Origin of the sequence: Nocardioides fonticola (assembly GCF_039536805.1) — a bacterium.
Taxonomy (GTDB): domain Bacteria; phylum Actinomycetota; class Actinomycetes; order Propionibacteriales; family Nocardioidaceae; genus Nocardioides; species Nocardioides fonticola.
In genome coordinates, this window is the sequence record NZ_BAAAZH010000006.1 from 51,039 (window position 1) to 107,670 (window position 56,632).

General features: G+C 73.8%; 50 protein-coding genes and 1 riboswitch (1 of these 51 running past the window's edge). Of the genes, 19 read left to right on the top strand and 31 right to left on the bottom strand.

Translation table 11 applies throughout. The features are described from left to right. A partial coding sequence (locus tag ABD671_RS03475) for a D-alanyl-D-alanine carboxypeptidase (RefSeq protein ID WP_344731832.1) occupies positions 1 to 793 on the bottom strand: 793 nt, incomplete at its 3' end. A 148-nt stretch (positions 794 to 941) separates the two neighbouring features. On the opposite strand from ABD671_RS03475, the gene ABD671_RS03480 reads away from it, so the two are divergent. Further along, positions 942 to 1,430: an inorganic diphosphatase gene (locus ABD671_RS03480; protein ID WP_344731960.1), complete on the top strand. Its 489-nt coding sequence runs from the start codon at positions 942 to 944 to the stop codon at positions 1,428 to 1,430. Between the two features lie 111 nt (positions 1,431 to 1,541). On the opposite strand, the gene ABD671_RS03485 is transcribed toward ABD671_RS03480, so the two are convergent. The 6 genes from ABD671_RS03485 to ABD671_RS03510 form a co-directional block, all read right to left on the bottom strand. After that, positions 1,542 to 2,243, bottom strand: coding sequence for a class I SAM-dependent methyltransferase (locus ABD671_RS03485; RefSeq protein WP_344731833.1), 702 nt, complete (start codon positions 2,241 to 2,243; stop codon positions 1,542 to 1,544). 35 nt (positions 2,244 to 2,278) lie between these two features. Then, positions 2,279 to 3,568 carry a C40 family peptidase gene (locus ABD671_RS03490; protein ID WP_344731834.1) on the bottom strand — a complete coding sequence of 430 codons (1,290 nt, stop codon included), beginning with the start codon at positions 3,566 to 3,568 and terminating at the stop codon, positions 2,279 to 2,281. Positions 3,569 to 3,914: 346 nt separating this feature from the next. Then, on the bottom strand, positions 3,915 to 5,066 hold the full coding sequence (locus ABD671_RS03495; RefSeq protein WP_344731836.1) for a phosphatase PAP2 family protein: 1,152 nt from the start codon (positions 5,064 to 5,066) through the stop codon (positions 3,915 to 3,917). A gap of 10 nt (positions 5,067 to 5,076) precedes the next feature. Next, the gene (locus ABD671_RS03500; protein ID WP_344731837.1) at positions 5,077 to 6,087 is read right to left on the bottom strand and encodes an ABC transporter ATP-binding protein; all 1,011 of its coding nucleotides are present in this window, start codon (positions 6,085 to 6,087) and stop codon (positions 5,077 to 5,079) included. 21 nt (positions 6,088 to 6,108) lie between these two features. Then, the gene (locus ABD671_RS03505; protein WP_344731839.1) at positions 6,109 to 7,752 is read right to left on the bottom strand and encodes an ABC transporter permease; all 1,644 of its coding nucleotides are present in this window, start codon (positions 7,750 to 7,752) and stop codon (positions 6,109 to 6,111) included. Further along, positions 7,752 to 8,846 carry a thiamine ABC transporter substrate-binding protein gene (locus ABD671_RS03510; protein ID WP_344731840.1) on the bottom strand — a complete coding sequence of 365 codons (1,095 nt, stop codon included), beginning with the start codon at positions 8,844 to 8,846 and terminating at the stop codon, positions 7,752 to 7,754. Before ABD671_RS03510 ends, ABD671_RS03505 begins: the two co-directional genes overlap by 1 nt. Next, a riboswitch (TPP riboswitch) is annotated at positions 8,836 to 8,953 on the bottom strand. It overlaps the preceding gene by 11 nt. A 296-nt stretch (positions 8,954 to 9,249) precedes the next feature. Here ABD671_RS03510 and ABD671_RS03515 point away from each other — a divergent pair. Next, positions 9,250 to 9,855, top strand: coding sequence for a hypothetical protein (locus ABD671_RS03515; RefSeq protein ID WP_344731841.1), 606 nt, complete (start codon positions 9,250 to 9,252; stop codon positions 9,853 to 9,855). 42 nt (positions 9,856 to 9,897) lie between these two features. On the opposite strand, the gene ABD671_RS03520 is transcribed toward ABD671_RS03515, so the two are convergent. Beyond that, positions 9,898 to 10,545: a helix-turn-helix transcriptional regulator gene (locus ABD671_RS03520; protein WP_344731842.1), complete on the bottom strand. Its 648-nt coding sequence runs from the start codon at positions 10,543 to 10,545 to the stop codon at positions 9,898 to 9,900. 355 nt (positions 10,546 to 10,900) lie between these two features. Between ABD671_RS03520 and ABD671_RS03525 the strand changes: the two genes are divergently transcribed. Continuing rightward, positions 10,901 to 11,263 (top strand): response regulator, encoded by a 363-nt coding sequence (locus tag ABD671_RS03525; protein ID WP_344731843.1) that lies wholly within the window; start codon positions 10,901 to 10,903, stop codon positions 11,261 to 11,263. On the opposite strand, the gene ABD671_RS03530 is transcribed toward ABD671_RS03525, so the two are convergent. Next, positions 11,244 to 11,645: an STAS domain-containing protein gene (locus ABD671_RS03530; protein ID WP_344731844.1), complete on the bottom strand. Its 402-nt coding sequence runs from the start codon at positions 11,643 to 11,645 to the stop codon at positions 11,244 to 11,246. The two genes, ABD671_RS03525 and ABD671_RS03530, sit on opposite strands and share 20 nt — an antisense overlap. A 36-nt stretch (positions 11,646 to 11,681) precedes the next feature. Then, the gene (locus ABD671_RS03535) at positions 11,682 to 12,935 is read right to left on the bottom strand and encodes an oxygenase MpaB family protein (protein ID WP_344731845.1); all 1,254 of its coding nucleotides are present in this window, start codon (positions 12,933 to 12,935) and stop codon (positions 11,682 to 11,684) included. A gap of 47 nt (positions 12,936 to 12,982) precedes the next feature. Between ABD671_RS03535 and ABD671_RS03540 the strand changes: the two genes are divergently transcribed. Next, on the top strand, positions 12,983 to 13,660 hold the full coding sequence (locus tag ABD671_RS03540) for a TetR/AcrR family transcriptional regulator (protein ID WP_344731846.1): 678 nt from the start codon (positions 12,983 to 12,985) through the stop codon (positions 13,658 to 13,660). On the opposite strand, the gene ABD671_RS03545 is transcribed toward ABD671_RS03540, so the two are convergent. The 5 genes from ABD671_RS03545 to ABD671_RS03565 are packed head-to-tail and all read right to left on the bottom strand — an operon-like array spanning position 13,591 to position 18,635. Continuing rightward, positions 13,591 to 15,162: a flavin-containing monooxygenase gene (locus ABD671_RS03545; protein ID WP_344731847.1), complete on the bottom strand. Its 1,572-nt coding sequence runs from the start codon at positions 15,160 to 15,162 to the stop codon at positions 13,591 to 13,593. The two genes, ABD671_RS03540 and ABD671_RS03545, sit on opposite strands and share 70 nt — an antisense overlap. Continuing rightward, positions 15,159 to 15,764 (bottom strand): NAD(P)/FAD-dependent oxidoreductase, encoded by a 606-nt coding sequence (locus tag ABD671_RS03550; protein WP_344731848.1) that lies wholly within the window; start codon positions 15,762 to 15,764, stop codon positions 15,159 to 15,161. Before ABD671_RS03550 ends, ABD671_RS03545 begins: the two co-directional genes overlap by 4 nt. After that, positions 15,761 to 16,735, bottom strand: coding sequence for a ferritin-like domain-containing protein (locus tag ABD671_RS03555; protein WP_344731849.1), 975 nt, complete (start codon positions 16,733 to 16,735; stop codon positions 15,761 to 15,763). The genes ABD671_RS03550 and ABD671_RS03555 overlap by 4 nt, the downstream gene beginning before the upstream one ends. Continuing rightward, entirely contained in the window at positions 16,732 to 17,586 is an 855-nt protein-coding gene (locus ABD671_RS03560; RefSeq protein WP_344731850.1) for an SDR family NAD(P)-dependent oxidoreductase, read from the bottom strand. Before ABD671_RS03560 ends, ABD671_RS03555 begins: the two co-directional genes overlap by 4 nt. Then, on the bottom strand, positions 17,583 to 18,635 hold the full coding sequence (locus ABD671_RS03565) for an alpha/beta hydrolase fold domain-containing protein (protein WP_344731851.1): 1,053 nt from the start codon (positions 18,633 to 18,635) through the stop codon (positions 17,583 to 17,585). The genes ABD671_RS03560 and ABD671_RS03565 overlap by 4 nt, the downstream gene beginning before the upstream one ends. 61 nt (positions 18,636 to 18,696) lie before the next feature. Between ABD671_RS03565 and ABD671_RS03570 the strand changes: the two genes are divergently transcribed. Beyond that, entirely contained in the window at positions 18,697 to 19,329 is a 633-nt protein-coding gene (locus ABD671_RS03570; protein ID WP_344731852.1) for a TetR/AcrR family transcriptional regulator, read from the top strand. 24 nt (positions 19,330 to 19,353) lie between these two features. On the opposite strand, the gene ABD671_RS03575 is transcribed toward ABD671_RS03570, so the two are convergent. After that, positions 19,354 to 23,052: a WD40/YVTN/BNR-like repeat-containing protein gene (locus tag ABD671_RS03575; RefSeq protein ID WP_344731853.1), complete on the bottom strand. Its 3,699-nt coding sequence runs from the start codon at positions 23,050 to 23,052 to the stop codon at positions 19,354 to 19,356. A gap of 157 nt (positions 23,053 to 23,209) precedes the next feature. On the opposite strand from ABD671_RS03575, the gene ABD671_RS03580 reads away from it, so the two are divergent. The 5 genes from ABD671_RS03580 (at position 23,210) to ABD671_RS03600 (ending at position 27,628) form a co-directional block, all read left to right on the top strand. Next, positions 23,210 to 23,806, top strand: coding sequence for a TetR/AcrR family transcriptional regulator (locus ABD671_RS03580; protein WP_344731854.1), 597 nt, complete (start codon positions 23,210 to 23,212; stop codon positions 23,804 to 23,806). A 26-nt stretch (positions 23,807 to 23,832) separates the two neighbouring features. Beyond that, positions 23,833 to 25,017: a sensor histidine kinase gene (locus ABD671_RS03585; RefSeq protein ID WP_344731856.1), complete on the top strand. Its 1,185-nt coding sequence runs from the start codon at positions 23,833 to 23,835 to the stop codon at positions 25,015 to 25,017. Beyond that, positions 25,014 to 25,706: a response regulator gene (locus tag ABD671_RS03590; protein ID WP_344731857.1), complete on the top strand. Its 693-nt coding sequence runs from the start codon at positions 25,014 to 25,016 to the stop codon at positions 25,704 to 25,706. Before ABD671_RS03585 ends, ABD671_RS03590 begins: the two co-directional genes overlap by 4 nt. 111 nt (positions 25,707 to 25,817) lie before the next feature. Continuing rightward, positions 25,818 to 26,816, top strand: a complete 999-nt coding sequence (locus tag ABD671_RS03595) for an ABC transporter ATP-binding protein (RefSeq protein WP_344731858.1) — start codon at positions 25,818 to 25,820, stop codon at positions 26,814 to 26,816. Further along, positions 26,813 to 27,628, top strand: a complete 816-nt coding sequence (locus ABD671_RS03600; protein ID WP_344731859.1) for a hypothetical protein — start codon at positions 26,813 to 26,815, stop codon at positions 27,626 to 27,628. The genes ABD671_RS03595 and ABD671_RS03600 overlap by 4 nt, the downstream gene beginning before the upstream one ends. A gap of 128 nt (positions 27,629 to 27,756) precedes the next feature. Here ABD671_RS03600 and ABD671_RS03605 read toward each other — a convergent pair whose 3' ends face one another. Continuing rightward, positions 27,757 to 28,494 (bottom strand): class E sortase, encoded by a 738-nt coding sequence (locus tag ABD671_RS03605; protein WP_344731860.1) that lies wholly within the window; start codon positions 28,492 to 28,494, stop codon positions 27,757 to 27,759. Between the two features lie 116 nt (positions 28,495 to 28,610). On the opposite strand from ABD671_RS03605, the gene ABD671_RS03610 reads away from it, so the two are divergent. Both ABD671_RS03610 and ABD671_RS03615 read left to right on the top strand, forming a co-directional pair. Continuing rightward, positions 28,611 to 28,946, top strand: coding sequence for an LPXTG cell wall anchor domain-containing protein (locus ABD671_RS03610; protein WP_344731861.1), 336 nt, complete (start codon positions 28,611 to 28,613; stop codon positions 28,944 to 28,946). Positions 28,947 to 28,955: 9 nt separating this feature from the next. Further along, positions 28,956 to 30,788, top strand: a complete 1,833-nt coding sequence (locus ABD671_RS03615; protein WP_344731862.1) for a DUF4012 domain-containing protein — start codon at positions 28,956 to 28,958, stop codon at positions 30,786 to 30,788. 25 nt (positions 30,789 to 30,813) lie between these two features. Here ABD671_RS03615 and ABD671_RS03620 read toward each other — a convergent pair whose 3' ends face one another. The 6 genes from ABD671_RS03620 to ABD671_RS03645 all read right to left on the bottom strand — a co-directional run bounded on the left by ABD671_RS03620 (position 30,814) and on the right by ABD671_RS03645 (position 43,320). Beyond that, complete coding sequence (locus tag ABD671_RS03620) at positions 30,814 to 31,458, bottom strand: response regulator transcription factor (protein ID WP_344731863.1); 645 nt, start codon at positions 31,456 to 31,458, stop codon at positions 30,814 to 30,816. Then, on the bottom strand, positions 31,446 to 33,197 hold the full coding sequence (locus ABD671_RS03625; protein WP_344731864.1) for a sensor histidine kinase: 1,752 nt from the start codon (positions 33,195 to 33,197) through the stop codon (positions 31,446 to 31,448). Before ABD671_RS03625 ends, ABD671_RS03620 begins: the two co-directional genes overlap by 13 nt. 170 nt (positions 33,198 to 33,367) lie before the next feature. Next, positions 33,368 to 39,757, bottom strand: a complete 6,390-nt coding sequence (locus ABD671_RS03630; protein ID WP_344731865.1) for an HYR domain-containing protein — start codon at positions 39,755 to 39,757, stop codon at positions 33,368 to 33,370. Positions 39,758 to 40,159: 402 nt separating this feature from the next. Further along, positions 40,160 to 41,485 (bottom strand): UDP-N-acetylmuramoyl-L-alanine--D-glutamate ligase, encoded by a 1,326-nt coding sequence (murD, locus tag ABD671_RS03635; RefSeq protein ID WP_344731866.1) that lies wholly within the window; start codon positions 41,483 to 41,485, stop codon positions 40,160 to 40,162. Beyond that, positions 41,482 to 42,867 carry a MurL-like N-terminal domain-containing gene (locus tag ABD671_RS03640; RefSeq protein WP_344731867.1) on the bottom strand — a complete coding sequence of 462 codons (1,386 nt, stop codon included), beginning with the start codon at positions 42,865 to 42,867 and terminating at the stop codon, positions 41,482 to 41,484. The genes murD and ABD671_RS03640 overlap by 4 nt, the downstream gene beginning before the upstream one ends. Positions 42,868 to 42,879: 12 nt before the next feature. After that, positions 42,880 to 43,320: an Lrp/AsnC family transcriptional regulator gene (locus ABD671_RS03645; protein ID WP_344731868.1), complete on the bottom strand. Its 441-nt coding sequence runs from the start codon at positions 43,318 to 43,320 to the stop codon at positions 42,880 to 42,882. A 91-nt stretch (positions 43,321 to 43,411) separates the two neighbouring features. Between ABD671_RS03645 and ABD671_RS03650 the strand changes: the two genes are divergently transcribed. Next, positions 43,412 to 44,320 (top strand): phenylalanine 4-monooxygenase, encoded by a 909-nt coding sequence (locus ABD671_RS03650; RefSeq protein ID WP_344731869.1) that lies wholly within the window; start codon positions 43,412 to 43,414, stop codon positions 44,318 to 44,320. On the opposite strand, the gene ABD671_RS03655 is transcribed toward ABD671_RS03650, so the two are convergent. Both ABD671_RS03655 and ABD671_RS03660 read right to left on the bottom strand, forming a co-directional pair. After that, positions 44,304 to 44,507, bottom strand: coding sequence for a hypothetical protein (locus tag ABD671_RS03655; protein ID WP_344731870.1), 204 nt, complete (start codon positions 44,505 to 44,507; stop codon positions 44,304 to 44,306). The genes ABD671_RS03650 and ABD671_RS03655 overlap by 17 nt on opposite strands. A 98-nt stretch (positions 44,508 to 44,605) precedes the next feature. Then, positions 44,606 to 45,481 (bottom strand): alpha/beta fold hydrolase, encoded by an 876-nt coding sequence (locus tag ABD671_RS03660; RefSeq protein WP_344731871.1) that lies wholly within the window; start codon positions 45,479 to 45,481, stop codon positions 44,606 to 44,608. A 243-nt stretch (positions 45,482 to 45,724) separates the two neighbouring features. Between ABD671_RS03660 and dinB the strand changes: the two genes are divergently transcribed. After that, complete coding sequence (dinB, locus tag ABD671_RS03665) at positions 45,725 to 47,023, top strand: DNA polymerase IV (protein WP_344731872.1); 1,299 nt, start codon at positions 45,725 to 45,727, stop codon at positions 47,021 to 47,023. A gap of 68 nt (positions 47,024 to 47,091) precedes the next feature. Here the strand turns inward: dinB and ABD671_RS03670 are convergent, their stop codons facing one another. From ABD671_RS03670 to ABD671_RS03680, 3 genes are all read right to left on the bottom strand, one after another. Further along, entirely contained in the window at positions 47,092 to 47,781 is a 690-nt protein-coding gene (locus tag ABD671_RS03670) for a sensor histidine kinase (RefSeq protein WP_344731873.1), read from the bottom strand. A 97-nt stretch (positions 47,782 to 47,878) separates the two neighbouring features. Next, positions 47,879 to 48,565: a LuxR C-terminal-related transcriptional regulator gene (locus tag ABD671_RS03675; RefSeq protein ID WP_344731874.1), complete on the bottom strand. Its 687-nt coding sequence runs from the start codon at positions 48,563 to 48,565 to the stop codon at positions 47,879 to 47,881. Further along, complete coding sequence (locus tag ABD671_RS03680) at positions 48,562 to 48,915, bottom strand: response regulator (protein WP_344731962.1); 354 nt, start codon at positions 48,913 to 48,915, stop codon at positions 48,562 to 48,564. Before ABD671_RS03680 ends, ABD671_RS03675 begins: the two co-directional genes overlap by 4 nt. Before the next feature lie 219 nt (positions 48,916 to 49,134). On the opposite strand from ABD671_RS03680, the gene ABD671_RS03685 reads away from it, so the two are divergent. The 3 genes from ABD671_RS03685 to ABD671_RS03695 are packed head-to-tail and all read left to right on the top strand — an operon-like array spanning position 49,135 to position 53,175. Continuing rightward, positions 49,135 to 50,304, top strand: coding sequence for a sugar ABC transporter substrate-binding protein (locus ABD671_RS03685; RefSeq protein WP_344731875.1), 1,170 nt, complete (start codon positions 49,135 to 49,137; stop codon positions 50,302 to 50,304). Next, positions 50,301 to 52,772 carry an ABC transporter permease subunit gene (locus ABD671_RS03690; protein WP_344731876.1) on the top strand — a complete coding sequence of 824 codons (2,472 nt, stop codon included), beginning with the start codon at positions 50,301 to 50,303 and terminating at the stop codon, positions 52,770 to 52,772. Before ABD671_RS03685 ends, ABD671_RS03690 begins: the two co-directional genes overlap by 4 nt. Continuing rightward, the gene (locus ABD671_RS03695) at positions 52,759 to 53,175 is read left to right on the top strand and encodes a Crp/Fnr family transcriptional regulator (protein WP_344731877.1); all 417 of its coding nucleotides are present in this window, start codon (positions 52,759 to 52,761) and stop codon (positions 53,173 to 53,175) included. Before ABD671_RS03690 ends, ABD671_RS03695 begins: the two co-directional genes overlap by 14 nt. A gap of 79 nt (positions 53,176 to 53,254) precedes the next feature. On the opposite strand, the gene ABD671_RS03700 is transcribed toward ABD671_RS03695, so the two are convergent. After that, on the bottom strand, positions 53,255 to 53,629 hold the full coding sequence (locus ABD671_RS03700) for a DoxX family protein (protein ID WP_344731878.1): 375 nt from the start codon (positions 53,627 to 53,629) through the stop codon (positions 53,255 to 53,257). Between the two features lie 77 nt (positions 53,630 to 53,706). On the opposite strand from ABD671_RS03700, the gene ABD671_RS03705 reads away from it, so the two are divergent. Next, the gene (locus ABD671_RS03705; RefSeq protein ID WP_344731879.1) at positions 53,707 to 54,189 is read left to right on the top strand and encodes a MarR family winged helix-turn-helix transcriptional regulator; all 483 of its coding nucleotides are present in this window, start codon (positions 53,707 to 53,709) and stop codon (positions 54,187 to 54,189) included. 19 nt (positions 54,190 to 54,208) lie between these two features. On the opposite strand, the gene ABD671_RS03710 is transcribed toward ABD671_RS03705, so the two are convergent. Then, positions 54,209 to 54,877, bottom strand: a complete 669-nt coding sequence (locus tag ABD671_RS03710; protein ID WP_344731880.1) for a type 1 glutamine amidotransferase domain-containing protein — start codon at positions 54,875 to 54,877, stop codon at positions 54,209 to 54,211. 231 nt (positions 54,878 to 55,108) lie between these two features. On the opposite strand from ABD671_RS03710, the gene ABD671_RS03715 reads away from it, so the two are divergent. Then, the gene (locus ABD671_RS03715) at positions 55,109 to 55,405 is read left to right on the top strand and encodes a WXG100 family type VII secretion target (RefSeq protein WP_344731881.1); all 297 of its coding nucleotides are present in this window, start codon (positions 55,109 to 55,111) and stop codon (positions 55,403 to 55,405) included. 88 nt (positions 55,406 to 55,493) lie between these two features. Here ABD671_RS03715 and ABD671_RS03720 read toward each other — a convergent pair whose 3' ends face one another. Beyond that, positions 55,494 to 56,632: the 3' end of a type VII secretion EssC family protein gene (locus ABD671_RS03720; RefSeq protein WP_344731882.1), read on the bottom strand. Its footprint extends 3,169 nt past the window's final position; 1,139 of the gene's 4,308 nt are visible here — the last part of the coding sequence; its start codon lies beyond the right edge, outside the window — the gene reads right to left on this strand; the stop codon is at positions 55,494 to 55,496.

Genomic DNA, 56,632 nt, shown 5'->3' on the forward strand with positions numbered 1-56,632 from the left:
CGCCGACCCGCGCCGCGCCGCCCGGCTCGGTGCGACCCTCGTCGACCCACAGCGCGCTGATCGGCGAGACGACGTCGAAGCCGCCGGCGTTGCCGGTGTACCCGGCCGGCCAGGTCGGGTTGAGGGCGGGGCCGGTGAAGAGGGAGGCGTCGTAGCGCAGGCGCACCGCGGTGACGCCGTCGCGCCGCAGCGCGGCCGCCGTGCGCTCGGCCAGCGTGGTCAGGTCGGCGCGGGCCGGGACGGCGTCCGGTTGGGGCTGGGTGGTGAGCAGCGGGTCTCCCCCGCCGACGAGCGTGAGGGTGCGACCGCTGCGCACCGTGGTGGTCGCGAAGGTCGTGCCAGCCGGGATCAGCGCGAGGGCCGCGGCGCTCGTGAGCAGCTTGGTGGTCGAGGCCGGGATCACCGCCGCGGGACCGCTGCGGTAGGCCGCCGACCCGTCGAGCGGCGCCACCGCCACCATCACCCGCGGCCCCAGCTCCGGGGTCGCCAGCGCCGGAGCCAGCGCCCGCCGCACAGCGGCGACGTCGAGCCCGCCGACGGGCGCCGCCGGGGCGACCGCCGCCGCGGCGGCCGCCGGATCGGCGACCGCGGGGACGGCGGGGAGCGCGAGGCCGAGGGTCTCCTCCGGGGGCGTGGTCTCGGCCAGTCGGTGCGGCCACAGCACGGCGGTGGCGATCAGCGCGAGCGCGGCCACCACGACCGTCGCGGTCGCCCAACGCCGGCCACGACGACGTCCGTCCCGGGCGGCGCGACGACGGGCCGCACGGGTGTGGTGCCGCTCACCTCGGTCCACGAATCCCCTCCCGCCTGCACGCTCGGCGCCATTGTGCGGGAGGATGGCCCCCGGCCCCCAAGTCGCCGACCCGTCGACGACGTCCCGGCCCGCCTGATCGCCCGGCCGCGCACCCCCGCGCGGCCCGCCACCACCGGAGGAAGCAGTGCTGGAGTTCGACGTACTCGTGGAGATCCCCAAGGGTCAGCGCAACAAGTACGAGGTCGACCACGAGTCGGGCCGCATCCGCCTGGACCGCACCCTGTTCACCTCCACCCAGTACCCGGCCGACTACGGCTTCATCGAGGACACCCTCGGCCAGGACGGCGACCCGCTCGACGCCATGGTGATCCTCCAGGAGCCGACCTTCCCGGGCTGCCTCATCAAGTGCCGTGCCATCGGCATGTTCCGCATGACCGACGAGGCCGGCGGCGACGACAAGGTGCTGTGCGTGCCGTCGTCCGACCCGCGCCTGGAGCACCTGCGCGACATCTCCCACGTCTCCAAGTTCGACCGCCTGGAGATCCAGCACTTCTTCGAGGTCTACAAGGACCTCGAGCCCGGCAAGTCCGTCGAGGGCGCCGAGTGGGTGGGCCGTACCGAGGCCGAGGCCGAGGTGCTGGCCTCCTTCGAGCGGTTCAAGACGCACGGTCACTGACCGACCCGAACCTCGCCGAGCGGCGGTGGCCTGCGGGCCGCCGCCGCTTCGTCGTTCCCCGGGTTGCCGCGGCCCCCGGGCTGTGCGCGGGACGCCGGTCGGAGACCGACCTCAGGCGTCCTTGGTGCCGGTGAAGTAGCCGAGGGCGCCGGAGAGGTCCACGCGCACGTCGACGCCGTCCTCGGCGAACCAGGCCCGCACCTCGGTGCTCGAGCAGCCCGGACCGATGAGTCCGGCCAGCCGACCGCCCTCGCGCAGCGCGGTGAACCGCAGCCCGGTGTCCTCGAGCACCGCGCTGCCGGTGACGCGACCGCCGGGCTTGAGCACGCGCGCCATCTCGCGGATCGCCTGGCGCGGGTCGGGGAAGCAGTGCAGCCCGGTGAAGCTGACCACCAGGTCGAAGGAGGCGTCGGCGAAGGGCATCGCCCCGACGTCGGCGCGCTCGGCCCGCACGAGGTGGGCCAGGCCGCGCCGGCGTGCGTTGGCCAGGGTGCGCTCGAGCATGCGCGGGTCGAGGTCGGCGGCGACGTAGGACACCTGCTGGTCGGGGCGCAGCCCGCGCAACGCGACCCCGCCGCCGCACGGGACGTCGAGGATGCGCGCGTCAGCCGGCTGGCGGCCGATCTCCTCGGTGGCCGCGTAGAGCCGACCGAGGTCGGACTGGAGGCCGGCGAACCAGACCGCGCCGCCGAGGCGCCGGTGCTCGACGGTCCAGTCGTAGAAGGTGCCCCACAGCGGGTCCTCGCCCCAGCTGCCGAGGAGGCGGGGGATCTTCACGGCCGGGACCGAGGGGATGCGCGGAAGGCTGGGCACCCCGCCAATCTAGTGGCGTGCTCGTCGCGGCCCCGTCAGGGACGGGCGAAGAAGGTCGGCGGCTCCCAGGCGTACATCGACTCCTCGTCGACGTCGCGGCCGGTGCGCGGAGCCTGGATGATCATCCCGTCACCCGCGTAGATCGCGACGTGGTGGATCGTCGAGGGATCGCTCGAGGTGGCCCAGAAGACCAGGTCGCCCGGGCGGAGGTCGTCGAGCCCGATCGGGGTCGAGACCTGGTACTGCGCGGCCGAGTAGTGCGGCAGGGAGATGCCGCCGGCGCGCCAGGCGCCCATCGTCAGACCCGAGCAGTCCCAGGCGTCGGGGCCTGCGGCCCCCCAGACGTAGGGCTCCCCGATCTGGTCGCGGGCGAAGGCGAGGGCCGCGGCGACCCCACCGGACGTCGGCGGAGCGGGCGTCGGCGCCGGGGCCGGCGGAGCCGGGTCCGAGCCGCCGGTGCCGGCCTGGCTCTGGGCGGCCGCGGCCGCTGCGGCGGCGGCCTGCGCCGCCGCCTCCTGGGCCGCCTCCTGGGCCGCCTTCTCAGCGGCCTCCTGAGCGGCCTTCTCCGCGGCGAGGCGACGGGCTTCCTCCAGCGCCGCCTGGCGCTTCGCCGCGATACGCACGCTCACGTGCTCCAGGTGGGCGAGTTCGGCGATGAGCTCCGTCTTCCGCTCGGCGATCCGGGTCGCCTCGGCCTGGGCCGAGGCGGCGGCGGCGGCGGCGTCGTCCCGGGCCTGCTTCGCGGCGACGGCCGCGTCCGCGGCGTCCTGGCGGGTGGCATCGGCTCGTGCGCTGGCGGCGGCGGCCCGGGCGGCGGCCCGGCGGTACTCCACCCAGCTCTGGCCGAGGGCCTCCTGGGCGCTGTCGAGGGTGGTGAGGTCGGAGAGGACGCCGTCGATGCCGTCGGCGCGGGTGAGCGCGGCGAGGGTGTCGAGGGCCGGGGAGTTCTCGTAGGCCGCACTGACGGAGGCCTGGACGCCGGCCCGCAGCTGCTCGACGGCGACGGCGGCGGCGGCGGAGCGCACCTGCGCCTTCGCCGCGGCCCGGCGGGCCTGCTGGAGCCGCCACCGGGCGCCGTTGTAGGCCTCGCCCGCGGCGGAGGCGGCGTCGGCGGCGCTGCGCAGGCGGTCCTCGGCGGCGGCGAGGTCGGCGCGCACCTGGGCGACGTCCCGCTTGCCCCGGGTGACGGCGTCGCGGGCGTCCTGCACGTCCTGGCGCGAGGGGCCCCGGGCGTCGTCCGCTGCGGCGCCGGCCGTCACGCCGCCGGCGAGCACGGCGATGGCGAGTCCGGCCACGGCGGTCTGGGTCATCCGGCTGCGGAGCACGAGGGGGGCCTCTCGGGTCGGGGCGGGCCACCGAGGGGTGCCTCACCAGTGCACGTGCGTCACATTGGACCCAGAAGACAACAATTTTCACAAGTCTTTCGGCGTGTCGCGTTGACAATTACATCGATGTAGTTCACGAACCACATCGATGTCATTCGAGCGCTACGCGCATGTCACGCGCAGTTCGGTACCACTAGGCACCCCTTGCAAGGGTCGGGTAGAGGTACCGAACTGCGCGTTACAAGCCGTGGGGGCGAGGCCATCCCGGGCGGATCCGGGCGCGGCGAGATCCGGGCGCGGCCGTCCCAGGGAGATCCGGACGGCGGGGCGGGGTCGGCGGGTGGCGTCAGCCGACGGGCTCGGGCGCGGGAGCGTCCGGGGCCTCGGGGGTGCTGGGCGCGGCCGCGGGCACGACGGCGTCCGGCTCGGCAGGCGCGTCGCCCCAGGCGGCCTCCTGCTCGGCGGCGCGCAAGGAGGCCTTGTCGAAGTGCTGGCCGCTGAGCAGGCCGCCGACGTAGAAGGAGACCAGCGCGAGGGTGATGCCGGCGATGTCGTCGGCGAGGTAGTGCCAGCCGAAGTAGACGGTGGCGACGACGGTCAGGGAGAAGTTGACCCAGAAGACCGCGCGCACGAGACGGTTGCGCACGGTGTACTGCACCATCAGCGCCACCAGCAGGGTGATGCCGCAGTGCAGGCTCGCGAAGCCGGCCACCGACTGCACCTGGCCCTCGACGCCGGTGAGCAGCACGCCCTGGCGGGCGTAGACCAGCGAGTTCATCAGCGAGGACGTCGGGGTGTGGGCGAGGTCGGAGTAGATGAAGGCGTACTCCAGGCCCGGGCCGAGGGTGGGCAGCGCGTAGTACGAGAGCGTGCCGAGGGTCCAGGCGATGCACTGCGAGGTGACGAACCAGTACCCGAACCGCAGGTTGCGCGACCACACGACCCAGGCGGTGACCGCCAGCGGCACGAGCGGCAGGAACCACAGGTAGATGTAGCTGAGCACGTGGGCGGCGATGTCGGTGCCGAGCAGATCGTGCAGCACGATCGCGGGGTCGTGACCGAAGAAGAGCGCCCGGTCGAGCAGGTGCAGCTCGCGGTCGTAGGAGAGCGCCCGGACGACGCCGGGCTCGGCCCGCGGATCAGGGCGCACGAACGGCAGGAACGACTTCAGGTTCCGGTAGCAGACGTAGACGACGTAGAAGCTGATGACGCCGATGGCGACCAGCGTCAGACGCGGCCGGTTCCAGTGCGAGCGCCAGCGGTCGCGCACGATCGCCGGCATGCGCCGCGGGTCGAGGCGCGAGAGCCACAGGGTGCGCGGCAGCAGGTCGAGCAGCAGCGCCGCGCCGAGCAGCAGCGGCAGCCGCACGCTGGAGGGGCCGAGGAAGCTGCCCTCGGGGTCGACCAGGCTCTGCCCGAGGTGCTGCGCCGTCAGCCAGGCCCAGATGCCCATCGCGACGGCGATGACGATCGGAGCGGCGTAGGTACGGCGGGGCACGGCGAGCAGTCTAGAGACTGCCCCGCAGGGAGCGGGACCCCAGCGGCGCAACGCGGGTGGGATCGACGACCACCCGCACGCGTTCGCCGACCACGAGCGGGCGATCCAGGGGCGCGACGGCGTCGTACAGCGGCGCCGACCCACCGACGTCCGGGCCGTCGAGGCGCACCCGCAGCCGCACCTGGTCGGGCGTGGGCCGGAACGACTCCAGGACGCCGGTCAGCGGGCCGTCGTCGTCCAGGCGGAGCGCGGAGCGCCGCAGCGCCAGGCCCTCCGGCCCGGGTTCGATGCCGGCGGCCCCGCCGATCATCGCCGCCGCGGCGCCGTCCAGGGTGCGGGCGTACCCGAGCAGCAGTGCGGTGTCGGCGTCGACCGGCGCACGCCAGACCTCGTCGATGGCGCCGGACTGGAGCACCCGGCCCGCGCGCATCACCGCCAACCGGTCGGCGACGACGAAGGCCTCCTCGTGGTCGTGGGTGACCCACAGGGCGGTGGTGCCGGCGGCGCGCAGGATGGCGCGCAGGTCGGTGGCGAGCCGCTCGCGCAGCCCGACGTCGAGGGCGGAGAGCGGCTCGTCGAGGAGCAGCAGGCGCGGTTCGACGGCCAGCGACCGGGCGAGCGCGACGCGCTGCCGCTCGCCTCCCGAGAGGGTGCCGGGCAGGCGGTCGGCGTACCCGGAGAGCCCGGTGAGCTCCAGCAGCTCGGCGACCCGCGCCCGCACCTCCGCACGAGGACGACGCCGCAGCCGCAGCGCATAGCCCACGTTGCCGGCGACCGTCAGGTGGCCGAAGAGCTGGCCGTCCTGGAACATCAGCGCGAACCCGCGGCGATGCGTCGGCACCCCGGCCAGGTCGCGGCCGTCCCACGCGATCGCACCGGACGCCGGCTCCAACCCGGCGACGGCCCGCAGCAGGGTCGACTTCCCGCAGCCCGAGGGGCCGAGCACGGCGAGCACCTGACCGTCGTCGAGGGTGAGATCGACGCCCTGCACCGCCGGGACGCCGTCATAGGCGACGCTCACGTCGCGCAGCTCGAGCACCATCTAGAGCACCCCCAGCGAGGGCACCCGCAGGCGCTCGACGGCGAGCATGACGGCGCCGGTCAGCACCGCGAGGACGACGGAGGCCGCGAGCGCCATGCCGTAGTTGTCGGCACCGGGCCGGCCGAGCAGTCGCACGATCACCACCGGCAGGGTCGGTCGGTCGTCGCGCACCAGGAACGAGGTGGCGCCGAACTCGCCCAGCGAGACCGCGAAGGCGAAGCCGGCGACGGCCAGGAGGGGTCGCCACACCACGGGCAGCTCGACGTCGATCCAGGCGCGCAGCGGCCCCGCCCCGAGGGACGCCGCCGCCTGGCGCTGCCGGGGATCGATGCCGGCCAGCACGGGCACGAGCGTGCGCACGACGATCGGCAGGGCCACCAGCGCCTGGGCGAGCGGCACCAGCAGCGGGGAGTCGCGCAGGTCGAGCGGCGGTCGGTCGAGGGTGATGAGGAAGCCGAAACCGAGGGTCACCGCCGAGACCCCGAGCGGCAGCATGAAGAAGCCGTCGAGCAGGCCCCGCACGCGGCGTTCGACCCGGCCCGTCGACCGGCGGGTGACCACGACGGCGACCAGCACGCCGAGGGTCAGCGACATCCAGGTCGCGTCGACGGCGATGCGCCACGACGTGGCGATCGCCTCGGTCACCGGCACCGCCAACGCGTTGTCGCCGCCCGTCGTCCGCAGGGCCCGGAAGTGGTCGAGGCTCCAGTGCCCGTCGACCCGCAGCGCACCGCGCAGCAGCGTGAGCATCGGCAGGACGACGAGGGCCACCACCGCGGCCGTCACCGCCATCGCCGGCAGGTCCGAACGCCGTACCGGACGCGGACGCGGGACGACGCGACGCTGGGTCGGGTCGGGCACCTGCCGCAGCCGGGCGGCCAGGGCGAGCAGCAGCACGACGGCGAGGAGCTGCACGATCGAGAGTGCGGCAGCCGCCTGGAGGTCGAGCAGCTGGGTGGTGAGCAGGTAGATCTCGGTCTCGACCGAGGAGTACCGCAGCCCGCCGAGCGTCAGCACGATCCCGAACGCCGTGGCGCAGAAGAGGAAGACGACGCTGGCCGCCGAGACGATCGCCGGGCGCAGCGCGGGCAGGGTGACCGTGCGCAGCACCTGCCACGGCGAGGCCCCCAGCGCCGCGGCCGCCTCGCCGGGCCGCGGGTCGAGTCCCTCCCAGGCGGCGCCGACGGTGCGCACGACCACGGAGACGTTGAAGAACACCAGGCCGATGAGGATCGCGCCGGCCGTGCCGTCCAGCCCGAGTCCGCCGAGCGGGCCGGACTCCCCCAGCAGCTCGCGCAGCGCCACCCCGACCACGACCGTGGGCAGCACGAACGGCACGAGGACGACGACCCGCAGCAACCGGCGTCCGGGGAAGTCGAGGCGGTGCAGCACGAAGGCGGCCGGCAGGCCCAGCAGGGTGGCGATGAGGGTCGCGGCCGCCGAGGACCACAGGGTGAACCGCACCACGCGGTGCACCCGGGCCCGGCCGAGCACCTCGAGCACCGCGCCGGGGTCGTAGCGGCCGTCGACGACGAATCCGCGGTGCACCATGCCGGCCACCGGCAGCACGAAGAACACCGCGAGCACGACGACCGGCACCGCGGCGAGGGCCGCGAGCTGGAGGTGGGCGCGGCGCATCGGCATCAGCCGCCGATCAGGTCGTTCCACTCCCGCAGCCACGTGTCGCGCTGGGCGGTGATGTCGGCCGGGTCGACGCTGTAGGGCTTCTCGGGCTGGACGGCGAAGCGCGCCCAGTCGGTCGGCAGCGCGGTGTCGGGCAGCACCGGGAAGACGTACATCGAGTCGGGCAGCGCGGCCTGCACCTGCGGGCTCTGGAGCCAGGCGACCACCGCGGCCGCGCCGGCCGGGTTGGCCGCGCCCTGGAGGACGCCGGCGTACTCGGTCTGGCGGAAGCAGGTGTCGAGGAGCGCGTGGGTGGTGCTGCCGCCCTTCCCGTCGGTGGTGAAGGCCGGCGAGGAGTCGTAGGACAGGACGATCGGCCGGTCGCCGCCGCCACCACCGGCGGTGAAGTCGACCTCGTAGGCGTCGGACCAGCCGCTCACGACCTTCGTGCCGTTGTCGAGCAGCGCACGCCAGTAGTCCTGCCAGCCGTCCTCGCCGTAGGCCGCGATGGTGGTGAGCAGGAAGGCCAGTCCGGGCGAGCTGGTGGTGGCCCCGGGCGTGACGAACAGGTCGCGGTAGCGGGGGTCGGTGAGGTCGTCGAGCGAGGTCGGCGGGGTGATCGTGCGGGCCGCGAACCAGGCGTCGTCGACGTTGACACACACGCTGGCGGTGTCGATCGGCGCGAGGGCGTGCTCGTCGTCGCCGGGCAGGTCGTAGGCCGCCACGCCGTCCGCGGACGGCGTCCCGGGGGCGAAGACGTCGGCGTCGAGCGCCCGGGAGGCGAAGGTGTTGTCGATGCCGTAGGCGACGTCGGCGACGGGGTCGCCGGCCGCGAGCACGAGCTGGCTGGTGAGCACGCCGGCGTCGCCGGTGGAGCGGATCGTCAGATCGATGCCCGACTCCTTCTCGAAGGCGGCGATGAGCTTCTTCGGCAGGCTGAAGGAGTCGTGGGTGAGCAGGACGACGCGGCCGCCGGCGGTGGCGCCGGCCGAGGGGGAGGCGTCGTCGGCGGCGCCCTCGTCGGCCGACCCGCCGCTCAGCGAGCAGGCGCCGAGCGCGAGGGTCAGGACGGCGGCCCCGAGGGCGGTGGAGCGGGCACGGGTGCGCAGGATCATCGGAACTCCCTTCGCCGGTGTTAACCGGAGCAGGTTCGGAGGGTCTGCGGCTGGCCCGCACTCTCAGCACCGCGCCGGATCGGCCGGGTGCTCCCCTGTCGTTGGTCGATCCGGATGGTAGCCGGTGGCCCCGACCGCGATGGAGTCGGCGGCGGCCCTCACCGTTCCAGGACGAGTTGCCAGGCGAAACCGATCCGGCGGGAGGGACCTCGACCACCGAGCGTGAACCCACCCGCCGTGCGACGCTCGACACCACCCGCCGTGGAGAAGGACAAGGCCCCGGGGGGTTTCGCTGGCCGTAGCCGCTACGCCGTGGTTCCCGGGGCTCTCTGTCGGAGCCGAACTCTACGCTCACGAACAGAGAGATCCACCCCTTCGAGGGGAGCGACATGCCTCGGGAGCCGTGGGCGTTGCCGACGTTGCTCTCGCCTGCCCGGATGACTCCCTACCTCGCCGCGAGCGAGGGCGACTGGGATGCCGCTCTCTCTCCCTCTACGACTGGAACACCTCACTGAGCGCCGCGTTCTTCGAGTCGATCCACTACCTGGAGGTCGGCCTGCGCAATGCTCTCGATCTCGCTGCCTTCGCGCACATCGGTCGAGCCTGGCTGATGCCGACGCAGGAGGTGCTGACGGCCAGATCGCAGAGGGTCGTCGCGACCGCACTCGCCCACGCCAGTGGTCCCGAGGTACCTCACGGCAAGATCGTCGCCGAGCTGCCCTTCGGCTTCTGGTGGTCGCTCCTCGCAGACGAGTACAACCGCCGCCTATGGCAGCCCGCGCTTCGGCACGCCTTCGATCGACCGGTTCGCCGACGGACTCTCCACAGCGAGCTGGACGAAGTCCGTCGCCTGCGGAATCGCATCGCTCACCATGAGCCGATCCATCGACGCCCGCTGGCGAACGATCTCGCGCGCGTCCTCACCCTCGCCGAGCGGGTCAGCCCGCACCTGGGTGACCACATCAGTCAGACGACGCGGGTCTCGGACGTGCTCGGTCAACGGCCGTGACCAGCGTCGCGCCGATCGGCTCCGAACGCCCGTCAGCGCAGGTCAGCGCCCGTCGTCGACGGTGGCCAGCGGCGCGAGCCCGTGCTCCATCCCCCAGGCCACGGCCTGGGCGCGCCGCGAGACGTCGATCTTGCGGTAGGCGGTGCGGATGTAGGTCTTCACCGAGTTGATGGAGAGGTAGAGCCGCCCGCCGATCTCGGCGTTGGTCAGGCCCTGGGTGACCAGCGAGAGGATCTCGGCCTCGCGCGGGGTCAGGTCGAAGTCGGTGCCGGACCCGGCGGCGGAGACCGCCTTCAGGGGGCCGCGGTCGACCGGCGTGCGCACCGTCAGGACGTCGTCGCCGGCGTGGATCGACTCCAGGGCGCCGACGAGCTCCTCGGCGGGCAGCGCCTTGGAGAGATGGCCGGCGAAGGACCCGTAGCTGGCGCCCTCGGACCGATCGCGCCAGGAGTAGATGACGGCGCGCCGCTGCGAGCCGGTGATGAGTCGGCGCAGGACCTCCTGGCTGGCCGGCGACTGGTGCACCGGCTCGTAGAGGATCACGTCGAGGGACGCCGGCTCGCGCAGAGCGGTGTCGAGGTCGAGGAGCTGGACGCGGCCGGCGTAGGGGCGCAGGAGTGCCTGGAGGCCGGCGGCGGCGAGCTCGTAGGTGTCCACGAGGGTGACGCGGACGGGGCGGGCGGGGCTCACGGGCCGAACCTATCCGACACCGCGCCCGGACTCGCATCGGCCCGACCCCGCAGGCGCCCGGGAGGAGAGCCCGGAAAACGGATCGGGGCGGCGGATCGAGATCCGCCGCCCCGACGCTCACGACGCGGGTAGGCACCCATCGGCGAGCAGGTTCCGAAGGACACCCGGCACCGGTGAGGCGTCACCTGAGGTGGGTGTGGTGTGGAACGCGATGAACATAGCCCGCACGATCGGCGGACGGTAGCGGAACGGGAGGATTCGGGACCTCTGCGCGATCCGCTCACCCGACCGGGTGATCTCGACGATCCCGGCCGGACCCGTCGAGCGGGACGGTCGACCCGGCTAGGCTGCGCGAATGGCCCGGGTCCTCGTTGCAGACGACGACGAGGACATCCGTCTCCTCATCGAGATGCGGCTGCGCCGCGAGGGACACGCCGTCACCCCGGTCGCCGACGGACAGGAGGCCTGGGACTCCCTGCGGTCCGGCGGGTACGACCTCGCGATCCTCGACAACTCCATGCCCGAGCTCACCGGGCTCGAGGTGACCGCGCGCTGCCGGGCCGAGGCGGCGCTGGCCGGGCTGAAGATCCTCATGGTGACGGCCTTCGTGCAGGAGCAGGACGTCCAGGACGGCCTGCAGGCCGGCGCCGACCACTACATGACCAAGCCGTTCTCGCTCCAGGACCTCTCGACCCAGGTCAGCCTGCTGGTCGGGTGACCGCCGCCCCGCCGTCGGGATCGACCGGGCCGGCCGTGTCGACCGCCGGGTCGGCCGCGAGCGCATCGGCCAGCGTGCGGTGCACCGGGAAGACCCGGTCGAGCGCGGTCACGTGCAGCACGCGCAGCACGGCAGGGTGGTCGACCACCAGGCAGAGCGATCCGCGGAAGGTGCGGGTCTTGCGTCGGGCGGCGACCAGGACGCCCAGCCCGGAGGAGTCGACGAAGGTGACCTCCGCCAGATCGACGACCAGGTGGACGCGCCCCTCGACGATCTGATCGCCGATCACGGTGCGCAGCTCGGCGGTGCTCATCAGGTCGATCTCGCCGGCGCAGGAGACGACCGTGCGATCGGACTCCTGACGGACGGTCACGGCGAACATGGCCGGAGAGTAGTGGCAGGACGGGCGCTCCCGGCCTCACCCCGTCGGCGTGGCGACCTCGGGGATCGGCGCGACCGCGTGAGCCTGACCTCCTCCGTACCGGGCCAGGAGCGCGGCGACCTCGCGCTCGGTGACGGCCCCGAGCACCCGGCGTCCCCCGGGCACCCGGGCGAGCACGCGGTACCGGACGACGTTCTGGGCGATCGAGGTCGCGATCGCCCAGGGCGGACGCATCGGCAGGCCCATCTCGCGCATGCTGCGCGTGCCGAGGAAGACGGTGAGCATGCTCAACAGCCGCTCGCGTTCGTAGTGCCCGCGGATCGCGGCGAGCGGGGCGGGGAGCGGGGCGAAGTCCAGGTGGCGCTGGACGTCGACGATCGCCCGCGCCAGCTGCGGCCCGGCCTCCGACAGCTCCGCCTGCGAGACCAGGATGTGGTAGTTGAGCCGGTGCCGCTCGCGTTCGGTCGCGACCAGGAAGTCCTCGTGCACGCCCATCAGCCAGCCGACGTAGCGCCACAGGTGCATGACCGCGCGGGAGTCCTCCCGGCTGACCGGCACCCCCAGCGCCCGGACGCCGAGCATGCACACGGCGTCGAAGAGGCCGAGGGTGGCGGCCTGGTCGGCGTCGTTGATCGGCAGGCCCCAGTGCGCGACGTCCCAGCGGGGCGCGAACTCGCGGTTGACCACCGCGTGCATGACGCGCACGTGCAGGGTGAGGCGCCAGGCCTCACCGCCGGGCTCGAGTCCGCCGGGCTCGCTGAGGCTGAGCGTCCAGGACTGCGTCTCGGCCAGCCGCCGGCGCGTCTGGTCGCCGGTGAGCGCGCCGGTGGCCACGAGCAGGTCGGTCGGCCCGCCGAAGCGGTAGCCGCCGATGAGCGCGAGCTGGAGGAGCACGTCGGAGGCCGCGCGTCCCCAGCCGCGGTAGACGCGCTGCCCGACGGCGAGCAGGTCGCGGTCGAGCCAGTCGGGATCGGCCGAGGTCGTGGCCAGCAGCGTGCGCAGGGACGCCGGGAGGCCGTCGTCGTGCGCCCCCGCCGGCCCGGCCGCCAGCGCCCGGCGGACGGCGGCATGGGTCACCCGTGCCGGGTCGCCCGCGGGCAGGCGCATGGCCTCGGCGACCGCCCCACCGAGCGGATCGCACTGGAGGTAGGCCTCGCCGAGCCGGTCCATCAGCGCCTCGTCGAGCTCCTCGACACCGGCGATGCGGCGCAGCGGGCGGCCCAGGGTGGCGCCGCGCCGTTCGGCGGAGCGGTGGCGGGTGGGAGCGGCGAGCGAGTCCACGACGGTCATGCCCGGGAGCTTGACACGATCATTTACTCGCATAAAACTCGCGATCCGTGCGGAAGATCCCCCGGCAGGCGCGCTCGCGGGCGATGGTCGAACGGCTCCTCGCCGCCGGCCGCGACGTGCTCGTCACCGACGGCTACGACGCCTTCACCACCAACCGGGTCGCCACCCGCGCGGGCGTGAGCCCGGGCTCGCTCTACCAGTACTTCCCCGACAAGGGCGCGATCGTGGAGGCCGTGGCCGACCGCTGGCTCGACGAGCTCGCCGAGCGCGTCGCCGCCAGCCTCACCGACCACCTCGGCGCCCCCGGACCGGTGCTGGTGCGCGGCACCCTGGAGGCCCTGCTCGACGCCCTGGAGGACGACCCCGAACTGCTGCGGGTGGTCGCCACCGAGCTGCCGCTCTCGCGCTACCGCGACCGGCGCCAGGCGCTGCGCCGCCGGGTGGCCGACATCGCGACCGCCGGTCTCGCCGGGCCGAGCGGCGCGCGGCGTCCCGACCCCGCGACCGCGGCCTGGGTGCTGGTCGTGGCGGTCGAGGCCCTCTCGATGCAGTGGGTGCTCGAACCCCCAGCACCCCGGCGCGGTGAGTCCGTCGAGGAGCAGCGCAGCCGCATCATCGACGAGCTCACCGACCTGTGCCTGGGCTACCTGCTGGGTCAGCCCTCGGCAGCCGCGCCGACCGGCTCGCGTGTCGCGCCCCGCTCGGAGGACCGCGAGAACGTGTAGTCGTCGAGGGGGAAGTGCGAGCTGGTCCACATCGTCTCCAGCGTCGGCGAGGCCCGGAACGGGACGTCGCCGTGGGCGTCGAAGTAGTAGCTGTTGGCCTGCCCGCAGCCGCCCTGGAAGAACACCTGGTGGCGACGGCGTCCGAGCTGGCGCTTCCAGTACCGCTCATGCGCCTGCGGGGTGACCTCGATGCGGTCGGCCCGCTGCCGCCGGGCCCGCTTGAGCAGCCGCACGATGTGGGCCATCTGGGTCTCGATGAGGTTGAAGTAGGACGAGCCGTTGTAGCCGTAGGGCCCCAGGATCGAGAAGAAGTTGGGGAACTCCGGCACGCTCACGCCCTGGTAGGCCTGGAAGCGGTTCGCCTCCCACCACGCCTCGAGGTCGCGCCCGCCGCTGCCGATCACCTCGAAGGTGGGCATGTTGCCGTGCTCGAAGACCTTGAAGCCGGTGGCCATGATCAGCACGTCGACCTCGTGCTCGACGCCGTCGCTCGTACGCACGCCGGCGGGCGTGATCGCCTCGATCGAGGTGGTCTCCAGGTGCACGTTGGCGCGGTTGAAGGTCGGCAGGTAGGAGTTGGAGAAGCTCGGCCGCTTGCAGCCCAGGTCGTAGTCGGGGGTGAGCTTGGCGCGCACCTCGGGGTCCGTGACGGCCTTGCGCAGGTAGGCCCGCGCCTGGCGTTCGCCAAGGCCGGCAGTGGGCACGAGGCCGTGGAAGTGGGCGGCCAGCGGGAACGTTACTTCGACGAACGTCTGGCTGGCCAAGCGGGCCACCCGCTTGCCGCCGGGCACCTTGAGCAGGGTGCGCACCGGCAGGGTGATCGGCCCGTCGGGCTTGGGCAGGCACCAGATCGGCGTGCGCTGGAAGACCGTGAGGTGCTCGACCTCCGGCGCGATCGAGGGGATCACCTGCACCGCGGAGGCGCCGGTGCCGATGATGCCGACCCGCTTGCCCGCCAGATCGACGTCGTGGTCCCACCGGGCGGTGTGCATCGTGATGCCGGCGAACGACTCCACCCCGTCGATCTCGGGCAGCTTGGGCTGGGTGAGCACGCCGGTGGCTCCCACGACGTAGCGCGCGACCAGGCTGCCGCCGTCGGCGAACTCCAGGGTCCACCGCGACGTCGCGTCGTCGAAGACCGCGCGGGTGACGGTCGTGTGCAGGCGCGTGCGCCGGCGCACGTCGTACTTGTCGACGCAGTACTCGGCATAGGCCTTGAGCTCCTCCCCCGGCGCGTAGACCCGCGACCAGCCCGACTTCTGCTCGAAGGAGAACTGGTAGGAGAACGAGGGGATGTCGACGGCCACGCCCGGATAGGTGTTCCAGTGCCAGGCACCGCCGAGGCCGTCGCCGGCCTCGAGCACGAGGTAGTCGCCGAAGCCGGCGCGGTCGAGCAGGATGCCGGCGCCGATACCGGAGAAGCCGCCGCCGATGACGGCGACGTCGACCTCGGTGCGCTCGGCGGCGGGGACGGCGGAGGCTGTGGTGGCGGGACTGGTCACGAGGCGGTCTCCTGGGTGTCGGCCACCGGGGCGGCGGTGCCCGCGGTGGAGGCTGCGGTCGCGGGCTCGCGCAGCTCCGCGCGGATGCGCGCGGCCGGCGTGAGCACCACGACGTCCACACGATGCTCGATGCCCTCGGCCGTGCGCACCCCCTGCGGGGCCATGGCATAGACCGGCCAGGCGATGAAGCGGCAGCGCGGGTCGGCCAGGGCGTCGTAGAACGCGAGGTCGACTCCGGGACGCCGGTGCGAGAAGCGGTGCGGCGTCAGGAGCCGACGGGTCCAGGCGTCGTCGACGTGGCGGCGCAGCTGGAGCCGCGCCACCGGCCGGGTCAGGACGGCGTCCAGCGCCGGCACGCGGCCCAGGGCGCCGAGCGCTCCGCGCACCGGGGCGGGCCCGGCGGGCAGCAGCCAGTCGGGCTCGTCGAGGAAGACCGTGACGCGCTCGGCCGAACGGAGCGCGGCCGGGACGACGCAGGCCACCTCGCGCCCGGGACCGACCACGGCGACCCGGCGGCCGCTGAAGTCCTCGCGGCGCCAGGCGTCGTCGAGGATCATCCGGCCGGCGAAGGCGGCGCGCGGCGCGGGAGGTCGGCGGCTCACGAGGCGATCGGCTCGTGGGTCAGGGCCTCGGTCCAGCTCTGCGGCTTGCCGAGGAGCCGCACGGGCACGTAGGAGGTGGCCTTCACCAGCGGGTCGGCGAGGAACCGGTGGTAGGGGTGGGTGCGGTCGACCATCATCGTGGCCTGGGCCTTGAGCACGTGGAAGGCCGGGATGCGATGGGTGTAGGCGCCCCGGCCGCCGATGCTGGAGAAGCGCTTCACGGCGTTGTAGAGCTTCTGCTCGGGCAGGCCCATCGCGACGATGTTGTCGCGCATCTTGTTGATGAGCGGGACGAACACGATGATCAGGCCGAGCACGACCTGCGGCTTGAGGTTGCCGATGCTCTCGATCATCAGCTTGTGCAGCGAACCGGCGCCGATGAGGTCGAGCACCTGGAAGTCGACGGTGATGTGGCGGGCCTCGTCGGAGTTGATGTGCCGGAAGACCTCGTGGCACACCGGGTCGGGCACCTCGTCGAGGAGGAACTTCACCAGCGCGCCGTCCAATGCGCACTCCAGCAACGGGATGAGGGTCGCCAGGCCGGTGAGCGGCAGGGAGTCGCCGAAGTCGTCGAGGGTCTTGATGGCCATGCGCACGTTGATGTTCGGCTCGGGCACGGCGCCGCTCTCGTCGAGCATGCCCCAGCGCTTCATCAGGGCCAGCTCGGCGTTGGCGTGCTTCTGCTCCTCGGCGTGGAAGTAGCGGTAGATCTCGGCGATCGCCGGCGTCGGGGCCTTCTTGGCCAGGGCCGCGAAGCCGCGGGCGCCGACGTGCTCGATCCAGACCAGGTCGGCCATGAAGGGCTGGAGGCGGGCGCGGATCTCGTCGGTCATCAGCTCCGCGCCGGGGGCCTCCCAGTCGATGTCGGCCAGCGACCACTGCTTGTCCTTGATGGTCTGCAGCATCGCGTCGAAGTCGTAGCCGGTGGCGGTGGCTGTGGCGGTGGTCGTGTCGGTGGTCGGGTCGGTCATCGCTTCTCCCCTTCGAGAGCGGGCGCGAACCGGCCGAGGAGGCCGGCGGCGCGGGTGTAGGTGGTGGGCAGGTGGCGCTTGGCGTGCCAGAGGGCACGGGCATCGAGCTGCGGGACGACGTAGAGGCGGCCGGCGTCGTGGGCGTCGAGGGTCATCCGGGCGACACGGTCGGCGGAGAAGCCGGCGACCTTCGCCAGCCGGGCGGCGAGATCGGCGGCCTTGGCGTCGATGAGCTCGCCGCCGAAGATGCCGGTGCGCACGAAGGTCGGACACAGCACGGTGACGCCGACGTCGGTGCCGGCGAACTCGGCGGCGAGGGTCTCCGACAGGCTCAGGACGCCGGCCTTGCTGACGTTGTAGGGCCCCATGCGGGGTGCGGCGGTGAAGCCCGCGGCGGAGGCGACGTTGATGATGCCGCCGCGTCCGGCCTCGCGCAGTCGCGGGGCGAAGACGTGGCAGCCGTGGATGACACCCCACAGGTTGACGCCCAGGGTGCGCTGCCAGTCGGCGAAGGCGACGTCGCCGACGAGCTTGCCGCCGGCCCCGATGCCGGCGTTGTTGCAGACGAGGTCGGGGGCGCCGCCGTGCCAGGCGGCCGCCTCGGCGGCGAGATGCTCGACCTCGGCCAGCTGCGCGACGTCGCAGACCACGGCGATGGCCTCGCCGCCTCGGGCCTCGATCAGTCCCACGGTCTCCTTGGCGCTCGCCTCGTCGATGTCGGCGCACACCACGCGCCCGCCGCGGCGCGCGAGCTCGAGGGCGAGCGCCCGGCCGATGCCGCTGCCGGCTCCGGTGACGATCGCCTGGGCGTGCGCGGTGCGGCGCGGGCCGCGCGCCAGCCCGGGGATCATGCGCTCACCGCCGCGGTGCGCGGACGGCGTCGGGCCTCGACGGGTGCAGAGGCAGCCGCGGTCTCGGCGCCGGCCGCCTCGGCGGCCCGCTCGAGGAGGAAGCCCGCGATCTGCTCCAACGAGCGGCGGGCCTCGGGCAGCACCTTGGCGAAGGCCTGGAACACGTGCATCTGACCGGGCCACACGTCGAGGTCGACGCGCGCGCCGGCCGAGCGCAGCTCGCGGGCGAGCTCGACGGCGTCGGCCGCCAGCATCTCGGCGCCGCCGGCGGTGATGAGGGTGGGCGGGAAGTCGGCGCCGAGCCGCCCGGGGCGCAGGCGCAGCCGCGGGTGGGCGGCGGGATCGGCGTGGCCGACGTGCAGATCGACGAGCGCCGCGGCCGATCGGGCGGTGCACATGGGGTCGGGCGCCATCCGCTCGCGTCCGGCGGCCAGCCGCAGGGTGACGTCGTGCACCGGGGAGAGCAGCGCGAGGCCGGCGGGCAGCGGGAGGCCCTCGTCGGAGAGCGAGAGCGCGAGGTCGACGGCGAGGTGGCCGCCGGCGGAGTCGCCGGCGACCAGGACGTGCTCGACGCCCTGGTCGCGCAGCCAGTCGTGCGCGGCGCGGACGTCGTCGGCGGCCGCGGGGAAGACGTGGCGCGGCGCCAGGCGGTAGTCGACGGAGAACACCGGGAGCCCGGTCAGCGCGGCCAGGCGCGAGGTGATGCCGCGGTGGGTGCGCGCCGAGCAGATGGCGTAGGCGCTGCCGTGCACGTAGAGGATCACCGTGCGGGGCGCGGGATCGGGCGCAGCCAGGGCCGAGCGCACCCACTCCCCCCGCACCTGCGGGGCCCCGGCGGCGGCGGGCGGCCGGACGACCTCGATCCGGGTGCCCTCGAGCACCGGGCCCAGGCTGGTCATCGAGTGGGCGGTGATGCGGCGCGAGACCACGACACCGAACCGGTTGGCGGGCAGGACCTCGGCCAGCGGCCGGATGGTCACCTGGGTCAGGCCGGCGAGGGCCCGACTGCGCAGGGAGGGACGTCGTCGTCCCGATTTCTGAGGGCGCATGCCGTCAGAATGTATCTGAGGGCGGGTGCCGTCAAGAGGCGCGCGGTGAGAGGATGGGCCGGTGACCACCTCCGCCGCTCCCCGCCGCTACGGCGGCAAGAGCGCCGAGGAGCGGCGCGCCGAACGCCGCGAGACCCTGCTGGCGGTCGGCCAGGAGATCTGGCAGGAGCAGGGGTGGGCGGCGGTCACCATGCGCGGCGTCTGCGCCCGCGCCGGGCTCACCGACCGCTACTTCTACGAGAGCTTCGCCGACCGCGACGCCCTGCTCGGAGCCATCTTCGACCGCCTGCGCGACCGCATGCTCGAGCGCATGGGGGCCGCGATCACCGCCGTGCAGCACGAGCCGCCGCTGGTGCACATCCGCGCCGCCATGGGCGCGATCCTCCACGACCTCACCGACGACGCCGTGCACGCCCAGATCCTCTTCGGCGACCACGGCGGCAGCGCCGTGCTCGAACAGCGCCGCCGCGACGCGATCCTGGTGGCCACCGAGTTCCTCATCGCGCTGGCCCAGCCGTTCCTGGCCGACACCGTCGACCTCGACTCGCTGCGCATCCACACTCTGCTCGGCATCGGCGGGTTCGTCGAGGTCGTGCTCGCCTGGCACAACGGCACCCTCGACGTCCCGCTCGACGACCTGCTCAGCGAGCTCGACGACGTCGCCGCCACCCTGGCGGCGCGCTTCCTCGGATAGGCCCGGAACCCGGGCCGGGGGCCGCTAGCGCGCGACCCCCAGCGCGACGTCGTCCACGTGGACGCCGTCGTACCCGCCGGTCTCCGCGCACAGCGGGCCGCCCAGCGCGCTGCACAGGGAGTCGCTGGTGAAGTGGAAGCGCACCTGCAGCGGGCCGCCCGCGGGCACCAGCGCCCGGTAGCGGGTCCAGCCCGGGCTGTCGGGGTTGGTGCCGGAGTAGCTGCCGATCGGACGCCAACTCGTGCCGCCGTCGTCGGAGACCTCGACCTTGACGACGTCGAGACCGGCCTCGGTGTCGACCCGCATGGACCACTGGAGCACGCCCCGACCCGCGGGCAGCTTGACCGAGGGCGAGGTGAGGGTGGCGTCGACGGAGTCCTGGTAGGCGAGCGGACCGGACAGCGCGAAGGCCTGGCCCGCGGCGTCCTCCTTCGTGCCCGAGCCGTGCCCCGGCGTCCCGAGCGACCACGTGAACAGCCCGGTGGACGCCGTCCAGCCCTGCGCCCCCGCCTCGAAGTCGTAGGAGGCGGCGGTGCGGCCGATCGCCGGCACGCTCACGTCGTCCTGGGTCGGGGTCGCGACCTTCACGCGGTCGGCGAAGCGGTAGCTCCACACGTCGCGGCCGAACATCGCGAGCACCGCGGTGTTCGGGTCGTTCGGCTTGAGCTCGATGCTCGCGACCGGCGCCGGCGGGAGACCGCCGAGGCGGGCGAAGCGCGGCGAGACCGACCGGGTGCCGGTCTGGTCGGTGGCGAACGCGCCGACGTCGGTGCCCACCAGCAGCTGACCCTTGCGCAGGGTGATCGAGGTGGCCGGCGCGTCGGGCAGGTTGCCGGTGATGTCGCGCCAGGTGCGGCCGGCGTCGCGCGAGACGAAGAGGTGGCCGCGACCGACCTGCTTGTTCACATCGCCCACAGCACCCGCGGGCACCCAGCGCCGGGTGTAGCCGCCGAGCGTCGCGTACACGGTGCGCGGGGAGGCCGGGTCGATCGCCAGGTCGGTGATGTAGCGGTTCGGCAGGCCCTTCGTGCGCACGACGTGCCAGCCCCGGCTCGTGCCGGCCTTCGGCGACTGCTTGCCGCCGACGTTGGTCGCGATGCCGTTGCGGAAGACCGTCTTCGACGGCGCGAGCCGGTTGAGGGTGTCGCACTGACCGCAGTAGGCGACGTAGGTCGCGTTGCCGCGGGTGGCCACCGCCGACATGGAGTTGTCGGGGTCGGTGGCGCTCGAGGTCGCACCCGCGACACCGGGCTGCGAGCGGGTGCCGAGGTCGAAGACCTTCAGCCAGGTCGTGGTCGAGCCGTCCGCGGCGTCCGCGGCGGTCATGCCGGAGGTGGTGCTCGGGCCGTTGAGCGTCTCGACGACCTCGCGTCCGGCCGTGACCAGGTGCTTGGCGTCGAGCGGGTCCATCACGAACGGGTTGACGAACTTCGAGGCCGTCAGGCCCGGGTCGATGCTCGCCCAGCTCTTGCCGCCGTCGGTGGTCACCGAGATGGCGGCGTTCGTGTACTCCTCGTAGGCGGTGTCGGAGTCGAAGGGGTCGACGGCGGTGAAGAAGCCGTCGCCGCCGTAGGTCTCGTACTGCTTGCGGGTCTTCGCGTCGATCTTGAGGTTGCCGTTGTCCTGCAGACCCGCGTAGACCGTGCCGTCGTTGGCGATCGAGGCGAAGTAGGGCATGAGGGTCGAGAAGCCGGTCTGGTCGCCCTTGCCCCAGTGGGCGTTGTCGAGCTCGCCGTCGCTGTCGTCCTCGAACCGGTAGCGGTAGGCGCCACCGTCGTTGCCGACCACCAGCTGCACGCCGCCGTCGACGTCGGCGTCGGGGATCCAGATGCCGTCCTGCTGGTCGGGGTGGGTCGTGGAGTTGTCGTCGGTGGGGTCACGGTCGGTCGGACACGCGGGCAGCCCGGCCGAGAGCAGCAGGCAGGAGTTGCCGCCGAAGTACTTGCCCACGACCCCGAAGTGCACGGGCACCGAGCCGTCGAGCGGCAGGCCGGCCTGGGCGGCGTCGTTGGTCCAGATCTCCTCCAGGCCGAAGGCCAGGCGGGTCGGGGCGCCGGACGCCGTCGCGCGGGTCGGGTCGGGCTGGACCCACTGGTTGTACCAACCCTGGACGCCGGGCTGGTAGCCCGTGGCGGTGCCGGTGCCGATCAGCGCCGAGCCCGTGGTCGGGTCGGCGACCAGCTCGGTGCCGCTGACCAACTCGGTCCAGGTGGCACCGAAGTCGGTGGAGACGTAGAGGCCGTTCAGCACCGTGGTGCCGACCGGCGAGGCCGGGGAGCCCTCGGGCAGGTCGATACCGGCCAGGCCGCCCTCGTTGAGCAGCTTGGCGTCCTGCACCAGCGCGTAGAGGACGTCGTGGTCCTGCTCCGGGCCGACCGCGTTGCCGAGCTCGACCCGGCCGATGTTGGCCTGCGGCGCGAAGCCGGTGACGGCCAGCTTGCGGAAGCTGCCCGGGCGCCCGGTGGTGGAGCGGTAGACGCCGTTGTTGGGCGACTGGACCGAGCCGTCGGCATTGGTGCGCTGGCCGCCGCGCCAGCCGACAGTGGCCACCACGGTGCCGGCCTTGGTGGCGGTGTCGACGCCGCCGGGGGCGACCACCACGACGTCGGTGACGACGTTGGCCAGGGCGCACTCCGGGCGCTTGGTCATGTCGGTGACACCGGCGCACGTGCCCGTCGGCAGCTTGACGTTGCGGTAGCTGCGGCCGGCGTCGGTGGAGACGAAGAGCCCGTACTGGGTCGCGGCGTAGACCGTGGAGGTGCGGTGCGGGTCGACGGCCAGGGCGAAGCCGAGGGCGCCCGAGGGCAGGCCCTTGCTGCGCTTCCAGTGCCGGCCGAGGTCCTTCGACCAGTAGGCGCCGACGCCGGTGTAGGCGTTGGAGCCGAAGGTCGGCTCACCGGTCAGGGCGAGCACGGTGCCGCCGCGCGACGGCGTCCAGGCCACCGCGCCGGTGACGCTGGTGGGCAGGTTGCCCGATGCGCTGCGCCAGTGGCCCGCGAGGTCGTCGGAGCGCCAGATGCCGCCGTTGCCGGCCGCGGCCCACAGCCGCTGCGCCTTCGGGTCCCAGGCGTAGGAGTCGATGCGGCCCATGTTGCGCGAGAGGCCCAGACCGTTGACCTCGGTGTAGTCGGGGTCGTCGACGATGAGCGGACCCTTGCCGTAGAGCGCGGCCCTACCGCGGGTGCCGGCCACCGAGCCCGGGCGCAGGGCGGCGGCCTCCCGGGCCGCAGCGACCGCGGCGCCGTCGCGGTAGACGCCGTAGGGCGCCAGGCGCGGCATCGCCCGGGTCTCGAACATCGTGTTGAGCTCCTGGAGCGACTCCGGTCGCTTGCTCACCACGCACAGGGAGTCCCAGGTGTCGGGGTCGACACCCCGCAGCATCGGCAGTTCGCGGGTGACCTCGCGGACGAACTCCGACTCCTCCTCGTGCTCGCCCTCCTCGCCCTCATGCTCGGCCTCCTCGCGCTCGCGTTCGGCCTCCTCGCCGGCCTCCTCGCCCTCGCCCTCGGCACGCATCTCCGCCCGCACCTCGCGGACGGCGTCCTCGACCGGCTGGTAGCCGCGGGCGCACGCGCCACCCGCGCTGACATCGCCGTCACCGTCGGATCGCAGCCGCAGGACGCCGGCCACGCCGGCACCGAGGAGGAGAAGGAGCGCCACGGCCGCTGCCACCCAGGGCAGGAACGGACGGCGGGCGGTGGACGACGGTCGGGTGAGACGCATCAAGGGACCCCATGTTCCGGGACGAGCGGGTGACCCCGCGTCACCCGGAGTGACAACGCGGACGCCGCCCCGAGGTCACGCGGCGAGGTGCGGGCCGGAGGAGACCCACGCCACATACGATGAGCAGCCCGCACCCTCCCCGTCACCGAGGACCCCGATGACCGCGTCCAGCACCCGCGCCGACTACCTCCGGGCCGCGATGACGCTGCTGGCCACCGACGGGTACGGGGCGCTCAAGGTCGGACGCCTGTGCCGTGAACTCGGCCTGACCACCGGCTCCTTCTACCACCACTTCGCGGGCCTGCCCGACCTCGTCGCGGCGCTGCTGGCCCATTGGGAGGAGGAGAACACCCGGCGGGTCGCGGTGGCCGTCGCCGAGATCACCGCACCCGACCAGGCGATCGGCGTCCTGAAGGAGGTCGCGATCGCCCTCCCCCATGCCGCCGAGGCGAACCTGCGGGCCTGGAGCCTGCGCGACCCCGCCATCGCGCTCGTCGTCGCCCGCGTCGACGAGGAGCGCCGCAGCGTGCTGACCGCCGCGATCGGCCTGGTCGTCGGCCGGCCGCAGCGCGCCCACGACCTCGCGGTCCTCGGCCATAGCGTGCTCGTCGGCTTCCAGCAGTCCCGCGATCCCGGCGACCTCGCCGAGTTGCGCCGGCTGATGGACCTCTACGAGCGGCTCATCCACGCCGAGAGCGCCACGAGTGCCGGCAGCGCCGAGAACGCCGCGAGCGCCGTCGTCGCCGCCGGGTGACGGCGGCCGAGGGCTATCCTCCGAGCGTGTCGCGACCGGGTCTGCCCAGCCGGTCGCATCCGCGCGTCCTCGATCTGGCCGTCGCCCTCGCCGTGCTGCCGACGGTCGTGCCGCCGCCGGCGCAGATCGGCGGATCGACGCCGTTCCTCGACCGTCTCGACGCGCCCGGCATCGCCCTCGTGCTGGCGGCGTGCGCCCTGCTGATGCTGCGTCGGGTCGCGCCGTGGCCGACCACCCTCGCCGTCGGCACCCTCGTGCTCGTCGCCCTGGCCCGGCAGCCTGCCGCCTCCCAGGCCGTGGTGCCGCTCCTCGTGGTGCTCTACACCCTCGGCACCCGCGCCCGGGTGGTGGCGGTCGCCGTGACGACGGCGGTGCTCACCGGCGCCGTGGTCGCCACGCTGCTCGTCGCGGGGCAGGACACCGGTGAGGCCGGGCAGCGCGCGATCATCCCCTGGCTGGGGCTCGCGGCCGCGGTGGGGGTGGCGATCCGGGGACAGCGGGACGCCGTCGCGGCCGCCGAGGCCCGCGCCGAGCAGGCCGAGCAGAACCGCGAGGAGGAGGCCCAGCGTCGCGTCGCCGAGGAGCGCCTGCGGATCGCCCGCGACCTGCACGACGTCCTCGCCCACCAGGTCGCCGTGGTGAACGTGCAGGCCGGCCTGGCCCAGCACCTGCTCGCCACCGATCCGACCGGCGCGGCCGAGGCGCTCGGGCACGTGCGCGCGGCCACCGGCCAGGTGCTGCGCGAGCTCCCCGCGTTCCTCGGGGTGCTGCGCGCCGAGGACGGCGATCCCGGCACCGCGCCGGCCCCGACGATCGGCGACGTCGACGACCTCGTGCACGCGGCCCGGCTCGCCGGGCTCCAGGTGGACTTCCGCACCAGCGGCGATCCCGGCCGCCTCGGCGAGGGCACCGGCCTGGCGGCCTACCGGATCCTCCAGGAGGCGCTGACCAACGCGGTCAAGCACGGCGCCGGCTCCGTCGAGGTGCACCTCGGCCACGGCCCGACCGCGACGGTGGTCGAGGTGGTCAACGCGATCGCCACCACCCCGCGCGCCGGGACTCCGATCTCGGGCCACGGCCTCACGGGCATCCGCGAACGTGCCCACGCCCACGGCGGCACCGCCGAGATCGGACCCGCCGACGGGCGGTGGCGGGTGCGCGTGGCCCTCCCGACCGAGCCGGGTCGCCCCGACGGGGAGGCCCCCGCATGAGCAGCCCGATCCGAGTCGTCGTCGCCGACGACCAGCCGCTGATCCGCAGCGGGTTCGCCGCCCTGATCGCCAGCGCCCCCGACCTCGAGGTGGTCGGGGAGGCCGCCGACGGCGTCGAGGCCCTCGACCTGGTGCGGGCACGGCGTCCCGACGTCGTCGTCCTCGACATCCGCATGCCCCGCGCCGACGGCCTCGCCACCACCCGCGCGATCACCGCCGACCCCGAGCTGGAGAGCGTGCGGGTGCTGGTGCTCACCACCTTCGAGACCGACGACCACATCGCCGAGGCGCTGCGCGCGGGGGCCTCGGGATTCGTCGGCAAGGACATCGACCCCGCCCGGCTGCTGGACGCCGTCCGCACCGTCGCCGCCGGCGAGGCGCTGCTCTCCCCCGCGGCCACCCGCTCGCTCATCCATCGCTACCTCGCGGCCCCCGAGACCGCCGTCCCGGAGGCCCGCATCGAGGGCACCGGGCTGACGCCGCGCGAGCTCGAGGTGGTCGCCCTGGTGGCGCAGGGCCTGGACAACGCCGAGATCGCCGAGCATCTGGTCGTCTCCCCGCTGACGGCGAAGACCCACGTCACCCGTGCGATCGGCAAGCTCGGCGTCCGCGATCGCGCCCAGCTGGTGGTCTGGGCCTACCGCAGCGGCCTCATGGACGGCTCCCCCGAGGGCGGTCCTCGGCGCTGACGCCGGACGGCGCGGCGTCCGCGGCGTCCGCGGCGTACTCCCACGGGAGTAGGTGGAAGTGTCTCCACCGGTACGACGATCGCGACGGCTGCGGCCGAGAGCCTTGGATCCATGATCGAGACCTCCCAGCTGACCAAGCGCTACGGCGACCACCTCGCCGTCGACGACCTCTCCTTCCGGGTCGAGCCCGGCCGGGTCACCGGCTTCCTCGGCCCCAACGGCGCCGGCAAGTCCACGACGATGCGCCTCATCACCGGCCTCGACCGGCCGACCTCGGGCACCGCCACCGTCAACGGCCGCCGCTACGCCGACGCCGCCGTGCCGATGCACGAGCTCGGCGTCCTGCTCGACGCGAAGGCGGCCGACCCGGCCCGCAGCGCCCGCAACCACCTCCGGGCGCTGGCGGCGGCCGGCGGCGTCCCCCGGCGGCGGGTCGAGGAGGTGCTCGACCTGGTCGGTCTCACCGACGTCGCCGACCGGCCCCTCGGCGGGTTCTCGCTGGGCATGGGGCAACGCCTCGGCATCGCCACCGCCCTCCTCGGCGACCCGCAGACCGTGATGCTCGACGAGCCGGTCAACGGCCTCGACGTCGACGGCATCCAGTGGATCCGCCGGCTGCTCACCGACCTCGCCGCCGAGGGCCGCACCGTGCTGCTCTCCTCCCACCTCATGAGCGAGCTCGAGCTCGTCGCCGAGCACCTGGTGGTGATCGGCCGCGGTCGCATCCTGGCCGACACCTCGATGGCCGACTTCCTCAGCGGAGCCGACGAGCACCGCACCCTGGTGCGCTCCCCCGAGGCCGACCGGCTCGCGCGGATGCTGGCCGCGGACGGCGTCGTCGTCTCCTCCGCCCACGACGGCGAGTTCGAGGTGCGCGGCGTCGAGGCCGTGGCCGTCGGCCGTCTCGCCGCCGCCCACGGCATCGAGCTGCACCAGCTCGCCACCCGCGACACCTCCCTCGAGGAGGCCTACCTGCGCCTGACCCAGGACGCCGTCAGCTACGCCGGGCACAGCACCGGGCACGACTCCGGAGCCGACCCGACCTCCGGCGCGACCTCCGGCCCCTCCGCCGACACCACCACGACCGCACTCACCGGGAGCCCCGCATGAGCACCACCGTCGACCTCGTCACCCCCCTGCGCCGTCCGGGCCTCTCGGCCACGCTCCGCTCGGAGTGGATCAAGCTCGCCAGCCTGCGCTCCTCCTGGCTGACCCTGGCCGCCACCGCGATCGTGATGGTGGTCATCGGGGCCGTGGCGGCAGCCGCCTCGGCCTCCGGGGAGGCGGTCGGCGCCCCCGGCAGCGACGGCTCCGACCCGCTCTCGACCGTGCTGACCGGCGCGAACTTCGCGATGCTGATCCTCGGCGTGCTGGGCTGCCTCACCGGCGCCCGCGAGTACGGCTCGCGGATGATCACCACGACGTTCGTCGCCACCCCCCGACGCTGGCGCGTGGTCGCGGCCAAGGCCCTCGTGCTGACGACGGTCGTCGTGCCGGTGGCCGCGATCGGCACCTTCGGCGCCTACGCCGCCGGCACCGCCGTGCTCGAGGGAGCCGGCGAGCCGACCGTCGCGCTGAGCGACTCCGGAGCGCTCGGCTCCCTGCTGGGGATGGTCCTGTGGCTGACCTGCGTCTCGCTCCTGGGCCTGGCCCTGGGCTTCCTGCTGCGCAGCACCGCCTCGAGCATCGGCAGCCTGCTGGGCGTCGTCCTGATCCTGCCCCCGATCGCCGGTGCGCTCCTGCCCGACAGCACCGACGCCGTCCTGCAGGCGCTGCCGAGCAACGCCGCCGCGGCCTTCACCACGATCACCGCCACCGGCGACATCGACATCAGCGGTGCCGTGGGCGTGGTCATCGTCCTCGCGTGGACGGTCGGCCTCCTCGCCGTCGCGCTGCGCCGGGTGGTCACGCAGGACGCGTGAGACCCGGAGGGAGGGGCCGGCGCCGCGACGGCGCCGGCCCCTCCCTGCGTGTCCGGGGTGTCCGGGGTGTCCGGGGTGACCGGGGTGACCGGGGTGTCCGATGCCGTCGCGCCCCGGGCGCCCGCCGGTCAGCCGGCGGGATCGAAGCCGGTCTGGTGGCCGAAGACGACGGTGCGCAGATCGGTGTGGAACAGCTCCGCGCACGTGAGGAGGGTCAGCAGGCGCGGGTCGTCGGTCGGGTCCACCCCCGCCGGGTCGGGGTTGACCGGCCGGGGGTCGAGCACCCAGCCGGCGCTGAAGTCGACGGTGAGCGCATCGCCCGGGGTGTCGATCACGTAGTGGTAGGTGCCCTGCGCGGTCTGGAGGTCGACCTCGTCGCCGACCCGGAGGTCCTTCAGGTGCCGGAACGGCTCGCCGTGGGTGATCACGTGCCCGGCCAGCACCATGTTGCCGCGCTCGCCCGGCATCGCCGTGCCGTCCTGATGCCCGACTCCGGCCGCGAGCACGTCGTCGGAGGTGCCGGCGAGGACCGGCACCTCGTAGTCGGCACCGAACCGCGGTACCCGGAGGATGCCGATACCGGTGCCGACGTCGACCCGCACCTCCTGCTGCCCCTGCGACCAGCCCTGCTCGAGCGACCCGATGATCTCGGCCTGATGCCGCTGGGAGAGCCAGGTGGTGACCCACAGCTGCCAGGCGATCCAGAGGAGGATGCCCACGCCCGCGACGAGGAAGGCGATGCCGGCGATCCGCAGGGCGCGCCGACGCCGCGGCGGGCGGCCCGCGGGACCGTCCGGACCGCCGGCATCGCCCGCACGACCGGCGGCGGGCGGGGGGCCGGCGGGCACCGAGGGAGCGGAGGTCACGCCCCCGAGTGTCGCACCGCGGGGGTGATCCTCGGTCCCACTCTGCGTGATCAGGTTTCATAACCGCCCGGGGGGAGGCACAATGGCGTCACAGCCGCCTCGCCTCAGGAGACTCCGTGCCTCACACCTCGCGCCTCGTCGCCCCCGCCCACCGCCTCGCGCTCCGCGCCCTCGCGGTCGTCGGCGCCCTGGTCTCGGCGCTCATGGCCACGGTCCTCCTCGCCACGCCCGCCCTCGCCGACTACACCGGCCCCTACGTGCCGCCCACCGGCACGGGCCCCGCCAACGGCGGCACCCTGCCCGGCGGCGTCGGCCCGGCCGACGGCCAGAACGGCAACGGCCTGCTCCCGAACACCGGCAGCGAGATCAGCCTCTGGCTGATCGCCCTCGCGCTGGCGCTCGTCGTCCTCGGCTTCGCGCTGCTGCGTCGCTCGCGACGCGCCGCTCTCTGATCGGACGGCGTGACCGACTCCTCGGCGGGGTCGCGTCGCGTCGGACCTGACGGCGTCGAGTACGTCCGGGTCCGGGTGCGCGTCCGGCGCTCCCGACGGCAACGCCGCCGTCGGCGGGCGATCGCTCTCAGCGTGCTCGGCGTCGTGGTCGTCTTCGGCGCCCTGGTGGCCTACGACTCCTGGCGCACCTACCGCGACCTCCGCGACGTCGACGCCGCGACCGCACGGATCGCCGTCAACCTGCGCGCCGGCCAGATCGCGGAGGCGCGGATCGCGGCCGTCGACATCGGCCGCGCCACCGACGACGCCCGGCGGCGCCTGCACCGACCGTGGTGGGCGCTCGCCGCCCACCTGCCCGGCGTGGGCGAGGAGGTCCGCACCGCGCGCGCCCTGGCCGACGCCGCCGTCGACATCTCCCCGACCCTCCCGACCCTGGTCGACGCCACCGGCACCGCCACCGGTGTCATCGACGCCGGCCGCGTCGACACCGCCACCCTCGCGACCCTCCAGGCCCCGCTGGCCGACGCCGACGCGGGCTTCGCCTCCGCAGCACGACGGCTCGACGGGATCGACACCGGCTCCCTGAGCGGACCGATCGGCGAGCGGCTGGCCCGCTCGGTGCAGCAGGTGCGCTCGGCGGCCGCCATCATCGCCAGCGGACGCCAGGCCGCCGACGTCCTGCCCACGATGCTCGCGGGCACCCACCGCTACCTGCTGGTCTTCGACAACAACGCCGAGATCCGCACCTCCGGCGGCCTGCCGGGCTCGTGGGCGCTGCTCACCGCGGTCGACGGCAAGGTCAGCCTGACCACGCAGGGCTCCTCCGGCGCGGTGCCCATCGCGCCCGAGCCGGTGCTGCCGCTCAACCGCGCCGAGGACCGGCTCTTCACCGCGCTCCCGGCCACCGACTTCCGCGACACCTCCTTCGTGCCCGACGCCGTCCGCGCCGCGCGCCTGCAGGCCGCGCTGTGGCAGAGCGGCCCCGGTCGGGTCGACGGCGTCCCGATCCCGCTCGACGGCGTGCTGCGCCTCGACACCGTCGGTCTCTCCTACCTCCTCGAGGGCACCGGGCCGCTGACCGTCCGCGACCTGCGCCTCACCTCGGCGAACGCCGTCGACGAACTGCTCTCCCGCGTCTACGCCACCTACGGCGGGCGCTCCGATGCCATCTACCGCGAGACCACCCGGGCCGTCTTCGATGCGATCACCACGCGGCCGCGGTCGCTGGTGGCGCTGATCTCCGGCTTCGCCCGCGCGCGCGCCGAGGACCGCTTCTCCGCCGTCGGCCTCACCCCGCAGGTGCGCTCGGCCCTCGACGCCGCCGGCGGGGCGGGCCGCCTGACCCCCGCCGCACCCGACGCCGCGACCGCGTTCGTCACCCTCGACGACGGCACGGCGGCCAAGATGTCCTACTACCTGCGCCGCGACACCGAGGCCGAGGTCGACTGCCCCGGCGGCACCCCCACCCTCACCGGCTTCACCCGGCTCTCCCAGACCATCAGCGCGGCCCGTGCGCGCCGGCTGCCGGGCTACGTCAACGGAGCCGGGCTCTACGGGGTGACCGCCGGTCACCAGCAGGTCGTCGTCCGCCTCTACGGCCCGCCGGGCGCCGTCCTGACCGAGGTCGACGTCGACGGCCGCGACGTCACCCCCGAACTGACGACCGCCACCTACGCCGGACGGCCCGCGGTGATCGTGCCGGTCGAGGTGAGCGGTCCGAAGCCGGTGCTGGTGGCGTGGCGCTTCACCGGCGGTCGTCTCGGCGACGACGTCCGCGTCTGGCAGACCCCCTCGATCGTGCCGGGTCCGGGCGTCGTCGACGCCGTCGGCGGCGGCTGCTGAGCCCGACCACGGACGGCGCGGCCGGTCAGGACAGGTAGCGCAGGACGGCGAGCACGCGCCGGTGGTCCTCCGGCTGGGCCGCGAGCCCGAGGGCCTCGTAGATGTTGGAGATGTGCTGGACGACGGCCTTCTCGGTGATGCACAGCCTCTCGCCGATCGCGACGTTGCTGCGGCCCTCGGCGACCAGGCCGAGCACCTCGCGCTGGCGCGGGGTGAGCCCGGCGATGCGGCTGTCGGGAACGGTCGCCCGGGCCACCATCGCGTCGACGACCTCCGGGTCGAGCACGCTGCCGCCCGCGGCGACGCGCCGCAGGTCGGCGACGAACTGGGCGATGTCGCCGATCCGCTGCTTGAGCAGGTAGCCGACCCCGCGCGGGTTGTCGCCGAGCAGGGTGAGTGCGTAGCTGCGCTGTGCGTGCTGGCTGAGCACCATGACGCCGACGCCGGGATGCTGCTCGCGGATCCGCGACGCCGCCTGGAGCCCGTCGTCGGTGTTGCCCGGTGGCATCCGGATGTCGGTGACGGCGAGGTCGGGCTCGAGCGCGGCCACCGCGGCGAGCAGACCCGGCGCGTCACCGACGGCCGCGACCACCTCGAACCCCTCACCGGTCAAGACGCTCTCGAGGCCCCGCCGCAGCAGCACCTCGTCCTCGGCGATCACGACCCGCACGGCACCTCCACGCTCACCAGGCTGCCCGTGCCCGGTTCGCTGCGCACCCGGAAGGTGCCGCCGAGGGCCGCCACCCGACCGGCCATGCCGCGCAGACCCGAACCGGCGCGATCGACGCGTCCGTTGCCGTCGTCGCGCACCGAGAGGCGCAGCAGTTCCTCCTCGACGCTGACCTCGACCTCGATCCGGGAGGCCTCGGCGTGCTTGAGCACGTTGGTCAGCGCCTCGGCGGTGACGAAGTAGATGGCCGTGGCGACCGTGTCGGCGACGACGGCGTCGTCCCCGCTGGCGCGCAGCTCGGCGACGAGCGGCGTGGCGTGCACGAGCTCGTCGAGAGCGGCCATGAGGCCCTGCTCGAGCAGCAGCGGCGGCATGACGCCGTCGACGACGTGACGCAGCTCGGTCATCGCGTCGTCGAGGTGGCCGCGCAGCTGATCGACGCGCTCGCGCCCGGGGCCGTCGGCTCCGACGAGCTCCTGGAGCCGGCCGATCTCCATCGCGGCCAGCACCAGCCGGTTCTGCACCGAGTCGTGCAGGTCGCGGGCGATGCGGCGGCGCTCCTGGTCGCCACCGGCCAGCAGTTGGCGGCCGGCCTCGAGGAGGGCCCGACGGCTGGCCGCCAGCTCGGCGGTCAACCGGTCGCGGTCGATGACGAGCGCGAGGACCCGGGCCGCCTCGGTCACCAGACCGCGGTGCACCGTGCTCGCGTCGTAGACCAGCACGGCGCTCGCGGCGCCGTCCTGATCGGTGTGCACGGCGACGATGCCGCGATGCTCCGAGCCGAAGGGGACGGCGACCGAGGCGCCGTCCGCGTCGACGAACTGCGAGGAGCCGGGCAGCCGGTACAGCACCTGGACGCTCGGGTCGCCGAGCGCGCGTGCGATCGCCTCCTGCGGGGTCGACCGGACCTCCGGGTCGGCGAACCAGCGGCCCAGCTCGCTGACCTCGAAGGTGCGGGCATAGGCCCCGGCGAGCACGGCGATGCCGAAGACGAGCGGGATGCCCACGAAGAGGCCGACCTGGAACCCGAAGCGCTGGAAGACGTTCCACCCGAGCAGCGGAGCGAGCACGTGCGCGCTGATCGGGATGCCGAGGAGCGCGATGAGGCCGTAGCCGTAGACGACCGCGAGCACGCGCCGACGCCGGGCGTCGCGGGTGCGTCGCAGGACGTCGAGGACGACGAGCGCGCCGAGGGCGGTGAGGACGCTGACCGAGGTGGCCTGGACGTCGTTGATGCGGGCCGCCCACTCGGGGTGGCCCTCGATGCGCAGCCAGTCGACGGGCATCTCCACCGGCATCGTGACGTACTGCGGGATCTGCAGGCCGATGGTGACGACGTAGAAGGCGATCACCAGGGGCCGGGCGAACCGCGGTCGCACGTCACCGCCGGGGAAGGCGAGCACCAGGGCGTAGAGCGCCCCGATCGGCGCCTCGGCCAGGGCGATGCCGATGAACATCGCGTACGGGTTCAGCACGTTGCTGCCTGCGGCGGCGAGCAGGAACACGCCCTGCACGACCAGCAGCCAGGCGATCGGCAGGCTCGGACGCCGATGCCACAGCAGGACGCCGACGGCCACCGAGAACAGCCCGGAGAGCGGGAAGGCCGCGAAGAAGTACGGGTAGGGCGGGTGCTGGGCCAGCGCGAACGCCGTCTCGAGGGTCGCGACCAGGGTGGCGACGGCGAGGAGCAGGACGAGTGCGCGATCGAACGGATCACGCACCATCGGGGCACGGGTCATGGGCGACCTTCGCGTGCGATCGGAGGGAGGCTTGGGAGTGGGGGTGGAGCGTCGGCTCCGGAGGGGGGACCGGAGCCGACGCTCCACTATTTTCGCAGATTTTCACCCGTTCGGGCGAACAATCTCGGCGTCGTGGAGACTTTTTGCCTCGGGATCAGGCCGGAACGGGCTCAGGGACCGACGATCCGCACCGTCCGGGTCGTCCGCACGCTCCGGTTCGCCCCGTAGGCCACGGCATAGACGAGCCGGGCCGGGCCACGGGCGTCCGCGGCCGTGCGGACGGCACCGACGAAGGACGCCGTCGCGGCATTCCAGACCAGGCACCCGAGCGGGTCGCCGTCGACGGGCGCGCCGACCACGCGCACCGTCACCGCGCAGTCGCGGCTCAGCGCCCGGGCCCGGGCCGCGCCGATGGAACCGCCGTCGACATCGGTGAGCCGCAGCTCCACCCCGGTCGACCGACCGGCCACCAGCGTGGTGCGATCGGTCGGCGAGAGCACGTCGCGCACGAGCACCCGCAGTCTCGCCCGGCCGACGTTGCCCGCCAGGTCGCGCGCCGAGCAGCGCACGGTCTGCAGACCGGCCACCGAGGTGTCGACGCTGCCGCACCGGGCCGCCGCGACGCCCGATCCGCTGTCGCGGGCACCGGGGGCGACGCTCACCCCCTGCTGCCCGAGCAGGATGCGGCGCACGTTCGCTCGCGGGCGCAGGGTGGGGGCGGTGCGGTCGACGGTGAACGCGGCGCGCACAGCCGCCGTCCGACCCCGGCTGTCGGTGACGCGCACGATGAGGGTGTGCGCGCCCTCGGCGAGCCGGCGGACGTCGAGCGCCCCGCCGAGCGTCACCCGGGAGCCGGACGTCTCCAGGCTCAGTGCCTGCCCCGCGCCGCGCACCCGGTCGATCCAGGCGCGGGCGCCGGTGACGGTGACCCCCTCGGCGAGGGCCTGGGCCGAGCCCCGCACCTCCAGGACGCCGGCGCGCACGAAGCGGGCCAGCCCGTCGAGGCTCACCGACGGGTCGTCGACGGGCGGGGCGACCGTCACCGGGAAGGTGGCGGTGCCGACGTTGCCGGCGGCGTCGGTGGCCGTGCAGGTGACGGTGGTGGTGCCGACCGGGAACACCGACCCGGACGCCGGCACGCACACCGGCGCGAGCACGCCGTCGCCGCCGGGGTCGACGGCGGTGGGCTCGAAGTCCACCACCGTGCCGGCCGCGGTGTCGGCCGTGGCCAACGCGGCGGCGGGCACCGTGACGAGCGGCGCCGTGCGGTCGACGACGAAGGCGAGGGTGCGCTCGGCGGTGGTGCCGGCCGAGTCGGTCACCCGCACGATGAGCGTGTGCCGCCCCTCGGCGAGACCGGCGATGTCGAGCGTGCCGGCGAAGGAGCGCTGCTGCGCACCCGGGCCGAGCACGAGCACGGTGCCGTCGCCGGTGACGGTGTCGACCCAGGCGCGGACGCTCTGCACCGAGAGGGCGGCGGTGGCCGCGAGCGCCGTCCCACCGACGCGCAGGGTCGTCGCGGAGGTGCGGGCGGGCAGGGCGTCCACGCTCGCCGTCGGCGCGGCCGCGCCGCCGCCCGAGCCGCCCGAGCCGCCCGAGCCGGGCGGGGCGACGACGACGTCGAAGGTCGTCGAGGACTCGTTGCCGGCGAGGTCGGCGCTGGTGCAGGTGACCTGGGTGGTGCCGATCGGGAAGACCGACCCGCTCTCGGGGAAGCACGCGACCGGGCTCGGCCCGCCGTCGCCGGCGTCGTCCGCGCCGACCGTGTAGGCGAGGACGACGCCGTCGGCGGTCGAGGCGACGGCGTTGATCGTCCCCTGCGTGCGGAACAGCGGGGCGGTGCGGTCGATGCGGACGGTGCGCACCCCGACCGTCGACTGACGCCCCGCCGTGTCGGTGACCAGGACGCCGACCCGGTAGGTGCCGTCGGGCAGGGACCGCACCGAGCGACGGGCGACGAAGTGCGCGGTGCCCGCATCCTCGTCGATGTCGACCTCGTCGTCGGGGTTCGTCCCGACGCCGGCGTAGTCGGTGGTGGCGTCCAGCGTCGGCGCGATCGCGAGGAAGCCGCCGGCGATGCTCGTGCCGGGCGCGGTCGTGCTGGCCGAGAACTCCACGGGGAGCTCGTCGCCACCGACGACGTCGGGCACGTCGAGGTACTCGCCGGTCGGGGCGACACCGGGCGACAGCACGCTGACGGTGAAGGCGGTGCTCGTCGTGTGCGAGGTGGCGTCGCTGGCCGTGCAGGTCACCACCGTGTCGCCGAGCGGGAAGTACGAGCCGGACGCCGGGGCGCAGGAGGCGGGCCGCTGCCCGTCGACGGCATCCACGGCGGGTGGGGCGACGAAGCGGACGACGCGGCCCTCGTCGGCGGACGAGCTGCGCACGATCAGCGGCGGGCGACTCTCGAACACCGGCCCGCGACGGTCGATCACGAACGTGGCGGTGCGGGTGACCGAGCGACCGCCGGCATCGATGGCGAGGACGGTGAACCGGTGCTCGCCGTCGTCGAGACCGGTGGCCGGCACCGGCAGGCTGAAGGCCTGCGGGGACGCCGTGTCGGCGGGCAGCGCGAGCGGCGTCGGAGCGTCGTCGTCGATCGCGGCCGCGACCGAGCGCAGCCGCGAGGCGCCGCGGGTGACCTGGAAGGCGATGCTGCCGCCCGCGGGAGCGGGCCGGGTCACACTCGGACCGGCACCCGGCGCGTTGACCGCGCCCACCGCGAAGCTGTACTCCGTGGCGTTCCCGGCGACGTCGGTGGCGGTGCAGGCCACCTCCACCGGCGCGGCGAAGGAGAGGTCGAGCGCGCCTGCCGGGTCGCAGGCCACGGCGACCGCGGACGCCGTCCCGGTGACCGGGCTGCGGTCGGTGGCCGAGACCGACGGGGTGAACTCGGCCGAGCCGCTGTCGTCGGCGAGCCCGACCACCGTGTCGCTGGTGCTGTCGGCGGAGAACACCGGTCCGGTGCGGTCGATGACGAAGGGGAACGCCTGGAGCGGTGAGGTGCGGCCGAACTCGTCGATGGCCGTCACGTAGAGCACGTGGCGACCCTCCGCGAGCGGCTGGACGCCGATGGCGGCGGTGACGTCGACGTCGCCGCTGCCGTACTCGCCGGGCAGCGCGACGCCGCCGACCGCGGCGCCCTCGGCGGGACGCTCGTCGATCCACGCACGGGTGCCGATCACGTCGACCGCGGAGGAGGCGACGAGGTGCACCGGGAGCGCGGGACCCGACGTCACCGGCAGGCCGTCGGCGCCGGTGGGCAGGTCGATGATCGAGTCGGCGCCGGCACGTCGCGCGCCGTGCCCGGCGCTGCGGGTCAGGATGATCCCGATCGGCGGCTCGATGATCGGCACCGCGTACGTCGGGTTGGCCGCGGAGATCTCGAGGAGGTCGACGCCGGTGGCGCCGGTGCGGCGGTCGGTGACCTCGACCCGGACGTCGGCGTTGGCCGCGGTGTAGGTGCCGGCCAGGTCGTAGCCGCCTCCGGCCGCGGGCACCAGCGGCAGCCGGGAGCGGCGGCCGTCGGTGTCGGTGAGGGTGGCGAGGTACTGGTCGTCGGTGCCGGGGTCGCTGACGTGGCCGGTGAAGGGCTGCCGCGAGCCGATGACCGGCGTCCCCGCCGGCGGCGGGTCGAGGGTGACGGTCGGCGCGACGTCGGCGATGAGGTAGGGGCGGGTCGCGGTCTGGTAGACGGCCCCGCCGACCGGCTCGGCGACGCCGATGCGCAGGGTGCCGCGGGTGTCGTCGCCGAAGGTGCGGCGGTAGGTGAAGCGGACGCCGTTCGCCGTCGGGGTGAAGGCGATGTCGGAGGGGCAGCCCGTCGAGAGCCGACTGCACGGGTAGAGGCGGATCGCCTCGACGCCGCGACCGGTGTCGACGGTGAGGTTGAAGGGCGTCGACGACGACCCGCTGGTGACCGTGCCGGTGACGACGAGCGGCGAGCCCTCGTCGGCCGTGGCGGGTGTGGTGGCGTCGTCCAGGGCGACGACGGGGACGGCCGGCGTCACCGTGTAAGCGTTGGCGAATCCGTCGCGGCGTCCGGCACGGCCGTCGGTGACGAGGACGTCGACCTTGGCGGCGCCGACGGGCGCCGAGGTGCGGGTCGCCACGAACCGGCGGGTGGCGCCGGTGGCCTGCCAGGAGACGTCGGCGGCGCACGGCGTGGTCGTGGGCGAGCAGGGGTAGGTCGATCGCGTGGTCACGCCGCCGCCCCAGTCGACCACGACGGTCGTGGTGTCGTTCGCGTCGGGCTCGGTGACCACGCCCGAGGCGCGCAGGACGCCGCCGTAGCGGGTCTCCAGGCCGGTGCAGTAGGTCTTGTCGGCGGCCGCCGAGCCGCACTGCAGGGCGGGGGCGAGCCGGAAGGGGGCCTCGAGGACCGTGGTGGTGAGCTCCCGCGCGACGACGCCGACGCCGTCGTCGAGGCGCGCCCGCACCCGGTAGCTGCCGGCGACGTCGAAGGATGTCGTCAGCTCGGGCGTGCCGGTGGCGGCGGTGACGAAGCAGCTGGGCAGCGGCTGGGCGAGGCTCGGCGCGATGCGGTCGGCCGGCAGCGCACCGATGCAGGGGTCGACGACCCTGCCGGCGACGATCGAGGGGTAGCGCTGCACGGCCCAGGTGACGGCGAGCGGGTCGCCCTCCTGGTCGGTCGGGCGGACCCGGTAGCGCACCGGCGTCTGGGCGGCCTCGACCCGGGTCGGGCCGTCGATCGGGTCGACCTTCGGCACCTGGTTCTCCACGAGCTCGACGCTCAGGGTGGAGGTGTCCGGGGAGCCGAGCGGGGCACGCCGCATCCGCAGCGCGCTGGTGACCTGGCAGCCCGACGTGGTCGCGCCGGTGCAGGATGTCAAGGATCCGTCGACCACCACGGAGTCCCACACCCACTTGCCGCCCTGGCGCAGCCGGTAGGCGCGGCGCTGCACGCCGGCGGGGTCGAGGTAGGACAGGGAGATCGAGGGGACGCCGTCGGTGACGAAGTAGCCGCTGCGCAGCGAGGTGGTGTGCTGCTTGCCGTCCCAGCCGACCGCGGTGAAGGAGGCGGCACGCGTGCCGTCGACCCGGAACGCGCCGTCGTCGTAGCGCCGCGGCGGCACCGCGGACGGCGTGGGGTCGTCGCCGTGCTGCAGGCCCAGCCAGCTGCTGGTCATCGACAGGATCGTGGCCAGGCCGTTCTGGGTGGTGGCGAGCGAGGCGACGTCCGGCGTCGTGGTCTTCGCGGTGGCCACGGCGCTCTGGAACTGCTCACGCAGCTTGTCGCGGCTCATGAAGTCGGTGATGGAGTAGATCAGGATGATCAGCGAGACCGCGATGATCGCTCCGACCGGGCCCGCGAGCGTGGCCAGCCAGGTCTGGGAGGCTCCCGCGATCGAGGAGGCGAGGCCGAGCTCGACGAGGCTCTGCGCGACGTACGGGGCGATCGCGCCGATGATGGCCTGCGAGGCGGCGGGCGCGAAGGCCGAGATGCCCAGCATCGTCGCGCCGACCGCGCCGCCCACGGCACCGCCGGCCAGGGTCGCGGCCAGCGCGGTGGAGATCTGGCCCTGGACGCCGGCGACCTGGGGGTCGGTCAGGCCGACGTTCGCGGCCGCCGTCCCCCATTTCACGAACTCCTCGGCCGAGGGGTACTTCGGCAGCGCCGAGAACAGGGTCGAGAGCGTGGCGTTCTTGCGGCAGTTCGGCCATCGGCCGCCCGAGCCCGGGTAGTCGGCCTGGTAGGGGGCCGGCGGGGTGTAGGTGCACGACCCGTAGCCGTTGTCCTTGTCGAACGTCGTGAACTCGGCGAGGGTCTGTTGCGCGACCGCGATCTGGTAGCGCTTCATCACCTGGGCGAACCACTCCACGATCGTCGCCTCGTCGGCGGTGCGCGTGGCGGCCGGCGTGACCAGGGCCTTCACCAGCGTCAGGTAGAGCTGGGTGCGGACCTCGCCGCGCGCGGCCTGGAGGGCGAGGGTGCGGTCGGCCACGAGACCGCGGGTGGCGATGACCTCGTCGACCGCCTTGTCCTGCAGGCGGTTCCAGGCGTCGCACTGGGCGCGGGTGGTCTCGAAGTAGCCCGACACGTCGCTGACCGGATAGAGCACGCACGGCGTGACGTCGGCGGTGCCCTCGTCGATCGACCCGGTGGTGCCGACGCCGGAGATCTGGGGGAAGGGTTCGCCCTGGCTCTGCTCGGTCGCCGAGGTCGGGAAGATCAGCCCGTCGGTCGAGGGGATGTTCAAGGAGAGTCCCGACAGCGAGCCGAGCGCGAGGGCGGCGTCGGCGCTGGAGGTGAGCGGCAGGGTGATCGTCGTCCCACCCGAGCTCCCCGAGCCGCCCGAGCCGCCCGAGCCGGTGTCCGTGGCGGTGGCCGGGGCACCGGTGGTCCCGCTCGGCGCTGTGCCGGTGGGCCGGTACTGCGACGCCGAGGCCCCCCCGATGTACCCCCCGTCCTGCCCGCCGGCCACCGCACGGATCCGCCGTGCGGGCGGCGCCGGGTCGGCGGACGCCGGCGCCGGGAGTCCGTAGAGCACGGAGGCGAGGCAGAGAAGGGCGACGGGCAGGCCGGTACGTCGGACCACGGGGAGCTCCGGGGGTGTGGGGGGAGAAGAGCATCACGACGCTAGTGACGCTGCGACACCCCCCGACAGGGAGCCAGGCCCGGTCCGCCGGGCCGCCGACAGGACCCAGGTCCGGTCCAGACGACTGGACCGGAGCGTGCCCCTCCCGATCAGGTCAACGGCGGACCGGACCCCACCAGTCGACGTTGTCGGCCGGCATCGGGGCCGGACCCCGGCCGTGCCGTTCGACGTGCGGGCAGTGACCCGCCCCGTAGAGACGTCGGCACCTGCGTGCCCGCTGCATCCGTCGCCATGCGCTCCCCCAAGCCATGGCTCCAGTCTTCGGAGCGGATGTCACGGACGTGTGAAATCCGCGCGAAGGTAACGGTGCGTGACCAACCCCACTCCCACGCGGGGGGCCGCCTACGGCTGGGGGTGGAGAGCAGCCAACCGGGCCACCGCGGCGGTGAAGACCTCGGCCCGCTCGGCGTAGTCGCGGAACCGGCCGAAGCTCGGTGCCGCGGGCGAGAGCAGGACGACGCCGCCGGGGCGGGCCCAGGCGAACGCCGCAGCCGTGGCCTCGCCGAGATCGTCGACGGCCCGCACCTCGACCTCCGGGGCGTGGTCGGCGAAGGCGGCGGCGATGCGCGGCCCGTTGTCGGGCAGGGTCAGGACGAGCAGTCCGCCCGCGCGGCCCGCCAGGCCGCGCGCGAGCGGCGCGTAGTCGATGCCGCGGTCCTGGCCGCCGACCAGCAGGGCGATGCGTCGTCCCGGGAAGGCGTCGACGGCGGCGAGGGTGGGGAGCACGTTGGTGCTGAGGCTGTCGTCGACGAAGGCCACGCCGTCGACGGTGCCGACCGGGGTGAGCCGGCTGCGCAGCGGCACGTATCCGGCGGCCGCGGCCGCGACCCGCTCGTCGTCGTCGGCGCCCGGCACCCCGAGGGCGACGAGGGCCGCGCGGGCCAGCGCGGCGTTGCGCACGTTGTGCTCGCCGAGCACCCCCAGCGCGTCGGTCCAGGCGGCCCGCGCGGCGGGCACGGTGCGGCGGCGCGGTCCGAGGAGGGCCGCATGCCGCTCGAGCTCGGGGTCGCCGACCGGGGTCAGCACGACCTCGACGCCGGGCCGGGTGCACAGCGAGAGCTTGTCGCGCACGTAGGTCTCGTAGCCGTGGTGCCAGGTGAGGTGGTCCTGGCTCAGCGAGGTGACGACCGCGACGCGCGGGCCGAGGCGCAGGTCGTGGGCCTGGTAGCTGGAGGTCTCGACGATGTACACGTCGGGGTCGGCCGGGAGGTCGGCCTGCGGGTCCCACGGCGGCGTGCCGAGGTTGCCGCCGACCACGCACCGGGCGCCCAGCCCGGTGGCCAGGGCACCGGCGATCGCCGAGGTGGTGCTCTTGCCCTTGGTGCCGGTGATGCACACGACCCGCTCGCGCGGCGCGCCCGCCAGCCACAGGCCCAGGCCGCCGACGAGGTCGGCACCGCCCGCGGCCACCTCGAGGGCCGGCGGGTCGTAGGGGCTGATGCCCGGACTCTTGATGACGACGTCGCAGGCGCCGAGCGCCGCCAGGCCCGCGGCGTCGGCGGCGAGCACCTCGCGGCCGTCGTCCGTGCGACCGCCGTGCGCGTCGACCAGGACCGCCGGGACGACGCCCTCGGCGTCCAGGCGGCGCAGGGTCGCGCGGCCCTCGACGCCGAGCCCCCACACGCCGACCATGCGGCCGCGCAGGTCGGCGAAGCCCAGCGCCGTCACGCCACGCCTGCGGGATCGACCGCCGTCGCGGGCTCGGTCGGCGGATCGGGCAGGAAGTGGGGGCCCTGCGGCGCGAGGAGCACCGCCGTGTCGGGCACGGCGAGCCCGGTGTCGGCGACGTAGGCGGCGAGCCGGTGGAGCAGCGGGGTGTCGGCGCGATCGGCGCGGTCGGCGGCCAGCAGGGTGGCGCGGCGGCACTCCCCCTCGTCGCCCACGCACTCCAACGGCTTGGGGCGGCCGACTTCGCCGAGCAGGGACCGGAAACGGCCCTCGAGGTCGTCGCGGGAGAGCGGCTCGCGGCCGTCGAAGATCGTCTCCAACTGCTCGCGACTGAGGTAGGGGCTGAGGATGAGGTCGATGAAGCAGCACTTGTCGCACTCGCCGCACCACCGGTCGCGACGCAGGCCCGCGTCGATGTGGAAGGCGCGGTTGCAGCTGCGGAACGCGTGGTGGTACTCGGCGAGGTCGGCGAAGCGCAGCGCGACCCACAGCTCGCTGTAGGGGCGCAGCGCCGAGTGGTAGTCGACGCCGGTGACGGTGGCGGCCAGCAGCTCGCGGAAGCGGGACTCGAACTCCAGGCCCTTGCTCCACTGGTGGTTGACCAGGACGCCGCTGGCGCGCAGGGCGGTGGGCTCGCTGGCCGAGTGCTCGTTCGACATCACGACGCTGTCGCGACCGTGCGCGACCGCCACCAGCACCGCGATCGCCGAGAGGACGCCCGTGACCGGCACGTGCCCGTTGAGGTAGCCGCGTTCGCGGGAGGCGAGCACCAGCGGGTCGAGACGACGCCGGGCGCGCAGCACCGGCAGGCCGGCGACGACGGCGGTCTCCTCGATCGGCGCGAAGAGGACGTCGGAGGTGTTGGCCACGAAGAGGACGGCGTCGGGGTGACGGCGTCGGGTCTCCTCGACGACCACGATCGAGTCGATGCCGCCGCCGAAGGGGATGAGGGGACGCCCCGGCGTCGTGGCCGCGGCCACCGGCGCGACCTCCCGCGGCTCACCCTCGACGACGACGTCGGAGAGGTCGAGGCCGTTGACGTAGGCGAACTCGGCCAGGCCGTGCAGGTAGACGTCGGCGAGGAAGTCGCGTTCGAGGGCGGAGAGGCCGCCCTCGACGACGATGCGCGGCGCGGCGGTGGTCTTCCAGTAGGAGACGCCGGCCATCAGCCACACCAGCCGCGCGGCGGCGTGGGCGCCCGGCGTCGACCAGTCGGCGTCCGGGCCCGCGTCGGCGCCGCAGTCGACGATCTCCTCGAAGCGCTCGCCGTCGGCCTCGTAGGCGCACCTCAGCACGCCGTCGGGGGTGAGGGTGTGCTCGAGGTAGCGGAACAGCTCGCCGCGAGGGCGGGCGGGACGGGTGGGGTCAGCGGCGGCGTTCATGACCGTCCGAGCCTACCCACCGCCCGCACCCCGGCCGTGCTCGGCGAAGATCAGCACGGTCTGGGTGGCCACCACCTCCGGCAGCGCCTGGATGCGGCCGAGAACCAGTTCGCGCAGATGGTCGGCGTCGCGGGCGCGCACCAGCAGCACGCAGTCGAAGTCGCCGGCCACGAGGGCCACATGCTCGGCCTCCTCGAGGGCGACGACCCGGTCGCGGAAGCTCTTCCAGCTGTTCTGCTTGATCCGCACGTGCACGTAGGCCGGCAGGCCCAGGCCGAGCGCGCGCGGGTCGACGTCGACGGTGAAGCGGCGCAGGACGCCGTCCTCACGCAGCCGGGCGATACGGGCGTAGGCGTTGGCGCGGCTGATGCCGACCCGGTCGGCGAGATCGCGCACGGAGGCGCGGGCGTCCTCGCGCAGGACGTCCAGCAGGCGGCGGTCGACGTCGTCCATGTTGAGACAATCTGCCACCGGAAACGCCAGATGGCGACCATCCGTCTCCGATGGGTTCCCGTCGGCGTGTCATCCGGCTCACACTCGGGCCATGTTCGAGGAGGCCCAGTACTTCGCTCCGCTGCGTGAACGCGCCGACGGCACGCTGGCCGTCGAGCTCGGCCGCGGCCACCCCGGCTTCGCCGACGCCGACTACCGCGCCCGCCGCGACACGCTGGCCACCCTGGCGGCAGCCTGGCGTCCGGGCATGCCGGTGCCGACCGCCGACTACACCGACGCCGAGCACGCCGTGTGGGCCGCCGTCAGCGCCGCCTTGGTGCCGCTGCACCGCAGCCACGCCTGCCGGGAGTTCCTCGAGGGCAAGGAGATCCTCGGACTCCCCCACGACCACATCCCGCAGCTGGCGGAGGTGAGCGCGACCCTGCGCCCGCTCACCGCCTTCACCTACCGGCCGGCCGCCGGACTCGTGCCGCTCGACCTCTTCTACGGCTCGCTGGCCGAGCGCATCTTCCACTCCACCCAGTACGTGCGCCACCACTCTGTGCCGCTCTACACCCCCGAACCCGACGTCATCCACGAGGTCATCGGGCACGGCACGACGCTGGCGCATCCGCGCTTCACCGCGCTCTACGAGCTGGCCGGCGCCGCCGCGCGCCGGGTGAGCACCCCCGAGGCACTGGAGTTCATCAGCAAGGTCTTCTGGTTCACCCTCGAGTTCGGGGTGGTCTGGCAGGGCGGCGAGCTCAAGGCCTACGGGGCCGGCATCCTCTCCTCACCCGGGGAGACGGCCGAGTTCCGCGACATCGCGATCCGACCGCTCGACCTGGTGGCGATGGGGACGACGAGCTACGACATCACCGCCTACCAGCCGCTGCTCTACGCGGCGGAGTCCTTCAGCCATGTCGAGGACGTCGTCGGCGGCTTCTGGGCCACCTGCACCGACGCCTCGATCGCCGACCTCACGGCCCGCTCGGCCGCGGGACTCAGAACGCCGGCTTGAACCAGTCCGCGTCGGTCGGGCCCGGCAGACCGGGGGTCGCGACGCCGTCGCCGTCCTCGAGGATCTCGGACCGATCGGCAGCCCGGTCGCGCGAGTGGCGTTCGCGGTGCGGGCAGTGCCCGGCACCGTAGCGGCGTCGGCACCGGATGGCGCGACGCTTCCTCTTGATGGCTCGCTTGACCCCCATGGGTCCATCGTGCGTCGGGAAACCCCGATGATCCAGTGCGCGGGCGGGAACGGACCGGTCGTCCCTCACATCGCCGGGGCGAGCGTCCCGAGCATCGGTCAGGACGCCGCGTGGTCGAGCACGAGGGCCGCGAGCCGGTCGGGCACCTCGTCGGGGATCCAGTGCGAGACCCCGGACAGCACCTCGAGACGGAAGCCGGCCGGGGCGTAGCGGGCGGCCCTCCGGTTGCTCTCCAGCCCGACCGCGACGTCGCCGTCGCTCCACACCTGGAGCACCGGGACCGACGCCGGGGTGCGCAGCAGTCGGGGAGCGGCCAACGCCATCGCGCGGTACCACCCGAGGCCACCGCGGGCGATGCGCCGATCGGTGAGGCGAGCGGCGTCGCGGGCCGCCACCGTCGGACGCTGTCCCGACGCCTCGAGCATCCGCGCGGCACGCCTCGGGTCGCCGAGCAGCAGTTCGGGCAGCACCGGGAGCTGGAAGGCGAGCATGTACCAGGAGTCGCGGGCCTGCCGCGTGGTGACCAGGGCGGAGAGGAAGGCGCCGGTGTGCGGCACGGAGACCGCCGTCAGGGTGCGGCACAGCTCGGGGCGGTCGCAGGCGACCCACCAGGCGAGCGCCGCGCCCCAGTCGTGGCCGACCAGATGCACCGGCTCGCCGATGAGGGCGGCGATCGCGGCGACGTCCTCGATGAGCTCCGAGGCGCGGTAGGACCACCGGCTGCGCGGCGCCGCCTCGGGACGGGTGCCGCGCAGGTCGGGCACCCACACCGGGTGGCCCGCGGCGAGCAGGTGCGGCACGACGGCGTCCCAGGAGCGACCGTCCTGCGGCCAGCCGTGCAGGAGCAGGAAGGGTGCCCGCGAGGTCGCATCACTCCCGTCGCCGGTAGGGGCGAACTCGCGCACCGTGAGCACGAGATCGCCGCGGCGGACCTCGTGCAGGCGCGGGGCGGACCGGTCGGTGGCGGAGGGCATGGCCGCACCGTAGCGACCCGGAGCGGGACGGTCGTCGTACCGGAGGCGGAGATCGGGGCCGGAGATCGGGCATCCCCGGATCGCACCGCCAACACCAGGGGTCACACCGGACAGGCGGAACTGCCCGCTGCGGGGCGGATCCGGGCCCGGAACGGCCGGTTTCCCCGGCCGGCCGGGGAAACCAGCCCCCCGGGCACCCCACCCGCCCTTGCCATGATCGAACGCATGTTCGATCATGGGGTCATGACGAGCGCCGGCATCCTGCACGCCGATCTCGACTCCTTCTACGCCGCGGTCGAGCAACGCGACCGTCCCGAGCTGGCGGGGCGCCCGCTGATCGTCGGCGGCGGGGTCGTGCTGGCCGCCAGCTACGAGGCGCGGGCCTTCGGGGTCCGCGGCGGCATGGGCGGCCGGGAGGCGATGCGACGCTGCCCGCACGCGCACGTCGTCGCGCCGCGGTTCGGCGCCTACGTCGAGGCCAGTCGCGAGGTGTTCGCGATCTTCGAGGACACCACCCCGATCGTCGAGGGGCTCTCGATCGACGAGGCGTTCCTCGACGTCAGCGGACTCCAGCGGCTCGTGGGTCCGCCGGCCGAGATCGCGGCCGCGCTGCGGGCCCGGGTGCGCCTGGAGGTCGGGCTGCCCATCTCGGTGGGCGTGGCGCGCACCAAGTACCTCGCGAAGGTCGCCAGCGCCGTCAGCAAGCCCGACGGCCTCCTGGTGGTCGAACCCGAGCAGGAGGTCGCGTTCCTGCACCCCCTGCCGGTCGAGCGGCTCTGGGGCGTCGGGCAGGTCACCGCCGCCAAGCTGCACGCGCGCGGCATCCGCACGATCGGCCAGCTCGCCGAGCACGCGGAGAGCGACCTCGAACTCGCCCTCGGCAGCGCCAGCGGCCGCCACCTGTGGGCGTTGGCGAACCTGCGCGACCCGCGGCCGGTCACCGTCGGACGCCGCCGCAGCTCGATCGGCTCGCAGTCGGCCCTGGGCGGTTCGCGCACCCGCACGCTGGAGGAGCTCGACGCGATCCTGGTCGGTCTCGTCGACCGGGTCAGCCGCCGCCTGCGCGCCGGGGAGCGCATCGGCCGCACGATGACCCTGCGCCTGCGCTTCGGCGACTTCGAGCGGGCCACCCGGTCGGCCACGATCCCGCGATCCACCGCCAGCACCGCCGCCTGGATCGACACCGCGCGGGCCCTGCTGCACACCTCCTACCCGCTGCTGCGCGAACGCGGGTGCACCCTCATCGGGGTCAGCATCTCGGGCCTGGTCGACGAGGTGCACGACGAGCAGCTCGAGCTCGACCTGTGGGGGCGCGAACGCCGGCGCGAGGAGTCCGCCGCCCTCGACCGCGCCCTCGACGCCGTCCGCGACCGCTTCGGCACCGCCTCGGTGGCCCGGGCGGTCACCGTACGGCGCGGCCCCCGATCGGACGCCGGCGCGTCGTCCCGGATCGAGGAGCCGACCCTGCCCGACCTCATGCTGGCGAGCTCGACCGGTGCTGCGCCGAGGTCGGCCCAGGGACGAGGTCCGCGGAGCCGATGACGACCTCGGCGCGACCGCTGGTCAGCCTCGGCGCCCACGCACCCACCGAGGGACATCGCCGGACGCCGTCACCCCGGCATCCTCGGGACCGCGGCGACCACGCAGGTGCCGTCGCGGGAACTCTCGATCCGTAGCCGGCCGCCGAGCGCGTGCACCCGGTCGACCATGTGCTGGATCCCCGACCCGGCGTCCACCCGGGCGGGCACGATGCCCTCGCCGTCGTCGTCGACGCGCACGACGACCTCGTCGTCGGAGACGATCAGCTCGATCACCACCGAAGCCGGCGTGCCCGCATGCCGCACCGCGTTGTCGAGAGCCTCCAGGCACACGAAGTACAGCGCCCGTCGGATCTCGGCCGGAAGCACGCTCTCCGGGGCGTGGTCGGCGCTGCCGGGCGCCGCGAACCGCACCTCCACTCGGGCGTCGAGACGTCGGGCCGCGAGCTGGAGCGCGGCCTGCAGTCCCTCGTTCTCGAGGATCGCCGGGTAGACGAGGTGGGCCATCGACCGCAATTCACCGAGGATCTCGCCGACCTCCCGCCCGAGCTCGTCGCACTCCTCCACCGAGGCCGCCGGGTCGACACCGATCCGCCGCTGCAGCATCCCGAGCCGCAGCCCCAGGATCGCGACGTGTTGCTGGAGGCCGTCGTGGATCTGCCGCTCCACCGCCCGGCGACGCGCATCGGACGCCGCGGCGAGTCGGCGCGCGACCTCCCGACCGGCGCCCGGCTCGGCGGGGAGGTCGAGGATGACGGCCATGGTCGTAGCATCCGCGCCGGCCTCGCCGTCCGACATCGGTGGGAGCACTGAAATCGATCCGCCGACGATCGGCGCTCCGCCCGACCGGTCGGAGGGCTCAGCGTCGCAGGTAGGCGAGGACGGCGAGCACGCGCCGGTGGTCGTCCGGCGCATCGGCGAGGTCGAGCTTGCGGAAGATCGCCCGCACGTGGCTCTCCACGGTGCGGGGGGAGAGCACGAGCCGCTCGCAGATGCCGATGTTGGAACGGCCCTCGGCCATGAGGGAGAGGATCTCCAGCTCACGGGCGCTCATGGCTGCCAGCACGGCGTCGTCCCGTCCGTCGGCGAGCAGCGCAGCAGCCACCTCGGGGTCGACGACGGAACCGCCGGCGCCGACGCGCCGCACGGCCTCGGCGAACGCCCCCAGGTCGGTCACCCTGTCCTTGAGCAGGTAGCCCCGCCCGGCGCTCGCATGCTGCAGAAGGGCGACGGTCGGGCCCACCTCGACGACCTGCGAGAGCAGCAGCACCCCGAGCCGGGGACGGTCCGACGCCAGCCGCGCCGCGACCTGGAACCCCTCGTCGGTATGGGTCGGGGGCATCCGGATGTCGACGATCGCGACGTCGACAGGCCCGTCGACGGCAGCGGAATCGAGCAGGTCGTCGAGGGCGTCGGGACCGGCCGCGAGGCCGGCGACCTCGAAGCCGAGTTCCGGCAGCACACGCGCGAGACCCTCGCGGAACAGCACCGAGTCGTCGCACACGGCGACCCGCAGGCTCGCCGCCTGCGGAGCAGGCGTGCTCACGTGACCGCCACGAGGTCGACAAGCGCCTGCACGGACAAGCCGTGCTTGGGGACGAATCCGGCCACCGGCGCCTGGCGCAGGCGTGCGCCGAAGTCCTCGGCATCACGAGTGGAGGTGAGGATCACGGCCGTGCGCGGCCAGGAGACGGCGACCCGCTCGGCCACCTCGAACCCGTCGAGGTCGGGGAGCTGCACGTCGAGCAGCACGAGGTCGGGTCGGAGCCTGGCGATCGCGTCCAGCGCGGCGGCGCCGTCCTCGACGGCACCGCAGACGCTGAACCGCTCCCCCTCCAGCATCGAGGCGACGAACGACCGGAAGCCGTCGTGATCGTCGACGATCAGGAGGGACATCACGGGCCGCACAGTACGCGCGGGCCCGCAGACACGTCATGCGTGCCAGCACGGAGCCTCCAGCGGGTAGGACCGCAGAGAACACCGCTCTGGAGGTACCGGGCACGCGGGGCCGACCGGGGAGGTACGGACGAGTTGGTGATCACCAGGACGCGACGTCACCGCGCAGCTACGGTGAGCCCACTCGGGATCGCTCCCCCACCCCTTCTGGATCATGAGATGTCACCCCTGACCCGTCGCAGCCTGCTGCGCGTGGGGTCCGGCACCCTCGCTGCCGCGGCCCTCGCGCCGTCGGTCTCCGGATGTTCCGCGTCGGCCGACCAGTCGACCGTCCTCGCGCGCCCCGAGCCGACCCGCTCACCCGCGCTCCCGGCCTTCGATCCCGACGCCCCGGCCGGCCGGCCCGCAGGCCTGCCGAGCCGGATCGCGTGGGCCAACACCAGCGACGTCGGCATCTTCGCCGCCCTCGGCGCCGGGATGCGCACGGCCGGCGAGGACGCCGGCCTCGAATACCTCACGGCCAACGCCGAGGGCGATCCGCAGCGCAACGCCGACCAGATCCGGACCTTCCTCGCACGCGGCATCGCCGGCATGACGATCCAGCCGCTGAACCCCGCCGCCCAGCAACCCCTCATGCAGGAGGCACTCGACCGGGGGGTGTGCGTGGTCGGGATCATCAACCATCCCTGCACCATCCAGGTCGCCGCGCGGCAGTACGACATCGGCCTCCAGCAGGGCCGGGCCGCGGCGCGCTACATCGTCGAGGAGCTCGGCGGGCGCGCCACCGTCTTCAACGCCAACCTCAACGAGATCGCACCCCAGCTGGAACTGCGCAACCAGGGCGTTCTCGCGGGCCTGGAGGAGGCGGGCGACGGCGTCGAGGTGATCGACACCTACGTCTCCTCGGGCGACCAGACACCCGAGCGGGTCTTCGCCCTCATCACCACCGAGCTCCAGCGCCATCCCGAGATCAAGGTGGTGCTCGGCGTCGACGGCTTCGTGCTGCCCGCCTACCGGGCCTTCCAACAGACCGGACGGCTCACCGACGACATGTACTTCGCCAGCATCGACGGCGCTCCCGAGGTGCTCGAGCTCGTCGGGCAGGGCGGGCCCTACCGCGCCGCGCACGCCTTCGCCTGGTCGCTCATGGGCTACGGCATGGGGCGCTTCGTCGCCGACTGGGCAGCCGGCCGTCCGGTGCCCCGGGCGATGGTGGCCGAGGCGACCCTGGTCGACTCCCCGGCCAAGGCCCGGCGGTTCCTCGCCGACGCCGCGGCGCCGCGGGCGACCTTCGAGGACCGCGAGCGCTACGGAACCTACCTGCCGCTGCTGGGCAACGTCCGCTTCGAGGACGCCGACCTCCACTGGACCGACGAGTACCAACCGTGATCGTCCGCACCCCGGCCGAGGGCAGCCGCCGACCAGGACTCGCCCTGGTCGGCGCCCTGCTGCTCGCCTGGTTCGGGTTGCGCTACCCCGGCTTCCTCTCCGTCGACAACCTCAGCACGATCGCGCTGTCCTCCTCCTTCGTGCTCATCGGCTCGATCGGCACGATGGCCCTGCTCGTCTGCGGACAGGTCGACCTCTCGATCGGCAGTCAGTACGCACTGGTGTCGGTGGTGTGCGCGCTCGTCGGCCACCACACCGGATCGTCGTGGTCGGCCGCGGGTGCCGCGCTGACGACGGGGATGCTGCTCGGCGCCATCAACGGCCTGCTGGTGAACCTGCTGCGGGTCACCCCGCTCATCGTCACCCTCGGAACCCTCGGGATCTACGGGGGCCTGGCCTACGCAGCGAACCAGGGGCAGACCGTCTTCGGGCTCCCGCCGGGTCTCACCGACTTCGGTCGGGCGACGGTCGCGGGTGTGCAGGTCACCGTCCTCGTCGGGGTGGCCGTCTTCGTGATCTCCAGCGTGCTGCTCGTCGGCACCGTCACCGGTCTGCGTCTCTACGCGACGGGCGGCAACCCGTCCGCCTCCGCCCTCGTCGGCGTTCGCGTGCCGCGCCTGGTGGTGGTGACCTTCGCCCTCAACGGCCTCCTGGTCGGACTCGTCGGACTCGTCTCCACCGCCCAACTCGCCAGCGGCTCCCCCCAGGTCGGGGTGGACTTCGAGCTGCACGTGCTGGCCGCGGTGATCCTCGGCGGCGTGGCGTTCACGGGCGGACGCGGCCATCCGCTCGGCGTCCTGATCGCGGTGGCGGTCATCGGCGTCCTCGACGCCGGCCTGATCTTCGCCGGCCTCGACGACTGGTGGCAGCAGATCACCCAGGGCGGCGTGCTGCTGGTGGCGCTGGCGGCCGACCAGGCCGTGATCGCCCGTCGGGAGCGCCGCATCCGCACCGGCGCGACGAGGAGCCCCCTCCCGGTACGGGCGCCCGCCGTCCCCGCCCGCCGCACCCGCGACGACAGCGGCCAATCGGGCATCGTCGTGGCGGTCGACGACCTGACGGTCCGCTTCGTGGGATCGGAAGCCCTGCGGTCGGTCTCCCTCGACATCCGAGCCGGGGAGGTCGTCTGCCTCGTCGGCGACAACGGCGCCGGCAAGTCCACCCTGGCCCTGTGCCTCGCCGGTGCCGTGCGGCCCGCAGAGGGAACCATCGCCCTGGACGGCGTCCCCCTGACCGCCGACCCGGGACGCGCCCGGCGCCTCGGAGTGGAGACGGTCCACCAGGACCTCGCCCTGTGTCCCAACCTCAGCATCGCCGACAACCTGGCCGTCGGGCAGGAGCCGCGGCGGCACCTCGGCGGCATCCCGCTGCTGCGTGACAACGAGGCAGCCGAACGGGAGGCGCGCTCGCGCCTCGACGAACTGGGCATCGGCATCGACGACCTCCGCCGTCCGATCAGGTACCTCTCCGGCGGCGAGCGGCAGCTCGTGCAGATCCTCCGCGTCATGCGCCCGGGCGTGCGGGTCGTGATCATGGACGAGCCGACCGCCGCGCTCGGTCTCAACCAGGCCACAGAGGTGCGGGCGCTGGTGCGCGCCATCGCGGCCTCCGGGACGCCGGTGCTGCTCATCACCCACGACGTCGAGGAGGTCTTCGACGTGGCCGACCGGGTACTGGTGCTGCAACGCGGCGAACTCGTCTTCGACGGGCCGGTGGGCGAGGTCTCCCGCATCGATCTGCTGCGGATGATGTCGGGACGCACCCGTCTCCAGGCCGCCCAGATCCTCGAGGCGGTGGGCTCGGAGAGGCGGCGGATCGAACGCGACCTGCACGACGGCGCCCAGCAGGGCCTGGTCACCTCCGCCCTGATGCTCAACCTCGCGCGGCAGCGGTTGCACGAGCGGGCCGGTGCCGCCGACGACGTGGGCGACGTGGTCGACCTGCTCGACAGCTGCGCACAGACCCTGCAGACCTCCCTGGCCGAGATGCGGTCGTTCAGTCGCGGGCTGCAGGCCGGCGTCCTGGAGCGGGAGGGTCTCGTCGGCGCTGTGCGCGTGCTCGCCGACCGGGCGCCGGTGCTGGTCGATCTGCGCGCCGCCGACGTCCCGCGGCTGCCGCCACCGATCGAGCGGGCCGCCTACTTCGTCGTCGCCGAATCGCTCACCAACGCGCTCAAGCACGCCGGCGCGGGCCGCATCACCATCGAGATCGCCCTCGACACGAGCTCCCGCGGCGACCTGCTCGAGGTCTCCGTGGTCGACGACGGGATCGGCTTCGACCACCCCGGTGACGGCACCGGGATCGCCGGTCTGCACGAGCGGATCGCGCCCGTGCACGGCGTCCTGGAGATCGACAGCGCCCCGGGCGCAGGTACCACCGTCTCGGCCCAGTTCCCTGTGCTGGGCCTTCCCCCCACCGCCGACGACCTGTCGGCCCCACCCGAGAGGAACCACCATGTTCAACCGTAAGGAACGGGCCGAGGAGGCCCGGTTGCGCGAGCTCGCCCGCATCGAGCGATTCGCGAGCCTCACCGACGACGAGCTGGACGCCGTCATCGAGGCCGCCACCTACCTCACCGTGCCGGAGGACTGGACGGTCATGGCCGAACTGACGCCCGCCGACAAGGCCTACGTGCTGCTCGCCGGCGAGGTCTCGGTGCGCCGGCACGGCGAGGAGATCGCCCGCCTCGGGCCCGGCGAGATCATCGGCGAGATGGCCCTGGTCGAGCACCGGCTGCGATCGGCCAGCGTCGTGGCCCTCACCCCGCTGGAGGTCCTGCACATCACCGCCGAGGCCTTCGAGACGCTGCTGGAGACCGTGCCGCACTTCCACGACGTCCTGATCGGGGCGGTCGAGGAGCGCCACGGCTGAGTCGCCACCCGTCGTCGACGCGTGACGCCCCGTCGTCCGGACTCTCGGCCGGGCCGCGGGGCGTCACGCCGTTCGCAGGTCAGAAGGAGTGCGGACCGAACCGCCCCCAGGCCACGAAGGCCGAGGCGAGCAGCAGCACGACCGCGGGGACGGCGCCCGGGCCCTCGCCCCGGCGCAGGTGGACGACGATCGCGCCCGCCATGGTCAGCGCGAGGCCGGTGGCGGCGATCGGCGCGAGCACGGGGGCGATGTCGACGAGCGGCGGCAGGATCAGGCCGATCGCGCCGAGCAGCTCGACCGCGCCGATGGCCTTGACCCCGGCATCGGAGGAGTCCTCCGCCCACCCCATCCCCGAAGCGACGAGCTTCGCCCGGGGCTGGGCGAGCTTCATCAGACCGGCGGCGGCGAAGGCGGCGGCGAGCACGCCGGCGACGATCCAGAGGGCGATGTTCATGGGGACTCCTGGTTGATTGTTGACGCTTCAACTCCAGAGTGCCGATAATTCGTTGAAGCGTCAAGTAAGGTGGCCGCATGGCCGCCGAACCGAGCTCCCCAGCACCGCGCTGGCTCGACGACGACGAGCACGAGGCATGGCGCTCGACGGCGATGCTGCTGATCCGCCTCCCCGCGCAGCTCGACGCCGAGATGACCCGCCGATGCGGGCTCACCTTCTTCGAATACTCCCTGCTGGCAGTGCTCTCGGAGAGTCCCGAGCGCACCCGGCAGATGAGCGAGATCGCGGCGGCGACGTCGTCCTCGCTCTCGCGTCTCTCCCACGTCGCGACGCGCCTGGAAGGGCGCGGCCTGATCCGGCGTACCCGGGTGGAAGGGCCCGGTCGACGCACCAACGCCACCCTCACCGAGGAGGGCATGGCGCTCGTCGTCGCGGTGGCGCCGACCCACGTGGAGATCGTCCGGGAGCTCGTGCTCGACCGGCTCACGCCCACCCAGCTGACGACGTTCGGCCGGCTCGCCGGCCGCATCGCCGCGGGGGACGACTGCCCCCCGCGGTGATGCCGGCAGCGCCGCAGAATCAGCCCAGCAGCTCGACGACAGCCGTGCCGACCGACCCCGCCGACTGCGGGTTCTGACCGGTCACGAGCCGACCGTCGACGACGACGTGGTCGGTGAAGTCGGGAGCGGGCACATGGGTGGCACCGCGCGCCACGAGCTCGTCCTGGAGCAGGAACGGCACGGCCTCGGTCAGACCGACCGCCTCCTCCTCGGCGTTGGTGAACCCGGCGACACGGCGACCCGCGAGGATCGAGGAGCCGTCGCTCAGCGTGATGCCGAGCAGGGCGGACGGGCCGTGGCAGACCGCGGCGACCACGCCGCCGTCCTCGAAGACCGCGCGGCCGACCCGAGCGACGTCGGGGTCCTTCGGGAAGTCCCACATCGTGCCGTGGCCGCCGACGTAGAGCACGGCGTCGTAGGACGCCGGGTCGACGTCGGCCAGGCGCGGGGTGTCGGCGAGCTGGGCGGCGATGTGGTCGTCCTCGAGGAACGCCTTCTGTGCCGGGTCGTCGAGGTCGAGACCGTCCTGCGGAGCGACCCCGCCCGCGATGGAGGCGACGTCGACGTCGTAGCCGGCGGAACGGAACTGCTCCCAGGGGTGCGCGGCCTCGCCGACGTACCACCCGGTCGGGCGGACGCCGCCGAGATCGCCGTGGCTGGTGAGCACCAGGAGGACGCGGTGGGACATGGGAATCGACTCCTTCGTCGTGGCGTGTGGTCACCCGGCACAACCCGCGCGGACGGCGCCGCCTTCCTCCCGACCGGGTGAGACGCCCCACCGCGACGAGCCACCGGGAAATCTCGCGGTCGGAGGTATGGGCCGGATCACGTCTGGGTAAAGCCCTGTCGGGGCGATCGCGACCCCGTCGTCCGGGACCGACTCGGGCACCAGACCACCCAGACCACAAGGGAGACCCCCATGGCGAACGTGAACGTGACCTACCAGGAGATGGAGGCTCAGGCCGACAAGCTCGTCTCCGCCCAGCAGGAGATCGACAGCTACCTGCGCAACCTCAAGAGCCAGGTCGACGGCCTGGTCAGCGGCGGCTTCGTCACCGACGCCGCCTCGGGCGCCTTCCAGGGCTCCTACGAGGAGTTCACCACCGGCGCGCAGAAGACGATCGAGGGCCTGCACGGCATGGCGCAGTACCTCAAGAAGGCCGCTCAGACCTTCCGCGACGTCGACAGCCAGCTGTCCTCGGCCCTCAAGGGCTGACCCGTTCCGACGGCGAAGGCCGGGACCCTCTCGGGGGTCCCGGCCTTCGGCGTTCCCGGGCCGCGTGGCGGTCGGCCCGGGAACGAGATCACTCCTCGACGAGCGTGGCGACCTGCACCAGCTCGCCGTCGCCGGCGTGCAGCCAACCGGTGCCCGGGCGCACCGGCTGGCCGATGATGCTGCGCGGCAGGCGCAGACCGACGAGGTCGCCGTCGGAGAGCCCCTGCGGGCACAGCAGCAGACCGGTGCGGGCCTTGCGGGCCTCGACGTTCCAGCCCGAGATGCCGGAGGTGAGCCCGTCGCTGTGGCCGCCGGCGAGCAGCAGCAGGTCGCTGCGGCGTCCGCGCACCACCTCGAGGAACAGCTCGGAGCCGCCGCAGTCGCGCAGCTGCTCGGCGTCGTCGAGCACCAGCAGCACGCGACCGCTCGCACCCTCCAGTGCCTCGGTGTAGGCGGAGCCCGGCGTGGAGGCCTCGGTGATGACACCGCGCACCCCCGGGGTGCCGGCCAGGTCGCGCAGGGGGCTGGGGCGCGGCGCGACGACCAGCACCTCTCCCCCGGTCGCGAGGTAGGAGCGGGCCGCGCCGAGGAGCACCGAGCTGCGACCCGAGCGGCCGGGCCCGGCGACGAGGAAGCTCGGCGCGCCGGCCGGGTCGAGGCTGAAGGTGCGCAGGTCGTCGCCGCCGACACCGAGCACCACCCGCGGGGTGGGGGCGTCGGTGGGCGGCAGCGCGAGGGCGAGCTCGAGCGTCGCCCGCGCCGGCAGGACGTCGACCCGGAACGGGCGGCGCCCCTCGGGCGCCGGAGTGGTGCCGCGGGCCAGCTCGCGCAGGGCCGCCGCCTGCGCCGGCCCGGAGTCGTCGGCCGACAGCAGCATGATCTGCACCTCCTCGCCACCGGGGGTGAACCCGCGACCGGCGGGGATGCGCTCGGGGATCGCCCGGGGCGAGAGCCCGATCATCGTGTAGTCGGAGCGGTCGGCCAGCCGCATGGCCAGCTTGTTCTCGGTCATCGTGGCCACGCGCGAGTTGCTGGCCAGGGTGCGGTCGCCGGTGATGACGGCGTGGACGCCGAGGCTGGCACCCTCGCGCAGGATGCGGGTGACGCCGTCGAAGACCGTGTCGATCTCACCGATGGTGGTGGCGAAGCCCTCCCAGCGGTCGAGCAGCAGCACGAGGTGGGGCAACGGCTGGTCGCCGTGGGCGCGCTGCTCGGTGATGTCGGCGA

Excerpts from the sequence above, each read along its gene's own strand:
- ABD671_RS03655 (WP_344731870.1), bottom strand. The coding sequence starts at position 44,507 with ATGGGGGTCAAGCGAGCCATCAAGAGGAAGCGTCGCGCCATCCGGTGC.
- ABD671_RS03595 (WP_344731858.1), top strand. The coding sequence starts at position 25,818 with ATGATCGAGACCTCCCAGCTGACCAAGCGCTACGGCGACCACCTCGCC.
- ABD671_RS03590 (WP_344731857.1), top strand. The coding sequence starts at position 25,014 with ATGAGCAGCCCGATCCGAGTCGTCGTCGCCGACGACCAGCCGCTGATC.
- ABD671_RS03670 (WP_344731873.1), bottom strand. The coding sequence starts at position 47,781 with ATGGCCGTCATCCTCGACCTCCCCGCCGAGCCGGGCGCCGGTCGGGAG.
- ABD671_RS03645 (WP_344731868.1), bottom strand. The coding sequence starts at position 43,320 with ATGGACGACGTCGACCGCCGCCTGCTGGACGTCCTGCGCGAGGACGCC.
- ABD671_RS03555 (WP_344731849.1), bottom strand. The coding sequence starts at position 16,735 with ATGACCGACCCGACCACCGACACGACCACCGCCACAGCCACCGCCACC.
- ABD671_RS03625 (WP_344731864.1), bottom strand. The coding sequence starts at position 33,197 with ATGACCCGTGCCCCGATGGTGCGTGATCCGTTCGATCGCGCACTCGTC.
- ABD671_RS03650 (WP_344731869.1), top strand. The coding sequence starts at position 43,412 with ATGTTCGAGGAGGCCCAGTACTTCGCTCCGCTGCGTGAACGCGCCGAC.
- ABD671_RS03715 (WP_344731881.1), top strand. The coding sequence starts at position 55,109 with ATGGCGAACGTGAACGTGACCTACCAGGAGATGGAGGCTCAGGCCGAC.
- ABD671_RS03640 (WP_344731867.1), bottom strand. The coding sequence starts at position 42,867 with ATGAACGCCGCCGCTGACCCCACCCGTCCCGCCCGCCCTCGCGGCGAG.
- ABD671_RS03575 (WP_344731853.1), bottom strand. The coding sequence starts at position 23,052 with ATGCGTCTCACCCGACCGTCGTCCACCGCCCGCCGTCCGTTCCTGCCC.
- ABD671_RS03710 (WP_344731880.1), bottom strand. The coding sequence starts at position 54,877 with ATGTCCCACCGCGTCCTCCTGGTGCTCACCAGCCACGGCGATCTCGGC.
- ABD671_RS03560 (WP_344731850.1), bottom strand. The coding sequence starts at position 17,586 with ATGATCCCCGGGCTGGCGCGCGGCCCGCGCCGCACCGCGCACGCCCAG.
- ABD671_RS03700 (WP_344731878.1), bottom strand. The coding sequence starts at position 53,629 with ATGAACATCGCCCTCTGGATCGTCGCCGGCGTGCTCGCCGCCGCCTTC.
- ABD671_RS03685 (WP_344731875.1), top strand. The coding sequence starts at position 49,135 with ATGTCACCCCTGACCCGTCGCAGCCTGCTGCGCGTGGGGTCCGGCACC.
- ABD671_RS03580 (WP_344731854.1), top strand. The coding sequence starts at position 23,210 with ATGACCGCGTCCAGCACCCGCGCCGACTACCTCCGGGCCGCGATGACG.
- ABD671_RS03535 (WP_344731845.1), bottom strand. The coding sequence starts at position 12,935 with ATGACCGTCGTGGACTCGCTCGCCGCTCCCACCCGCCACCGCTCCGCC.
- dinB (WP_344731872.1), top strand. The coding sequence starts at position 45,725 with ATGACGAGCGCCGGCATCCTGCACGCCGATCTCGACTCCTTCTACGCC.
- ABD671_RS03680 (WP_344731962.1), bottom strand. The coding sequence starts at position 48,915 with ATGTCCCTCCTGATCGTCGACGATCACGACGGCTTCCGGTCGTTCGTC.
- ABD671_RS03705 (WP_344731879.1), top strand. The coding sequence starts at position 53,707 with ATGGCCGCCGAACCGAGCTCCCCAGCACCGCGCTGGCTCGACGACGAC.
- ABD671_RS03600 (WP_344731859.1), top strand. The coding sequence starts at position 26,813 with ATGAGCACCACCGTCGACCTCGTCACCCCCCTGCGCCGTCCGGGCCTC.
- ABD671_RS03530 (WP_344731844.1), bottom strand. The coding sequence starts at position 11,645 with ATGTTCGCCGTGACCGTCCGTCAGGAGTCCGATCGCACGGTCGTCTCC.
- ABD671_RS03505 (WP_344731839.1), bottom strand. The coding sequence starts at position 7,752 with ATGCCGATGCGCCGCGCCCACCTCCAGCTCGCGGCCCTCGCCGCGGTG.
- ABD671_RS03660 (WP_344731871.1), bottom strand. The coding sequence starts at position 45,481 with ATGCCCTCCGCCACCGACCGGTCCGCCCCGCGCCTGCACGAGGTCCGC.
- ABD671_RS03510 (WP_344731840.1), bottom strand. The coding sequence starts at position 8,846 with ATGATCCTGCGCACCCGTGCCCGCTCCACCGCCCTCGGGGCCGCCGTC.
- ABD671_RS03695 (WP_344731877.1), top strand. The coding sequence starts at position 52,759 with ATGTTCAACCGTAAGGAACGGGCCGAGGAGGCCCGGTTGCGCGAGCTC.
- ABD671_RS03565 (WP_344731851.1), bottom strand. The coding sequence starts at position 18,635 with ATGCGCCCTCAGAAATCGGGACGACGACGTCCCTCCCTGCGCAGTCGG.
- ABD671_RS03525 (WP_344731843.1), top strand. The coding sequence starts at position 10,901 with ATGGCCCGGGTCCTCGTTGCAGACGACGACGAGGACATCCGTCTCCTC.